A 56,118-nucleotide genomic window follows, 5' to 3' on the forward strand; every position below is an offset into this window, starting at 1 on the left:
AGGCCGTCAGCACCGGCAGTTTCAGCAAGAAAAGTGAATAAATTAACGACAGGTCGTACGAACGTAGGCCGGGTCAGGCGCGAGCCGCCACCCGGCACAAAATCGGCTCCGTGCCCGCTGTCCTTGCCCGGCGGCGCTGCGCTTGCGCGGGCCTACAGACAGTCAGAGCCGGATGCGTTGGCCGGGTAAGGCGCCAGCCGCCACCCGGCATCACAAGCACCGACTCAGAAGCGCGTCACAAACGGCGCGGTATCCGGCAGGGCAATGGTGGTTGAGGCTTTTAGCTGCGGCGTCCCCAGATAGAGGAAGCCGACAATTTTATCCTGCTCGCGGCACGCGAAGCCGGCCCGCACCACCGGGCTCTCGGTCAATGCTCCGCTGCGCCAGATGCCATTGAATCCCTGGGCCAGGGCCGCCATCTGCATCGCCATCACCGCACAGCCAGCGGACATCTCCTGCTCCCAGCGCGGCACCTTCGGGTGGTCTTCACAGCGCGCGACTACGGTAATGATCAGCGGCGCGCGGAACGGCGCATTGCGGGCTTTCTCTATTCCCTTCTCATCCTGGCCGGCCTCTGCGGCCCCTTTTTCCAGCAGCTGGCTGAAGCGCTCGCGGCCGTCATCGGCGATAATAAAAAAGCGCCACGGCTGCAGGGTGCCATGATCCGGGGCGCGCAGCCCGGCGCGCAGAATGTTTTCCAGCTGTTCGCCAGCCGGGGCAGGTTCCGCCAGGCGAGAAGCGCTCCGGCGATTAAGCAGTAGATCGAGAGCATCCATCTGTATAACTCCTGTGATGTCATTTTTCATAAAATTAACATGCACAAGGATTTTGTTACAGCGTGGTCGGTGATTCCTGCTGACAACCGACGGCTCACTCTTTAGGATAGCCAGACGCGGCGGCCCCTGCGGCCTGCCCTTTTTAGATAACGTTAGGGAGAAGACATGCGAACCCTTTGGCGACTGATTGCCAGCTTTTTTAAATGGACGTGGCGGATACTCAACTTTATTCGCAAACTGGCTCTGAATGCGATCTTCCTGGTGCTGGTGCTGGTGTGTATCGGTATCTGGAGCCAGTTCAGCACCACTACCAGCGAACATGCCGCGCGCGGCGCGCTGTTGCTGGATATTACCGGCGTGGTGGTGGATAAACCTTCCGCCAGCAGCAAGCTCGGCGTAATTGGCCGCCAGCTGTTTGGCGCCAGCTCGGACCGTCTGCAGGAGAACTCTCTGTTCGATATCGTGCAGACCATTCGCCAGGCGAAAGATGACCGCAATATCACCGGTATTGTGCTGGATCTGAAAAACTTCGTTGGCGGCGATCAGCCGTCCATGCAGTACATCGGTAAAGCGCTGCGTGAGTTCCGCGACAGCGGCAAACCGGTCTATGCCGTCGGCAGCAGCTACAGCCAGGGCCAGTACTACCTGGCGAGCTTTGCCAACAAAATCTGGCTCTCACCACAGGGCGAGGTTGACCTGCACGGCTTCGCCACCAATGGGCTGTACTACAAATCACTGCTGGATAAGCTGAAGGTCTCCACCCATGTCTTCCGCGTCGGCACCTATAAATCCGCCGTCGAGCCTTTCATTCGCGATGATATGTCCCCTGCCGCCCGCGAGGCGGACAGCCGCTGGATTGGCGAACTGTGGCAGAACTACCTCAACACCATTGCCGCCAACCGCCAGATCACCGCCCAGCAGCTCTTCCCGGGCGCCCAGGGCATTATCGATGGCCTGCGTAAAGTGGGCGGCGATACGGCAAAATATGCGCTGGACAATAAGCTGGTGGATGAGCTGGCGACCTCCACGGAAGTGGAAAAGGCGCTGACCAAACAGTTTGGCTGGAGCAAAACGGATAACAATTACCGGGCGATCAGCTATTACGACTACAACGTGAAGACACCGTCTGACGAAGGTTCCGCCATTGCGGTGATCTTTGCCAACGGCGCCATCATGGATGGCGAGGAGACCCCGGGCAACGTTGGTGGCGATACCACGGCGGCGCAAATTCGCGATGCGCGCCTCGACCCGAAAATTAAGGCCATCGTTCTGCGCGTTAACAGCCCGGGCGGTAGCGTGACCGCCTCAGAAATTATCCGTGAAGAGCTGGCTGCAGCCAAAGCCGCCGGTAAACCGGTAGTGGTCTCGATGGGCGGCATGGCTGCATCTGGCGGCTACTGGATCTCCACCCCAGCGGATTACATCGTCGCGAACCCGAGCACCCTCACCGGATCCATCGGCATCTTTGGCGTAATCAACACCGTGGAAAATACCCTCGGGTCGATTGGCGTCCATACCGACGGCGTCGCCACGTCGCCGCTGGCGGATGTCTCCAGCACCAAAGCGCTGCCGCCGGAAGTGCAGCAGCTGATGCAGTTGAGCATTGAGAATGGCTATCAGCGCTTTATCACCCTGGTGGCTAACGCCCGTAAGAGCACGCCGGAGAAAATCGACCAGATTGCCCAGGGACACGTCTGGACCGGGGAAGATGCCAAAGCCAACGGCCTGGTCGACAGCCTCGGCGACTTCGACGATGCGGTGGCTAAAGCCGCCGAGCTGGCGAAGCTGAAAACCTGGCACCTCAACTACTATCAGGAAGAGCCGACCTTCTTCTCGATGGTGCTGGATAGCCTGACCGGCTCGGTACGCGCCTCGCTGCCGGCGGCCATTCAGGCCTGGCTGCCTGCACCGGTCGCCGCGGCGGCCGAGACGGTGAAAGCGGAGAGCGACAAGCTGGCGGCGTTTAACGACCCGCAGAACCGCTATGCCTTCTGCCTGACCTGCGCCAACATCCGTTAGTACGCAGCGGCTGCCCCGTCTCCCGGGGCAGCCTTTTTCCCGCACCTGCCAGCGCCGCCACAAAGCCAGCGACCGACACTGTATTTTTTCCCGCGTCTCTTTATACTGCGCCTGTCTACGACCAACCTAAGCGATGCTATGCAAAAAAAATCGATTTACGTTGCCTACACCGGTGGGACCATCGGTATGCAGCGCTCTGAACACGGCTATGTCCCCGTTTCCGGCCATCTGCAGCGTCAGCTGGCGCTGATGCCTGAGTTCCATCGTCCGGAGATGCCGGACTTCACGATCCATGAATACCATCCGCTGATGGATTCATCCGATATGACCCCTGAGGACTGGCAGCACATCGCCGACGATATCCGCAGCCATTACGATGAGTATGATGGCTTTGTGATCCTCCATGGTACCGACACCATGGCGTTTACCGCTTCGGCGCTGTCGTTCATGCTGGAAAACCTTGGCAAGCCGGTCATTGTGACAGGGTCACAAATCCCGCTGGCCGAGCTGCGTTCTGATGGTCAGATTAACCTGCTCAACGCCCTCTACGTCGCCGCCAACTATCCGATTAACGAAGTGGCGCTGTTCTTCAACAATCGACTGTTTCGCGGCAACCGCACCACTAAAGCCCACGCCGACGGCTTCGACGCTTTCGCCTCGCCAAACCTCGCGCCGCTGCTGGAAGCCGGGATCCATATTCGCCGTCTCGGTACCCCGCCGGCGCCGCAGGGCCGCGGAGAGCTTATCGTGCACCCCATCACCCCGCAGCCGATTGGCGTGGTGACGATTTACCCCGGCATCTCCGCCGACGTGGTACGCAATTTCCTGCGCCAGCCGGTGAAAGCGCTGATCCTCCGCTCCTATGGCGTCGGCAATGCCCCACAGAATGGCGAGTTTATTCAGGTGCTGGCGGAAGCCAGCCAGCGCGGTATTGTGGTGGTCAATCTGACGCAATGCATGTCCGGGAAAGTGAACATGGGCGGCTATGCCACCGGCAACGCCCTCGCCCAGGCGGGGGTCATCAGTGGTTTCGATATGACGGTGGAAGCGACGCTGACCAAGCTACACTATCTGCTTAGCCAGCAGCTGGATGTTGACGCCATTCGCGCGGCGATGCAGCAAAATCTGCGTGGCGAACTCACCCCCGACGAGGCTTAAGGAGGACGTATGGCACATCGAGCGCTGTTACTGGTTGATTTGCAGAACGACTTTTGCGCCGGCGGCGCGCTGGCGGTTCCTGAAGGCGACAGTACCGTCGAGGTGGCTAATGCGCTTATCGACTGGAGCCTGGCGCGCGGCGAGCCCATCGTCGCCAGCCAGGACTGGCACCCGGCGGATCACGGCAGCTTCGCCAGCCAGCACCAGGTGGAACCCTACACCCAGGGCGAACTCGACGGCCTGGCGCAGACCTTCTGGCCGGATCACTGCGTACAGCACAGCGAAGGCGCGGCGCTGCATCCGCTGCTCAAACAGCAGGCGATCAACGCCGTGTTCCATAAGGGGCAAAACCGGGTCATTGACAGCTACAGCGCTTTTTTTGACAACGGTCACCGGCAGAAAACTGAACTGGACGGCTGGCTGCGCGGCCAGGGCATCGTGGAACTGACCGTCCTCGGCCTCGCCACCGATTACTGCGTCAAATTCACCGTGCTGGATGCCCTGGCGCTGGGCTATACGGTCAATGTCATCATCGACGGCTGTCGCGGCGTTAACCTGCAGCCGCAGGACAGCAGCCAGGCGTTTATGGAGATGGCCGCCGCGGGCGCCACGCTGTATACCCTCGATGACTGGCGGGAATCTCAGGCCTGATCCCTCCCCCCGGCGCCCTCGCGCCGGGTCTTCTTCTGCCGCCTCGCTATCGTCCATAAATTGAACTCTCTCGCAGTTTCAACAGGTTATTGCTGGTAGTCTGGCAAGGCTGTTTTTTCGCCACGCCATTTCCGTGGCGTGGTTATTTTTTATGTCAAAGAGGAACCACTATGAAACGTTTGCCCTTGCTGGCAGCCTTGCCCTTGCTTTGCGCTTCCGCGCTCTCTGCCCAACCCCTGATGTCCGTCGGCTATTTTAACGGCGGCGGCGACGTCACTGCCGGGCCCGGCGGCGATATCGATAAGCTGGACGTCCGGCAGATCACCCATCTCAACTACTCGTTTGGTCTTATCTATAACGATGAAAAAGACGAGACTAATGCGGCCCTGAAGGATCCTGCTCATCTGCACGAGATCTGGCTGTCGCCGAAGGTGCAGGCGGATCTGCAAAAGCTCCCGGCCCTGCGTAAACAGAACCCGGACCTCAAGGTCCTGCTGTCGGTCGGCGGCTGGGGGGCGCGCGGTTTCTCCGGCGCGGCGGCAAGCAAAGAAACCCGTAAGGTGTTTATTCAGTCTGCGCAGGATATTGTTGAAAAATATGGTCTGGATGGGATTGACCTCGACTGGGAGTTTCCGGTCAACGGCGCCTGGGGGCTGGTTGCTAGCCAACCGGCCGATCGCGATAACTTTACCGCGCTGTTAAAAGAGCTGCGCGCAGCGTTTGGTACCAGGAAACTGGTGACTATTGCCGTGGGGGCTAACGCAGAAAGTCCGAAAAGTTGGGTGGACGTTAAAGCGATTGCGCCATCGCTCGACTACATCAACCTGATGACCTACGACATGGCCTACGGCACGCAGTACTTCAACTCGAACCTGTATGACTCCAGCCACTGGCCAACGGTCGCCGCGGCGGATAAATACAGCGCCGATTTTGTGGTCAACAATTACCTGGCCGCCGGGCTTAAACCCAGCCAGATGAACCTCGGGATTGGTTTTTATGGCCGGGTACCGAAACGGGCAGTTGAACCGGGGATTGACTGGACGAAAGCGGATGCGCAAAACAATCCGGTCACCCAGCCCTATTTTGGGCCACAGGAGGTCGCGCTGTTTGCCTCACTGGGTTATGACCTGAGCAAAGACACCTACGTAAAATACAACGATATCGTGGGCAAACTGCTCAACGATCCGCAAAAACGTTTTACCGAGCACTGGGACGATGAAGCGAAGGTTCCGTGGCTGTCAGTGCAGTCCGCGGAGGGCAAGCCGCTGTTCGCCCTGTCGTATGAGAACCCGCGATCGGTGGCCATTAAGGCGGACTATATCAAGGCGAAGGGCCTCGCCGGGGCCATGTTCTGGGAATATGGCGCCGATGACCAGAATCAGCTGGCCCGTCAGCTGGCGGAATCGCTGGGGATCAAACACTAGTCACGCCCCTTCCCCTCGGGCTGCGTGACGCAGACAACATCGCCTGCAATGCAGGTATATCGCGCAGCCCGGGATAGGTTATGATGCCTGTTATCCGCTGCGCCACGCGCTGGCGCAGCTTAACCGTTTGACAGGAGGCAGGGGGCCATGGCCTATATCCCCAAAAATTACGCGCGTCTGGAAGTGGGTTACCGCGAAAAGGCGCTCAAGCTTTTTCCCTGGGTGTGCGGACGCTGCTCACGGGAGTTTGTCTATTCAAATCTACGCGAACTGACGGTGCACCACATCGATCACGACCACTCCAATAACCCGGAAGATGGGAGTAACTGGGAGATGTTGTGCCTGTATTGTCACGATCACGAACATTCCAAGTACACCGAAGCCGATCAGTATGGCTCCACGGTGGTGGCGGGCGAAGATGCGCAAAAGAGCGTCGGTGAGGCCACCTACAACCCGTTTGCCGATCTGAAAGCGATGATGAACAAAAAGTAAGCATGCCGATCTGGCCGCTACGCGCGGTCGTTCACGCTGATGCTGTCCGGCGCGGGGTGACCCCGACGCCGGAACCACGCGCCGCCGGCTGGCGCTTTATTGCAGCTTAACGGTGGCGATCGGCTTTGGCACGATGCCGAAATCTTCCTTCAGCTGCTGTTTACTCTTCATCACCATCTGCCCGCGGGTGTCGATGGTCATGTGCTGGGCTTCGGTGTTATACCGGGCCTGCCACAGCATCACCAGCTGCAGGCTATTTTCCTTTTGCTCCGGCGTCAGCGCCACGCCATCCGGCCATTTTCCCAGCTCCACCGCCGTCGCCAGACGCTGGTAAACTTCCGGCGTCATACTGTCGATAATTTGCTCAATATCCATCTTCCGCTCCACTCCGCTTGGAATAATTTGCTGAATCGTTTCTTCAACCCTTAATCTGCTCGCCATTCTGCTCATCAGTGAAGCTCAGCGACGCCGAATTCACACAATAGCGCTCGCCGGTCGGCTGTGGGCCATCCGGAAATACGTGGCCGAGATGGGCGTCACAATTTCCACAACGGATTTCAATGCGCTGCATGCCGTGCGAATTGTCGGTCAGATAGCGAATGGCCTCATCGCTCACCGGCTCATAGAAGCTCGGCCAGCCGCAACCGGAGTCGTATTTGGTTTGGGAGTTAAACAGCGGCGCATCGCACACCAGGCAGTGATACACGCCATTTTTCTTGTTGTGCAGCAGCCGTCCGGTGAAAGGCGGTTCGGTGCCGTGATGCTGCGTCACGTAAAACTGCATTTCGCTTAAGCCGTTTTTCAGCTCTTCCGGGGAGGGTTTATTCGCCATGGGCTTACATCTCGCTTTGCAATGGACAACTTTCGCTCCAATTCTAACAAAACATTAACAATGAAGCGTGCACTTTTGTTCTAAACTTATGCGGTGCCAACAGGCAGCCAGATAATTGTGACTTAAATCACGTTTTTATCTTAAATGCCCTTTAAAATTCCGCGCGCAGCCCCCATATGGAATTGGGCTCAAAGGGAGAGTGAGGCAAATCAATCGCGCAAGGTGTGCTCAGGATTGATTTGTCGCAATGATTGACACGATTCCGCTTGACGCTGCGTAAGGTTTTTGTAATTTTACAGGCAACCTTTTATTCACTAACAAATAGCTGGTGGAATATATGACTATCAAAGTAGGTATCAACGGTTTTGGCCGTATCGGTCGCATTGTTTTCCGTGCTGCTCAGAAACGTTCTGACATCGAGATCGTTGCAATCAACGACCTGTTAGACGCAGAGTACATGGCTTACATGCTGAAGTATGACTCCACTCACGGTCGTTTCGACGGTACCGTTGAAGTGAAAGACGGTCATCTGGTCGTTAACGGTAAAAAAATCCGTGTTACCGCTGAACGTGACCCGGCTAACCTGAAGTGGGACGAAGTTGGTGTTGACGTTGTTGCTGAAGCAACCGGTATCTTCCTGACCGACGAAACCGCTCGTAAACACATCACCGCTGGCGCGAAAAAAGTCGTTCTGACTGGCCCGTCCAAAGACAACACCCCGATGTTCGTTCGCGGCGCTAACTTCGAAACTTACGCTGGCCAGGACATCGTTTCCAACGCTTCCTGCACCACCAACTGCCTGGCACCGCTGGCTAAAGTTATCAACGACAACTTCGGTATCGTTGAAGGCCTGATGACCACCGTCCACGCGACCACCGCGACTCAGAAAACCGTTGATGGCCCGTCTCACAAAGACTGGCGCGGCGGCCGCGGCGCAGCTCAGAACATCATCCCGTCCTCTACCGGTGCTGCTAAAGCAGTAGGTAAAGTACTGCCAGAACTGAACGGCAAACTGACCGGTATGGCGTTCCGCGTTCCGACTCCGAACGTATCCGTTGTTGACCTGACCGTTCGTCTGGAAAAAGCAGCGTCCTACGAAGAAATCAAGAAAGCCATCAAAGCCGCTTCTGAAGGCGCAATGAAAGGCGTTCTGGGTTACACCGAAGACGACGTTGTTTCTACCGACTTCAACGGCGAAGTTTGCACTTCCGTGTTCGATGCTAAAGCAGGTATCGCACTGAACGACAACTTCGTGAAACTGGTTTCCTGGTACGACAACGAAACTGGCTACTCCAACAAAGTTCTGGACCTGATTGCTCACATCTCCAAATAAGTTGAGATGAAAAAGTAATCTGTAAGAGCGACTTCGGTCGCTCTTTTTTTTGTCTGCAGAGATAGGATTGCACAATGATAAATAAAATTTTTGCTCTCCCGGTGAATGAAACCATTTCTCCCGTGATCTCCCGTCGCCAGCTGGACGACCTGGAGCTGATTGTCATCGACCATCCGCAGGTGAAAGCCTCTGTGGCGCTGCAGGGAGCGCACCTGCTCTCCTGGAAACCCGCCGGTGAAGAAGAAGTCTTGTGGCTGAGCAACAACACCCCATTTAAACAGGGCGTCGCCCTGCGCGGCGGCGTGCCGATTTGCTGGCCCTGGTTTGGCCCTTCCGCGCAGCAGGGTCTGCCGTCGCACGGCTTTGCCCGCAATCTGCCATGGACCCTGGAAGGTCATGACGAAGACGACAGCGGCGTCATGTTGACCTTTGCGCTCCAGCACAGCGCCGAAACCATGAAGCTCTGGCCGCACGAATTCACCCTCTATGCCCGCTTCAAGCTGGGCAAAACCTGCGAAATCGAGCTGGAAGCCCACGGTGAATTCGAGACCACCTCTGCCCTGCATACCTACTTCAACGTCGGCGATATCGCAGCGGTGAAAGTGAGTGGTCTTGGCGAGCGCTATATCGATAAAGTGAAGAATGCCGAAGAAGGCGTCCTGAGCAACGGCGTGCAGACCTTCCCGGACCGCACCGACCGCGTCTACCTTAACGCTGACAGCTGCAGCGTGATCCATGACGATGCGCTTAACCGCACTATCGACGTCGTGCATCATCATCAGCACAACGTGGTGGCCTGGAACCCGGGCCCGGCGTTGTCCGTCAGCATGGGCGACATGCCGGACGATGGTTACAAAACCTTCGTTTGCGTCGAAACCTGTTGCGTGACCCAGCCGCAGAAAGCCAGCGAAGAGACCCCCTCTCGCCTGGCGCAGACCATCAGCCTGAAAAAACGCTAACAGCAAAAAGCCCCGTTCCCGACGGGGCTTTTTTCTCCGCTGGCTGAGGTGCTGATTAAACCATATCCAGCCGGGTTTTTCGCTGCGGTGGTGGATAGAGGCGATCCAGCTGCGCGAGCTCTTCCGCACTGAGGACGATATCGAGCGCGGCAGCATTCTGCACCACATGCTCAATACTGGCCGCTTTCGGGATCGCCAGCACTCCCGGATGACGAATCACCCAGGCGAGCAGCAGCTGCGCGACTGTCACCCCCCGCGCGTTAGCCATATTAATGATATCGGTATGCTGAAAAAGTCCATCGCGTAAGCGCCCCGCCTGCGCCAGCGGGCAGTAGGCCATCACCGGCAGAGTGTGCTGCTGGCACCAGGGCAGGAGATCGTATTCAATGCCCCGCGATGCGAGATGATAGAGCACCTGGTTGGTCGCGCAGCGTTCGCCACCCGCCGTCCGCCACAGCGCCTGCATATCGTCGGTGTCCAGATTAGAGACGCCCCAGCGGCGGATCTTGCCCTCGGCCACCAGCCTCTCCATCGCCTCGACCGTCTCCTGCAGTGGGATATCCCCGCGCCAGTGCAGGAGATACATATCGAGATAGTCGGTCTGCAGCCGGCGCAGGCTGTTTTCACAGGCGCGGCGCATCGCCGTTCCGCCGGCGTGCCAGGGATAGACTTTGGACACCAGCACCACGCGATCGCGCAGGCCGCGGATCGCCTGCCCGACGACCTCTTCCGCCCCACCGTCGGCATACATTTCCGCCGTATCGATCACCGTCAGTCCGTGGTCGATGCCCGCGCGCAGTGCAGCCACTTCCTGCTGACGCTGCGCCGCATTTTCGCCCATATACCAGGTGCCCAGCCCGATGGCCGGAACCGCCGCCTGCTCGCCAAAGCGTACTGTTTTTTTCACCGTCTCCTCCTCTTTAGCTTTCTGCACCACCATAAAGCAAAACAGGGCGTGAAGCCCTGTTTTGATGCATAAAGCGCACTGTAATGATGCACAATCAGAAGGTGTAGGTGATCCCGGTTGAGATCAGGCCGCTCCAGGATTTGTCCACCATCGGGCTGTCGGTAATTTCATCCGACAGACGGGTATAGCGTGCAATGCCGTATACGCTCCAGTCGCCGAGGAAGCGATAGTTAGCCGACAACTCCAGATACGGGTTCCAGCTGCTGTCCGGATCGTAGCTGCGCATGCCGCTGCGACGGGACTCATGCTGCGAGACACCATAGTAGTATTCGTTCTGATTGTCGCTGTTCCACTCCACGCCAATGCCCGGCGTCAGCGTCAGGTTACCATTGGTGTAGCGGTACAGCCAGGCGAGATCCCAGTTGATACCATTACTGTTATCCAGCGTATCGCCTGCAATCGTCGTGCGCAGGAAACCATAGGGCGTGTTGTGGACATAAGACAGACCGGCCATCACGGTCGATTTACGTTTATCCAGTTGACGCATTTGCGCGCTGTCGCTGTCGCCCGGCTTGAAGTACATCGGCGACCAGTAGGCCGTTATTGACAGCTTATCGTTGGTGTCGTTCCACAGGTAGTAGCCCCCGCCCAGACCGTGGAACCAGAAGTTATCGCTCTCATAACTAATGACCGGCACCGGGTAGACATCCGCATCATATTGCTTATACGGATGCTCGACGATGCCTACGCCAGGCCCAAGAGTGAACTTCCCGTCGGCATGCGCCGCGCTGGCGGACGTCGCAATCAGCACGCCGAGTGCCAGAAGTTTGATTTTAGTCACAATCCATATTCCCGTTGTCAAATTATCAGCCCGTGCAGTTTACCGTCGTAGGCCTCATGCCTCAAATTCTTTACCCGACATGACACAAATCGTTCACTTTCCCACCCTTCTCTTACCATGAGGTGACAGCCCGGTGACAGCTTCGCGTCCTGGCGTGTCAAAAAGCGTCATTTTCAGGATGAGTTATTGATATGTCATTGAAATTGATTTTCTGCGGCATGCAAGATTTCTAAATGCATCTACGCTTAAATTTAGAAGGTGTAATTGCAGGGCACATTCACGCTACTCCACCCGCAACCTGGCATAAGGGTTGCTGGATATCTGGAGAGCGACGTTCAGCTTATGTCTTCCGGGGGCCCCCACTACTCATATGAACGGCTCTCAACCTGTGCTAAAAAACGAAAGGACGGCATGCCATGAATATATTCGATCACTATCGCCAGCGCTATGAAGCTGCCAAGGACGAAGAGTTCACACTGCAGGAGTTTCTTACCATCTGCCGGCAAGATCGCAGTGCCTATGCCAATGCGGCAGAACGTCTGTTGATGGCCATTGGTGAACCCGTCATGGTTGATACGGCTCTCGAGCCGCGGCTATCCCGTCTCTTTTCAAACCGGGTCATCGCACGCTATCCGGCCTTTGAAGAGTTTTACGGTATGGAAGACGCCATTGAGCAGATCGTTTCCTATCTCAAGCATGCCGCCCAGGGGCTGGAAGAGAAGAAACAGATCCTCTATCTGCTGGGGCCGGTGGGCGGTGGTAAATCGTCGCTGGCTGAACGGCTGAAAGCGTTGATGCAGCGCGTGCCCATCTATGTGCTGAGCGCCAACGGCGAGCGTAGCCCGGTCAACGATCACCCGCTGTGCCTGTTTAATCCGCAGGAGGATGCCCAGATCCTTCAGAAAGAGTATGGCGTGCCCACCCGCTACCTCGGCACCATCATGTCGCCGTGGGCGGCCAAGCGCCTGCACGAGTTTGGCGGCGATATTACTAAATTCCGCGTGGTCAAAGTCTGGCCATCGATTCTTGAGCAGGTCGCCATCGCCAAAACCGAACCCGGTGATGAAAACAACCAGGATATTTCGGCGCTGGTGGGTAAAGTGGATATCCGTAAACTGGAACACTATGCGCAAAACGACCCGGACGCTTATGGCTACTCCGGTGCGTTGTGCCGTGCCAACCAGGGGATTATGGAATTCGTCGAGATGTTTAAAGCGCCGATTAAGGTGCTACATCCGCTGCTAACCGCCACCCAGGAAGGGAACTACAACGGGACCGAAGGGATCTCTGCCCTGCCGTTTAACGGGATAATCCTCGCCCACTCCAACGAATCGGAATGGGTGACCTTCCGTAATAACAAGAACAATGAGGCCTTCCTCGACCGCGTCTATATCGTCAAGGTGCCTTATTGCCTGCGTATCTCCGAAGAGATCCGCATCTATGAAAAATTGCTCAACAGCAGCGAGCTGACCCACGCGCCGTGCGCCCCGGGCACCCTGGAAACGTTGGCGCGCTTCTCGATTCTGTCGCGCCTGAAAGAGCCGGAAAACTCAAGCATCTACTCGAAAATGCGGGTCTATGATGGCGAAAGCCTGAAAGATACCGACCCGAAAGCGAAATCCTATCAGGAGTATCGCGATTACGCCGGGGTGGATGAAGGGATGAACGGGCTCTCCACCCGCTTTGCCTTTAAGATCCTGTCACGGGTGTTTAACTTCGACCATGTCGAGGTGGCCGCCAACCCGGTGCATCTGTTCTATGTCCTGGAGCAGCAGATTGAGCGCGAACAGTTCCCACAGGAGAACGCCGAGCGCTACCTGGAATTCCTCAAAGGCTATCTGATCCCGAAATACGCCGAGTTTATCGGCAAAGAGATCCAGACCGCTTATCTGGAATCCTACTCCGAGTACGGGCAGAACATTTTCGATCGCTATGTCACCTACGCCGACTTCTGGATCCAGGATCAGGAGTATCGCGATCCGGACACCGGTCAGCTGTTTGACCGTGAGTCGTTGAATGCTGAGCTGGAGAAAATTGAGAAGCCGGCCGGGATCAGCAACCCGAAAGACTTCCGTAACGAAATCGTCAACTTTGTGCTGCGCGCCAGAGCCAACAACAGCGGACGTAATCCGAACTGGACCAGCTACGAGAAACTGCGCACGGTTATCGAGAAGAAAATGTTCTCTAATACCGAGGAGCTGTTGCCGGTCATTTCGTTTAATGCCAAAACATCAACCGATGAGCAGAAAAAACACGACGACTTTGTCGACCGCATGATGGAAAAAGGCTACACCCGCAAACAGGTTCGCCTGCTCTGCGAGTGGTACCTGCGGGTTCGTAAATCGTCCTGATGCGTCAAGCCCGGCGGCACGCCGCCGGGTCAACTGCAGCTGAATGATGATAAGCAAAGTTGGCTAATGCAGTACAGGAGGGCATATGACCTGGTTCATAGACCGACGCCTGAACGGGAAAAACAAAAGCGCCGTCAATCGCCAGCGCTTTTTGCGCCGTTATAAGGCGCAGATTAAACAGTCGATTTCCGAGGCTATCAACAAGCGCTCGGTCACCGATATTGAGAGCGGAGAATCCGTCTCGATCCCGACGGACGATATCAACGAGCCGATGTTTCATCAGGGTCGCGGCGGCCTGCGCAACCGCGTCCACCCGGGCAACGATCATTTTGTGCAAAACGACCGGATTGAGCGCCCGCAGGGCGGTGGCGGCGGCGGTGGCGGCGGTCAGGGGCAAGCCAGCGCCGACGGCGAAGGGAAGGATGAGTTTGTCTTCCAGATTTCGAAAGATGAGTACCTGGATCTGTTATTTGAAGATCTCGCCCTGCCGAACCTGAAGAAGAATCAGCACCGGCAGTTGAACGAGTTTAAAACCCATCGCGCGGGCTTTACCTCGAATGGGGTGCCAGCCAACATCAGCGTGGTGCGTTCGCTGCAGAACTCGCTGGCCCGGCGTACGGCGATGACCGCTGGCAAGCGCCGTGAACTGCGCGCCCTGGAGGAGGATCTGGAGACCATCAGCCGCAGCGAACCGGTGCAGCTGCTGGAGGAGGAACGCCTGCGCAAAGAGATTGCTGAGCTGCGCGCCAAAATTGAACGGGTGCCGTTTATCGACACCTTTGACTTGCGCTACAAAAATTATGAAAAACGGCCGGAGCCCTCCAGCCAGGCAGTGATGTTCTGCCTGATGGACGTCTCAGGCTCGATGGACCAGGCCACCAAAGACATGGCCAAGCGCTTTTATATCCTGCTGTATCTGTTCCTCAGCCGGACCTATAAAAACGTCGATGTGGTCTATATCCGCCACCATACCCAGGCAAAAGAGGTGGATGAACACGAATTTTTCTATTCTCAGGAAACCGGCGGCACCATCGTCTCCAGCGCCCTGAAGCTGATGGATGAAGTGGTGCAGGCCCGTTATGACCCGGCGCAGTGGAACATCTACGCCGCCCAGGCGTCGGATGGCGACAACTGGGCCGATGACTCCCCGCTGTGCCACGAACTGCTGGCGAAGAAAATCCTGCCGGTGGTGCGTTATTACAGCTACATCGAAATTACCCGCCGGGCGCATCAAACCCTGTGGCGCGAGTATGAACATCTGCAGGCGACCTTTGATAATTTCGCCATGCAGCATATCCGCGACCAGGAAGATATCTACCCGGTATTCCGCGAACTGTTTCACAAGCAGTCATCTAAAAGTGAAGCTTAATTAAATACTCAGCCAGTGAGTCGAGTGACTTGCTGGCTGTTTTCCTCAGACACAAGGCCCGATGGCACATCCATACATCATGTAAAATGGAAACAACGGGGCCATGGCGACGGCGCCAAGCGAGCTAATCGTTTTGGTCTTATCATTGATTGATACCACAACGGGGTGCGCTAACTGGTAGGCGGCGGCCAGATCTGACGCGTCCGATGCAGTCCAAAATCCTGTCGCTTTAAACAACACCCCGAGGCGATCGTTATCAATTTGCACCGCATGATACTGATTCACCAGCTCGCTATGCTGCCCGGCATCCAGTTTGCGCTGATCCATCACCACCAGATATTCCGCCGTCACCTCATGTTGTTCCACGACAAAGTTAACCCGCACGCCGGAAGCCTGTTGATGAAAGCGTTCATAAAAGGTCTTATAACGCTGATATTCCTGAGGCACACCGTCACGGACAAAGCGGTAACTGTATTTCGCTGAGCTGGCGACAATACCGGACTCTGTGGGTTTCATCGCCACAATGGTATCCCGAGGCGGCAAGTTTGGCGTGCTGGTACATCCTGCGAGTATCGCTACCACCACCAGCGATAAGACATATTTCATCATTTTCAGCCGTTCCTGTTTGCGATTTTCTCTATGACATCTGGCGTTTTTTTAACACTCCAGGTACAAATCCCTAACCCTGTGTATCATAACTGCCTAATCTGCTTCAAACATTCGCGCGATCGTCAGCGTTGAACTGTTTCTACTCTCAGGAGCCTGCTATGACCCCTTTTTATCAATTGACGGCTACCCGCCTGCGCGGCCAGCCCCTCTCAATGTCTGACTATGCTGGCAAGGTGGTTCTGGTGGTGAATACGGCCAGCCATTGTGGCTTCACACCGCAATACGCTGGCCTGGAAGCGCTCTACAAAAAGTACGCGGCTCAGGGGCTGGTAGTGCTTGGTTTCCCGTGCAACCAGTTTGGTAAGCAGGAACCCGGCGGTGCGGATGAAATCGAGCAGACCTGTCACGTTAACTACGGCGTGAGCTTCCCGATGTTTGAGAAAGTGGACGTCAACGGCCCCGCCGCACACCCGCTGTTTCGTTATCTGAAACAAGCGTTGCCCGGCGTGCTCGGCGGACGGATCAAGTGGAATTTCACCAAGTTCCTCATCGCTCGCGACGGCACACCCCTCGCGCGTTTTGCGCCGTTGACGACGCCGGAGAAAATGGAGGCCTCCATTGTCGCGGCCCTCACGCGCTGAGTGTTCCCGTCATGCCACGTTCACCCAGCGGCGGCTGGCTGCCCATACAAGGTAGACGTCGCTCTCACGCGGCCAGCAACCGTCTGTTGCTGGCCGATCTTACACCTGCCCGGTCATCAGCCTACAGTGGCGACACGGCCTCAACTTCATGCTGAAACACGTAGGGGTCGGAGAGGAGTTCGAATGCGTCGTCGTCCGGATAAGTGACCGCGACGTGATAGTCTTCGCCTGCGAAGGCTTTGACCGCCGCAAGATCCTGCCAGTAGGTGGCGAGAAAAAAATGCGCCCATTCGCCCTGGTTTTCCTGGCGCACCAGCGCGCCTCTGTTACCGGGGATACCCCGGGCGTGATCCACGCCGGTCTGCTCAAGGTGGCGGGCAAACCCCTCGGCATGTTGCAATGGCACACAGCCGTGCCAGGTCCTGACAATCATTTGCGTTCTCCTGTGGTGATAAACGTCTCACCTTAACATCAGAAACCACCTGCAGGGGAGCGGCACGATACCGCGCACGGTTCTGAATGGGGGAGCGCCTTACCCTCAGCTCCCCACAGCGAGCTCAGGCAGTCGCGCCTCAATCAAGGCGATCACGCTTCTGACCCGCGGCGGAATAAAACGGGCATCGGGATAGACGGCATACAGGAAACGGTCCGGTAATCGCCAGTCAGCCAGGATCGGCACCAGCCTTCCAGCCCTGAGGGCCCTGGCCGCCAGCGGTCGCTGCATCCCTCCGATGCCGATACCGGATTCCAGCGCCTGCAACAGCGCATCGCTGGTGTTGGCCCGAAAAACGGTCTTAACCTGCACGTCTCTCGTCTCGTCTGCGGAAATTATCCGCAGCGGAGCATCAAGCGGGATGCCGCTAAACCGAACGTGTGGATACTCCGCCAGGTCGTCCACGGACTGGACGGCGTAATGACCTGGTGCCGCAAAGAGCGCCGTTTCAATCCGCGCCAGAACCCGCGCAGCATGGGATGGCGGCGGCTCATGGCCGAGACGCAGCGCCACATCCACCCCTTCGGTAACCAGATCGGCGATCCGATCGTCGAGCGACAGCATCAGGTGCAGTTCAGGATACTGTTTCTGCAGCGCCAGCAGATGCGGCAGCAGAAGACTGCCGAGACCGCTTGGCAGCTGGACATGCACTCGTCCCTGAAACTGAGGCTCCGCCGGGTTGAGCCGCCTTTCCGCCTCCTGCATGGCGTTCAGCACCCGCTGCATATCACGCCGGTAATGCCCCCCCTGCTCGGTAAGCATCATGGCCCGCGTCGTACGATGGAGTAACACCACGCCAAGCTCCTGTTCGAGCGCGGCGATCTGCTGACTGACGGCAGATTGCTTCATCCCGAGCTGCCGGGCGGCTGCGGAAAATGAGCCGGCTTCGGCAACGCGCAGAAAGGTGGCGATGGCGGTGAGCTTATTATTCATTTCATGATTCTGCTGATAAGTGTCATCCGTTTCATGGGATAGGTGGCAAAAAAATAATCTAGCACACTGTGTCGGTCACCTTCCCAGGAGAAACACCATGAACAAGACATCCTCTCAGGTCGCACTGGTCGCTGGCAGCAGCGGCATCGTTGGCCGCCAGCTGGTCAACACCCTGTTACATCGTGGATGGGAGGTTATCGGCCTCAGCCACCGCGCCCTGTCGCAACCGGGGGCGATCCCGATGATTCACGTCGATTTACGCGATGCCCGGCACAGTGCGCAAGCGCTCCAGCCGCTGTCCACCGTGACCCACATTTTTTACAGTGCCTGGATGAATGCCGGAAACTGGAGCGAGATGGTGGAGCCGAACGTTAGCATGCTGCGTAATCTGGTCAGCCACGTCGAACAAAACGCCCCGCTGCAGGCGGTCAGCCTGATGCAGGGGTATAAAGTGTATGGCGCCCATCTTGGCCCCTTTAAAACCCCGGCGCGGGAAAGCGACCCCGGCGTACCCGGGGCTGAATTTAACGCCGCTCAACTTGCGTGGCTCCGCCACTTTCAACAAGGCAAAACCTGGCACTGGAGCGCTATCAGGCCCGGCATGGTGGGCAGCCCGGTGCCGGGTAATGCCATGAATCTTGCGTTGAGCATCGCGCTGTATGCGTCACTGTGCAAAGCCCTGGGTTTACCGCTGCGCTTTCCCGGCACGTTAACCACCTGGCACAGCATTGTCGATCATACTGACGCCGACCTGCTGGCGGAGGCCACGCTGTGGGCCGCCACCTCACCGGCGGGGGAAAACGAGGCCTTCAACGTCAATAATGGTGATATCTGGCGCTGGTGCGAGCTGTGGCCGCGCATCGCGCAGTGGTTTGAACTGGAATGCGCCCCGCCCGTCAGGCTCTCATTTCATCAGCTATTCAATGACTACCGTGCCGTCTGGCGCGAGCTGGCCGGAGAGCGGCTGGTGGAAGCGGACATTCTGCGTCTGAGCGACGGTCAGTTTGCCGATTTCGTGTTCGGCTGGCAGTACGATATGTTTGGCGATGGCAGTAAACTGCGCCGGGCTGGCTTCCAGCGGATGCAGGCCACAGACGAGATGTTTTTCAGCCTGTTTTCGCAGCTGAGAACGGCGCGGGTGATCCCCTGAGCGTTAGCGTCAGGGCAACGCCAGCCGGTCTTGATGGTCCGCAAAGAGGGTGATGAGATGGTCGGCGATAACCCGCACGCGTCTGGACCCGGCCAGGTCGGAATGCATCACTAACCATAACGTCTGATCCGCGCCGATCTCCGGCAACAGGCACTGCAGCCCGTTGGCCCGCGCCATAAAGTGCGGCAGGACGCCCAGCCCAAGCCCCGCTGATACCGCGGAAACCTGGGCCACGAGCGTATTGGCTTCGACTTTACACGGTCGCCCTCGTAGGGTGCGCGTGATCCATTGGGCGGCCGGCAGGTGCTGGTGAGTCTCCGGCCACCCCACAAAGTCCGCCTCGCTCAGCGACAGGCCGTCCGCGCCGGCCAGATAGCTGGCGGCGCCATAGACGCCAAACCCCACCGTCCCCAGCCGCTTTAAGGTCAAATGCCCGGCGTCAGGCTTGACCATGCGGATCGCCAGATCGGCATCCCGACGGTGCAGGTTCACCGGCTGCACGCCGCTCAGCACCTCCACCCGCAGGTCAGGATAGTGGTCCAGGAGCCCTTTCAGGGAGGGCAGAATAAAATGCGTGGCCAGGTTGTCCGAGGTAGCCAGGCGGACAACCCCGGCGACATGCCCCTGCAGTTGCGCCGCCTCGCCGAACGCCAGGCCTGCGTATTCCAGCGCCTCCGCCCGCGCGAGCAGGGCTTCGCCATCGTCGGTCAGGCGATAGCCGCTCTGATGGCGGCTGAAAAGCGGGACTTTCAGCGACTGTTCCAGCCGATCCAGCCTGCGGGACACCGTGGCAATCCCCATGTTCATCTTGTCGGCGGCGCCGCTTAGCGTTCCCGCCCGGGCGATGGCGAGGAAGATGCGCGCATCATCCCAGTTAAACTCTGCTGTCATCTACTTTCCAATTATGGAAAACGGTTCTCCGTTTTCTGCTCTTTTTTATCGTTTTCGCAGGGATGATACTGCACGCCACTCGCGGAGACAAACTGGCCATCCGATCGCCGGTTCTCTCCTCACCTGAACGTCCGTGCACCATGCGCGGCTTCCCCCCTCTTAGGATACGCCTGACATGAAAGAGATTGCTTTACCCCTTAACCCAACCCCGGCGCGCGTCTGGATAGCCGTCATTGCGCTCGGGATCTGCGCCTTTTCGATCGTCACCAGCGAACTGGCGCCGGTGGGCATGCTCAGCGCCCTGGCGGCGGATTTTCACCAGACGGAATCCGGTATGGGGCTTGCCGTCACCGCCTACGGCTGGGTGGGCGCCCTGGCGGCCCTGCTTTCCGGCGCGATGCCGGCGCGTATTTCACGCAAGGCGCTGCTGGTCGGGCTGATGCTGACCCTGGCGCTTTCCTGCCTCGCCGCGACCCGGTCTTATTCCATGTTCGCCCTGATGAGCGCCCGCATGATTGGCGCCCTGGCGCATGGCGCCTTCTGGGCCTTAATTGGCATCGTCGCCGCGCAGCTGGTCCCGCCACACCGGCTGGGGCTGGCTACGGCAATCATTTTTGGCGGCGTGTCGGCGGCAAGCGTAGTGGGGGTACCGCTGGCGAGCTTTATCGCCACCCTGGCGGGCTGGCGACACGCGTTTTTGGCGGTGGCCCTGCTGTCACTGGCCGCAGCGGCAGTGCTATGCTCGACGCTGCCCGCGCTGGCCGCGTCCACCCCCGTCAGGCTGGGTGTTTATCGCGATATCTTCCGTAATCCGCTGCTCTGCGGCCTGTATGGCGCCACGGCCTGCATCATTACCGCTCACTTTGCCGCCTTCACCTACGTTGAACCGCTGCTGATAACACTGCAGGGAGTACCGGCGACCGCTCTCTCCGGTCTGCTGCTGTTGTCAGGGGTTTCCGGGCTGGTGGGTAACGTTATCGCGGGTAAGCTTATCGACCGTCATCTGAAGGGGCTGATTTTTGCTTCACTGCTGCTGAGCGGGGGCGCGCTGGCGCTCCTCGGCACCGGACGGCTTGCGCTCCTGCCTTTCTGTTTTAGCGGGCTGCTGTTAGCCCTGTGGGGCGCCGGTATCGCGATCGTGTTTGTCGGCTTACAGACCTGGCTGCTGCGCAGCGCAGGCGCGGTCGCCCAGCCGGCGTCAGCCATTTACGTGGCTATTTTTAATGCCGCCATCGGCACCGGGGCGCTTGTCGGCGGCCAGCTGATCGCCACTGCGGGCTTGTCAGGCATGGTGTGGCTGGCGGCGGGGATCATGGCGTGCAGTACGCTGCTGATCGCCCTGCTGAAAACGCCCTCAGTCGGCTAAAGGCTGCCCTGCAAAACCACGTTTTCACGATCCAGGGTGAAGACCTGCCATGCGACCCGGGTCGCGCTCAGGGTAAAAATGGCCGTCGCCAGCGTATTTTCGTCATCCGGATCTTCCGCAGACAGCCGGTAAATCGGTAACAGCGGATCATGCTGGTCGGAGAGCATCGCTTTCGCTGTCACCCCATCCAGCGATGGGGTTGTCGCCAGCCACGCGTCCAGGCGCTGCTGGCGTGAGCCGGAGCTCCCGGTCACGATCTGTTCAATGGTCGCAAGCTGGGGATGGATCAGATGGTTGGCATGCCCAAAGGTGGCGGTCAGCTCGCGCACTGAGCTGCCGGAGCCGGTAGCTTCCACGCTAAACAGACGGCTATCGCCCATTTGACCCAGCGTGTGGTGAAACGCGCCCGCGCGCGGTGTCGCGGTCAGCAGGGTAATGGCCTCATCTAACGTGGTGGCATTCAGCGATGCGCGGGCCAGTATCTGGCGCGGCATCCCCTCGGGGCGATGCACGGCACGAATATTGTTGACCGTATTGACTATCCCCTTCTCATTCACCGCGAAGGTGTGCCCGCACAGGGAGCCGGGGTAGGCGAAGCTGGTGAAGGCGAGGCCCACATCCGGTGTCACGTGGACGATGGCGCAGTCACCGCGCAGCTGCGGGAAACCGTCTTCGTTGTGCGCAATAATTAACTCGCCCTCAGCGCTTATCCCCGCCAGGGTAGTGCAGCCATCCGACGTCGAACGCACCAGATCGCCGCGACAGTTCCAGGCAAACACCTCATCCACCGGCGCCTGCAGCCCCTCCGCCATGCCCTCCAGCTCCTGCCAGATCTGCGGCCACTGAGCCTGGACGGCTGCGCGCATGCGCTGGGTTTGCTCCGCCGTTTTCAGGGCGGTTACGGTTTGCCACAGCGCTGTTTGCCTGATTTTAGTATGCCAGGCCTCACGACCAAACGCGCCAAGCTGCTGACCGACCGCATAGGCGGAACCACGGATTGCGATTTTTTTCATATTGTTATCATTCACTTATGTTCAGGATACGTGTTGCAAAAACTCTTGCAGACGCGGATTGCTGCTGGCAGTGAGCAGCACCTCAGGTGAACCATCTTCGGCAATGGTGCCGCCATCAATAAAGATCAACCGGGAAGCCACCTCTCTGGCAAAGCCAATCTCATGGGTCACAATCACCATCGTCATGCCCTCTTCGGCCAGCGAGCGCATGACCTTTAACACCTCATGCCGCAGTTCGGGATCGAGAGCGGATGTTGGCTCATCAAATAACATCATTTTGGGTTTTACCGCCAGGGCACGAGCTATCGCCACGCGTTGCTGCTGCCCCCCCGAGAGCTCTGCCGGATAGTGGTTGGCGCGTTCACGCAGACCCACGCGGTCCAGCAACGCCAGCGCCTGCTCCCGCGCCGCGGCCTTACTCTGCTTACGCACGCGAACCGGACCGAACATGACATTCTCAAGGGCGGTCAGATGCGGGAACAAATGAAACTGTTGAAACACCATACCGGCTTCGCGGCGAATATCACACTCATTCGCGTGCGGATCCGTAATATGCATGCCCGCCACCAGCAGCGTTCCCGAAGAGATCTCCTCCAGCTTGTTAATGCAGCGCAACAGGGTCGATTTTCCCGAGCCGGACGGGCCAATGATCACCACCACCTCGCCCGCTTCAATCTTTAAATTGATATCGTGCAGCACCTGAGTGGCGCCGAAGTTTTTCGCCACCGCGCTAAATTCAACCATGCTCATAAAATATGGATCCTTTTCTCAAGTTGTTTCAGCAGGAAGCTCAGGCACAATGTCAAAAACAGATAAATCATCGCCACCGCCGTCCACACCTCCAGCGCCCGAAAGTTACCGGCAATAATCTCTTGTCCCTGGCGGGTTAATTCTGCCACGCCAATCACAATAAAGAGCGAGGTATCTTTTATACTGATAATCCACTGATTGCCTAATGCCGGGATCATTCGCCGAAAAGCCAGCGGCATAATGACATGTAATAGGGTGCTGCGTGGCGATAACCCCATCGCCAGGCTGGCTTCTTTAAAACCTTTATTGATCGACAGAATCGCGCCCCGGGTGATCTCCGCTATATAAGCGCCGGAGTTAATCACAATGGTAATAATTGCGGCAGGAACCGGGTCAATACGCACTGGCAACACCATCGGCAGGGCGAAGTAGATAAACATCACCTGCACCATGATCGGCGTTCCACGGATTAATTCCACAAACACCAGCGATACCGTTTTTGATATTGTTCCGCCTAATGCGCGGCAGGTTCCCGCCAGCAAGCCAATGATTAACCCACCTAACAAACCGGACAAAGAGATAATCAGCGTCAGCTGCAAGCCCTGCATCAGCAGCGGTAAAGCATCCCAAATATAGCGACTGTCAAAATTCATCATTCTACCCGTCAAGAAGAAATGAGGTCGGATCGCTCCGACCTGGCAGGGTTATTTCGGCTGTTTAGCAAACCACTTAACGTAAATCTTGTCGTAGGTGCCATCGGCACGCAGGGCCTGCAGAGCCTGGTTCACTTTTGGCGTCAGGCTGCTGTTTTTCTGCATCGCAAAGCCATATTGCTGTGGCAGAATGCTGTCCGTCTCACCGGTGGATTTGACCTTGCCATTACCCGCCGTCTTCACATAGTAAAGGACATTTGGCGAATCGTGAACGACGGCATCGAGATTGCCGGCCTGCAGATCAAGGTAGGCGTTATCGATATTCGGAAACTCGATATAATTCGCTTTATATTTGCTTTTCATAAAGCTGGCCGCCGCCGTCCCCTGCTTAAGGCCAACTTTTTTCCCGGTCAAATCACTGAATTTGGCAATGGAATTATCAGTACTTTTCACGGCTATTAACAGGTCGGCATTATAATACCCATCACTGAAATCCACGACCTGTTTACGCGCATCGGTAATGGTTATGCCGGCCATCGCCACGTCCAGATTACGCGACTGCAGCCCGGGGATGAGGCCGCCGAAATCCATCGGCCTTAATTCGTAGCTGATATGCATTTTCTTTGCGATAGCGTCCCACAAATCGATATCAAAGCCGACATATTTATCACCTTGTTTAAATTCAAAAGGGACAAAAGCGGTATCCACGCCCACTGTTATTTTGTCCTGGGCTGCTGTCACAAAACTGGCAGAACAAATAACCAAAGCCAGCGTCAGTTTTAATTTATTAAATAGTCCAGTCATAATTACCCTCAGCGTCAATGAAATGGCATGCAATGAATATCAGCCTGCGATATATATCGCCGGAAGAACCAATAACAACACTTTATATGCAGGGCGCATTATTATGCGCCCGAATGAAAAGGCTAACTTATTCAGAAAATAGAGAGTCGGTGGTATCCGGTACGGGCGTCTGGGCGCTGTTCATCACCATGGAGAGAAAACTGTAATAACCGTTTATCCCAATCAGATCCACCACGCCCTTCTCACCCCATAAATCAACGGCTTGTTGCCAGGTGCTATCACTCACCTTTTGCTGCTGATGCAGTTGCTGACAGAAGTCATAGATCACCTGCTCATCGGGCCGGAGATCGTCTGGCGGGCGCCGTTGCTTAATCGCCCGCACCGCCGCGGCAGAGATGCCCTTCTCACGTGCTATTGGCGCATGGATCGCCCACTCTACCGGCTGTGACCAGTGCCGTGCTGTCAGCAAAATCGCCAGTTCAGAAAGACGCTGACCCAGCGCGCTGCGATAACGTAAATACTCCCCCATACGCTGGGCATGCGCCATCAGCTCGGGACTACGTAACAGCGGCTCAAAAGGCGGCAGTAAGGCGCCGCGCGGCCCATTGATGATCTCTTCCGCTAACTGACGTTGCTGCTCGTCCCATTCCTGTTCCGCCAGGGGCGGTAAACGATTGATCATAATTTTCCCGTCTCTTCGCGGATCACGCTGTTCAGCGTATCGACCACAAAGTCGATCTGCGCCGGGGTGATGATAAACGGCGGCGCGATCAGGATGTGATCGCCATACTGACCATCGATCGTGCCGCCCATGGGGTAGACCATCAACCCACGCGCCATACAATTTGCTTTGATCGCAGCATGCAGCTTCAGGGCAGGATCGAACGGGGTTTTGTTGTCTTTATCGCGCACCAGCTCGACGCCGGCAAACAGGCCGCGTCCGCGCGTATCGCCGACATGCGGTAACTCACCCAACACCTCGCGCAGGGCCTGTTGCAGATAGGCGCCCTGCTGTTTGACGGCAGCCAGTAAATTATCGCGCGCAATCACCTGCTGCACCGCCAGCGCTGCCGACGCGGCGGTAGCATGACAAATGTAAGTGTGGCCATGCTGGAACAACCCGCTGCCCGCCTTCAGCGCGGAAACAATGGTCTCACTCGCCAGTACCGCCCCAATCGGCTGATAACCCCCGCCGAGTCCCTTGGCGATGGTTACTAAATCAGGCACCACGTCGTCTTGTTCAAACGCGTGCAGCGTCCCGGTACGCCCCATACCGCACATCACCTCATCGGCGATATACAGGATGCCGTATTTATCGCACAGGCGGCGCACCCCCTTCAGATAGCCCGGCGTCGGCGGCGTGGCCCCCGTCGTCGCCCCCACCACCGTTTCCGCACAGAAACCGATAATCGTTTCCGGGCCGGCCTCAAGGATGGCTTGCTCCAGCTCATTAAGCAGACGTTCGGTATACTGTTGCTGGGTCTCGTCAGCCCGGCGATCGCGGTACTCATTGCAGGCTGAGACGCGGATAACATCCATTAATAAGGGGGCAAACTGGCGACGGCGCCATTCGTTACCGCCCACCGCCAGCGCGCCCAGCGTATTGCCGTGATAGCTCTGTTTACGGGCGATAAATCGGGTGCGCGATGGCTGGCCGATCTCCACAAAGTACTGCCGCGCCATCTTCAGCGCCGTCTCTATTGCTTCGGATCCGCCCGAGACAAAGTAGGCATAGTTAAGCTCGCCGGGCGCCGTGCGGGTGAGATGTTCGGCCAGCTGTTCCACGACATCACTGGTAAAAAAACTGGTATGCGCATAGGCCAGCTGATCGATCTGGCGGTGCATCGCCGCCAGCACATCAGGGTGTGCGTGTCCGAGGCAGGAAACCGCCGCCCCGCCGCAGGCATCAAGATACGGCTTTCCCTGGGCATCAAAGATATAGGCCCCCTGGGCACGTGAGGCCACGATCGGCGTGCTACGCAGGCTGCGGTGAATGACATGACTCATACTGGGTTCTGCTCCTGAATCCGCTACATTAATTGAGCGTATCTTGCAGGATCCATTTGGATCACGTCAACGAAATAAAGATATAAATGCATCCATAATTCTTATACCAGATACATTTGAATCATTTATCAGGATTTACCGGGGATCACATAGACGCCAGAATCGATAAGATAGCGTTCGGCACTTTCAATTTTACTCACCGCCTCCCGGCCGTGGCGCACCACCAGCATCGCCAGTAAACACTCCGCCAGCCCCATGCCGGAGACCACGGAAGGGAAAAATGACGGACTGTCGATGGAAAACAGCAGCGTGCAGTCTGCCGCCTGCGCTAAGGGGGAAACCGGCGAGTCGGTAATGGCGAGGATCTTCGCCCCTGCCTGCCGGGCTGCCCGTAAAACATCCAGTGATTCGCGTGAATAGGGCGCAAAGCTGGTGAGTAAGACGCAATCCCGGTTGGTCAGTTCGCGGGTGAAAACTTCGATATTGCTGGCCAGGCCATCGATTAACGATACCTGCCGGTTGAACAGTCGATAGACATAAAACAGCGACCACGCGATTGGAAAGCTGGCGCGGAATCCGCAGATATAGACATTCTCCGCGCTATCGAGCAAGGTCACCGCCTGCTCCATCTCCTGCGCATTTTCGTTTTGCGTAAAGGTCAGATTCGCCTGATGCGCCTGAAAAACCTCTTTATACAGCTGCGTTTGCGTGCCGCGGGCCATCATTTTTTCCGCTTTTGATACGTACGTATCATTGCGCAGCCCCAGGTCGTCAATGAAATCGCTTTTCAGCTCGCTCCAGCCTCGGTAACCCAGCCGCTGCGCCAGACGCAGCAGCGTCGCCGGTTTTACCCCGGCTTCCGCCGCGAAGGCACGCATCGATAACACCACCAGTTGGCTGGCATTTTGCAGTGAGAACTCGGCGGCGCGTTGCAGCTCGGGCGACAACCCGCCGAATTCATTAATGATTTTTTCCCTGAGATTCATGGCAGCTACTTACTGGTTTTAAGTGAAAGCTATCTAATCATATTTGAGATCAAGACTCTATAGGTGGCTAACGACCCCGCGGGTCACATCCGTTCCCCCTTCTCATTGCTGGCGTGCTTTACTTCAAATATGGCGCAAGAGGAATGTCACTGGCGGGTGGGAAAAGGTATGCTCTTATCAGGGGGCGTTGCACATCAAAGCCCTGTTCACTGCTGGAAATTTCACCATGGCACGCAACCGCACTTTTTCTCTCAATCTCCGTTGGCGAGCGCTGCTCAAAGACGCAGGGATGGAGCCTGAACATCTCCTCCGCCAGGCCGGTTTGCCGGACGACACCTTTTCAGACATCAATCGCGGTCTGACTACCGATGAGTATCTGCGTTTCTGGCGCGTGCTGGAAAAAGAAAGCGACGATCAGGCCTTTCCTTTGCCCTTTGTAGAAAGGGTCTCTGCGGAAGTGTTTGATCCCCCGCTGTTCGCCGCCTTGTGTAGTACCCACATGATGCAGGCGGTCCAGCGGCTGGCCAAGTATAAACTGCTTATTGCCCCCATGGCGCTGGAGACGACGGTCGTGCAGAACGGCACGCTGACAGTGTCTCCGCGCTGGCTGGGAGCAACAGAAATCCCTGCCTCTCTGGAAGTGGCAGAGCTGGCATTTTTACTTCGTCTGAACCGACTGGCCACCCGCGAACCGGTTCAGGCCGTGAAAGTAACGCTCTCACAGCCCCTCACCCGCCAGCAGACCCACCACTTTTCAGCCTTCTTCGGCACGACCATACAGCGTGGAAAGCGGGCGACCATCAGCTTTGCCGCCGCTGATGCCCTGCGGCCCTTTTTGACGGTGAACGAGGGTATGTGGCAGGTCTTTGAGCCGGAGCTGCAGCGTCGTCTCAGCCAGCTTAGCGATCAGGCCTCAACGGCTGAACGTGTTCATGCAGTCCTGCTGGAGCTTCTGCCGGGCAACGACGCCTCTATCGACAATACGGCGCAACGTCTGGGAATGAGCAAACGCACCCTGCAGCGCAGGCTGGAGCAGGAGGGAGAGAATTATCGCGCCCTTGTTCACGCTTGTCGCGAAGCGCTGGCTCGCCACTATCTTCTCAATACCACGCTTTCCGGTTATGAGATCGCCTTTCTGCTCGGTTTTGAAGATCCGAATTCCTTCTATCGGGCTTTTATGGCGTGGACCGGCCAGACGCCAGAAACCCTCAGAGACATGATGCGCCTCAACTAAGCGCGCGTCATGGCGCGCTTTGCCAGTATTGTGGCGTACCGTGCCAGCGACACCGCGCCTGACAGCAGGCACACTCAGCGCAGTCTACTTGCCGAGGTGCTTATGTTTATTCAGGAAAAGAAAACCGCGCTGGTCACCGGCGCATCGTCAGGGATGGGGAAAGCCATTGCCCGTCGTCTTATCCAGGAGGGTTACCAGGTTTACGTTGCTGCCCGGCAGCTCGGGAAAATGGACGATCTGGCTTCGCTAGGGGCCCAATGCCTGCAGATGGATCTCTCACGACAGGACGATCGGTTGGCGGTCGTGAACACCATTCTGTCTCAGACCGGAGGGGTCGATGTACTGGTCAATAATGCCGGTTTTGGCCTGTATGGCCCGGTCGAAGAGATCGGTATCGATGAGGCTCGCTACCAGTTTGAGGTCAATCTCTTCGGCGCGGCGCATCTCACGCAACTACTGCTTCCCGCGATGCGCGCCCGCCGTCGCGGATATATTGTCAATATCTCTTCCATGGGCGGGAAGATGTATAGCGTCCTCGGCGCATGGTACCACGCCACCAAACATGCACTTGAGGGGTGGTCAGACTGCCTGCGGCTGGAAGTTGCCGACTTCGGCATCAAGGTGGTTATCATCGAACCTGGAGTGATTGAAACCGGCTTCGGCGATGCGGCCAGTGAAAGTATTGTCAAACGTTCGGCCACAGGACCGTATGGTCAGTTGGTAAGAGGGGTCGCCCTGTCGATCCAAAAAACGTACGGCCATGGCACCGGCAGCGACCCGCAGACGATCGCCGAGGTAGTCCTGGTCGCGGTGAAGGCCTCAAATCCACGCCCCCGTTATGCCGTCGGTAAGTATGCCAAATTGCTTATCCGGATGCGTGTCTGGCTGGGCGACCGTCTTTTCGATCGTATCATCCTCAGCCAGATGCGCTGAGGTCATGTTCTGCTCACCTTCGCCTCGCGCTGGAGGGGGATGACTCTCCCAGCCAGTCGATAAAAAACGCCATAAACGCCGACACCTGCGGCGGCTGCAGCTTTCGCTGGGGAAAGACAAACTGCAGCCCAACCTCCTTGCGGTCTAAGGGGCTGAATCCGGTGAAGCGCTCGGCAAACAGCACCTGAAGCCGTCCCTCCTCGACATCCCTCTTCACATCCCACCATGATTTACCGGCGATCCCCGCCCCGCTGAGCGCCCACTGCCGCAGCAGTGCCCCATCGTCGCAGACCATCGCCGGCGTCACCCGCACCACGCGCTCCTTTCCCGCCTCCTCGAAGCGCCATTCATTCATCACCACACCGTGCCGCTCCAGCGCCAGACAGCGGTGATGGTGCAACTCGTCGAGGGAGGCAGGCGTTCCGTGGGTAGCAAGATAAGCCTCCGAAGCCACCAGCACCCGGTGGTTGGGGCGGATATGGCGGATCGCCAAACTACTGTCTGGCAGGTTACCGACGCGAATGCTCATATCCAGCCGGTTGGCGACCAGATCCTCCACGCGCTCCCCTAAGAACACGGAAAACGTGACCTCCGGGTGACGGCGGGAAAAGTCGACGATGGCCGGGCTAAGATACTGTCGGCCAAAGTCGGAGGGGGCGGAAAGACGAATATTGCCGCTCAGCACCCCTTCCTTTTGCGTCAGCAACGATTCGGCGTGACGGGCCTCCTCCAGTACGCGCCGCGCGGCATGATAAAAATCTTCCCCCGCCCTGGTCAGGGTGATAGCGCGCGTGGAACGATGGAACAGACGGGTCTGGTAGCGCTCCTCCATCGCCTTCAGGCGGGCCGTCATGGTGGCCGGTGAGAGCGATAACCGTCTGCCGGCGGCGGAGAGTCCCCCCGCCTCGGCGACAGCCACCAGCAGCGCCATATCTTCCAGCTTGCCCATTTTTCGTATTTCCTGAAAAGTGAATCTGATTTTAGCCTAATTATCAAATTCAGATCCCGACTGTAAAGTGATTTTCATTCCACTCGCAAGGGACACCCGTATGAACAGCCTCTCACTTTTCGATCGTTACCGCATCGGCACGCTGACGTTGAAAAACCGCATCGTCATGGCTCCCATGACCCGGGCGCGCGCCCTGCAGCCCGGAAATATCCCCTCCGCGCTGATGGCGGAATATTACCGCCAGCGCGCCAGCGCCGGATTGATCGTCACGGAGGCGACGCAAATCTCTCCTGAGGGACAGGGATACTCCTGGACGCCTGGCCTGCATTCCGCTGAGCAGATTGCCGGCTGGCAACTGACGACCGGGGCCGTTCACCAGGCTGGCGGCGTTATTTTTTCTCAGCTCTGGCACGTGGGCCGGATGTCGCACGCTCGTTTTCATGCGGATGGGCACCCCGTGGCCCCGTCGGCGCTGGCGCCGGACGCCCAGGTCTGGGTGGTGGATGAGCAAGGCCGGGGCCAGATGGTGGACTGCCCACCGCCGCGGGCGCTCTCCCGATCGGATATTCAGCGTATTGTCGCCGATTACCGTCAGGCGGCGCGCAATGCGATAGCGGCGGGGTTTGACGGTGTGGAAGTGCACGGCGGCAATGGCTATCTGATCGACCAGTTCCTGCGGCGTACCGCCAACCAGCGTACTGATGAGTACGGCGGTAGCCTGAGCAACCGGATCCGTTTTGCCCAGGAGGTGCTGACCGCCATCGGCGACGTTATTGGCCGCGAGCGGACGGGCATCCGCCTTTCCCCCTACATTACCCAGCGCGGGATGAACGACCCGCAAGTGATCGACGCCATCCTTGCCCTGGCGGCCTGGTGCGAACAGCAAGGTATCGCCTTTATCCACCTGGCGGAGGCGGACTGGGACGATGCGCCAGCCGTTCCCCAGCACTTTCGTGACACGCTGCGCGCGACCTTCAGCGGCACCCTGATCGTGGCCGGCAATTACGATCAGCAAAAGGCGGAACGTATCCTCACCGCCGGTCTCGCCGATCTGGTGGCTTTCGGCCGCCCGTTTATTGCTAATCCTGACCTGCCGCAGCGGCTTCAGCACCGCTGGCCGCTGGCGACCGTCAGCGATCCCGCCACGCTGTTTGGCGGGACAGAGGTGGGCTATACCGACTATCCCTTCTATACGGAGCATAAAGAGTGAAAATGACCCGCAAAATGTTACCTGCCAGCCGTAGTTTCGCTGTTGTCTGTACGCAGGCCAGACGCGGCATCACGCTGCGGCGCTGCGCCACAGCGCTGCTGCTTGCCGGGATATCCGGCTCCGCGTTTTCAGCCCCGCAGGGTTTGCTGAAGCCAGCCCAGCTCATCGTTGACAACGGCCTTCCCCCTGCCACACGCGTCGCCAATGAATATGTCGCCAGGCAATACGCCACGTTCTGGAATACCGGTGATGAAGCGCTGGCCCGGGCGGCGCTGGCGGGGAATTTTATCGATAAAACGCCCCCGGAAGGGCGCCGACAAGGGCCGGAAGGCGCGATCCTCGCCTCCAGAGCGTTTCGTCAGGCGGTGCCGGATTTACGCTGTGATGTCGAACAAATGATTGTGGCCGGTGACCGGGTGGTCTCACACTTACATTTTCATGGCCACTTTACCGGGACCTTCGGCACCCGGAAGGGTAAGGGACAAAATATCGATTTTATCGCCACCGATATCTATCAGATCAGCGGCGGTAAAATTGCCGCCAACTGGCATATTGAAGATAACCTGACGCTGATGAAACAGCTGGGCGCGCAATAAGCTGCCCACCCGAGCGGTGAGTAAGCGATCGCCATAACCACGAGCCCCCCGGTATCCGCCGGGGCGGCTCGCCTGGCGACAGACTGTGCTTAGATTTGCGCCATTCCGCCGTCGACATAGATCTCTGCGGCGTTAATAAAGCTCGACTCGTCAGACGCTAAAAATACCACCGTCCTGCCAATCTCCTCCGGCTCGCCCAGCCGCCCGAGCGGTACGCTGGCGGCCAGGGCGTCGAACAAGCCCTGACGGTCCGCCTCCGCGACCAGTCCTCCCAGACCCGGGGTACGCACCGGCCCCGGGCTGACGACATTGATGCGGATCCCGCGATCGTTCACCTCCAGCGCCCAGGAACGCGCCAGGCTGCGTACCGCCGCTTTACTGGCGCTATAGATGCTGAAGTTCGCCGTCCCTTTGACCGCCGCCGTAGAGCCGGTCAAAATCACCGAGGCGCCGTCGGTGAGCAGCGGCAGCGCCTTCTGGACGGTGAACACCACCCCGCGCACGTTGGTGGCGAAAATCCGCTCGACGTGCGCCTCGGTGATGGCGCTGAGCGGCAGCATATCCCCGCCGCCAGCATTGGCGAACAGCACATCCAGGCGGCCGGACTCGTCGGCAATGGTCGCAAATACCGCGTCAAGGTCGCTTAACACGGCGGCGTCGGCGCGGATCCCGCGGGCGGCGGGCCCGATGAATCTTACCGCCGCATCCAGCTCCTCCTGTCGGCGGCCGGTGATATACACCTTCGCGCCCTGCTCCGCCAGCGCTTTCGCCGACGCCAGGCCAATCCCGGTGCTGCCGCCGGTCACTAACGCCACTTTATCCGCAAGTTTTTTGCTCATGGTGCATTTCCTTGGTTAGAGTATAAACAGGCCAGGCTCGCAAAAGCGCCCCGCCGGGTATGGAAAGCACTGTAATCGCCTCAAAGAGGCGGAAAAATGGCCTAATCTGAAAAACACTTTTCCCCTCCGTGGATAATGGACGCCCGCTAACCAGGATACTGCGAATAATGGACCGATTTTCAGCCCTCAAAGCCTTCACCCGCGTTGTCGAAGCCGGCAGCTTTACCCGCGCCGCGGACTCGCTGGATATGCCCAACGCCACGCTCAGCAAAACCATCAAGTAACTGGAAGCGCACCTGGGGGTTTCCCTCCTGCAGCGCACCACCCGGCGTATTACCGTGACGCCGGAAGGACGGGAGTACTATGAAAAAGCTCGCTGCCTGCTGGAAGACCTGGAAGAGATCGACGCCTCCTTCAATACCGCCCACAATAAGCCGAAGGGCCATCTACGGATCGCCATCGGTGGGTCGACCGCGTGCGATGTGCTGATCCCGCTGCTGGCGGACTTTATGACCGCCTGGCCGGATATCCGTATCGATTTGCAGGTGGCCGATAAACCCGCGGACCTCATCAGCGGCAATATTGACTGCGCCATCCGCGGCGGGCCGATGGATGACTCGACGCTGATCGCCCGTAAAATCGGCGAGGCGACGCTGGTCACCTGCGCCACCCCTGGCTATCTTCAGCGCTGCGGCACGCCCGCCTCGCCGGATGAACTCCATCATGGCCACCAGCTCATCAGCTATCTGTCGCCGGCCAGCGGCAGAGCGTTTCCGTTTCGCTTTACGCGTCACGGCGTCAGTACCGAGCTCAAGACAGAGCCCCATCTCGGCATCAATGAGAGCAACGCGCATATTGCCGCCGGCGAGGCGGGCTTAGGCATTGTGCAAACCTTTACCTATTCGCTAAAACCCGCGCTGGCAAGTGGCAAGCTGGTGGAGATCCTTAGCGCCTGGCGCCCGGCCCCCTATCCCTTTCACGTCGTCTATGCCCGGCACCGGCACGTGCCGCCCCGGCTCCGCGTCTTTATTGAATGGCTGGCGGCGGTTTTTCCGGCTGCGGTGCAGGGATAAAGCGCGTTATCTGACGCAGCGCCGAGGGTGGTCCACAATTGAACGCACTGACCGCTATTTTTCCTTTTTACGACCGTCCGAAAAACACCAATGATTAAATCTACGATTTGATGTTTCTACACAAAATATAAACGAAGATTTAAATTGATATGAATGGGTTGACAATAACATTGGCTATGGGTAGATTTCATGGGCCTAAGTTGTGGCCTTTCCTAATCTGACATAAGAGACTAATGGATACTGAATTTAGTAGCGGTCCGAATATGGCCTTAACGGTTATTCGGACAAGTAAACATAAAATCGATTGTGATCACTTCTTCGTTTTGGTGTGTCTCGCCGGAGCCTGATGCTCTCGTGTTGTCCCACCTCGACCAGAGTTTTCACGGTCCCGAGGTGTGTTATGAACTTCAAATCTACCCTTTTTCCTGGTGTCAAAACCATGACATCAACGCTGCGTGTCCGGCCGCCCCGCAATCGGGTGTCGTCTGCGCGTAAAAAACAGCAAAGTTCTATATTCTCTTCGAAAATCATCGAGTTGAATCAACGCATTACTAACTGGCGCGTCAGTCCTGTCACCGGCCAGCTGGAGCGTCGTTGCCGCTTCTCTGATAGCGAAGACCCACAAAGTCGCCCCTTCGTCGCCTGATTCAGCCGTTACGCCGTAGGCCGTGTCTGCGCGCTATGCCGCAGCCCGTTTTCGTGCGTCACGCTGAGTTAAGTCACTGCTGGTACCTGTTTATTCACTGATGTATTCATACTTGTACATCGGCAGGAATAATCACGTCCAAATAAAACAAAATATAAACTTCACGCCTGTTTATTTTTAATAATAAACAGCGGGAAGCCCTGTGCGAAATTAATTAAAACCGATCGCTGATGCGACATCGGGCTATTTTCGGCCGCCCTTAATCCGGGTCTTACCGTAAAAAGCCTGCTGCCGCCCGGCGACAGGAGCAGCACCATGACTGTACAAATCAAGAACCGAAATAAAAAAAGCACGCTGTCTATGCGTGCCGCCCAGGAAGCCCAAAACGGTATCGCAGAAACCCTGGTTAACCTCAACACTACCCGGGAAGGGCTGCAGGAAGCCCAGGCAAATGCCCGGCTGGAGCGGGATGGCCTGAACGAAGTGACTCATGACAAGCCACCGCACGCGCTGATCCAGCTGCTGATGGCGTTTAACAACCCGTTTATTTATGTGCTCGCCATTCTCGCCGGGATCAGCTTCTTCACCGACTACTGGCTGCCCACCAGCCATGGCGAAGACGGCGACCTGACGACGGTGATAATCATCGGCACCATGGTTGCCCTCAGCGGACTGGTGCGCTTCTGGCAGGAACACCGCTCGGCCAAATCGGCCGAAGCGCTGAAAGCGATGGTTCGCACCACCGCGACGGTCGTTCGTCGCGAACACGCCGGGCAAAAAGGAACGCCACGTGAAATCCCGATGCGCGAGCTGGTGGTGGGCGATATCGTGCAGCTCTATGCGGGCGACATGATCCCGGCCGACGTCCGTTTGATCGAATCACGCGACCTGTTTATCAGTCAGGCCGTCCTGACCGGCGAAGCGCTGCCGATTGAGAAGTACGACACCCTCGGCGACGTGGCGCAGAAATCCGCGCACGACAAGGCGGTTGATAACGAAAATCTGTTGGATATGCCTAACATCTGCTTCATGGGGACCAACGTTGTCAGCGGCACCGCTCAGGCGGTCGTGGTGGCGACCGGGCCGAGGACTTACTTTGGCTCACTGGCAAAAGCGATTGTCGGCACCCGGGCGCAAACGGCGTTTGACCGCGGGGTGAACAGCGTCAGCTGGCTGTTGATCCGCTTTATGCTAGTGATGGTGCCGGTAGTGTTCCTGATTAACGGCCTGATGAAGGGCGAATGGTGGGATGCCCTGCTGTTTGCTCTGGCCGTCGCCGTAGGTCTGACGCCAGAAATGCTGCCAATGATCGTCAGCGCCAACCTCGCCAAAGGCGCGGTGGCTATGGCGAAGCGTAAAGTCGTGGTTAAGCGCCTTAACGCGATTCAGAACCTGGGCGCGATGGACGTGCTGTGCACCGACAAAACCGGCACCCTGACGCAGGATAAGATCATCCTTGAGCACCACGTCGACACGCACGGTCAGAAAAATCAGTCCGTGCTGGCGCTGGCCTGGCTCAACAGCCACTATCAAAGCGGCATCAAAAACCTGATGGATCAGGCGGTCATTTACTTCTCTGAAAATGAGTCGGGCTTTGTGCAACCTCAGGGGTACAGCAAAGTCGATGAGATGCCGTTCGACTTCGTGCGCCGTCGCCTGTCGATTGTGGTGAAAGACAGCCAGAGCAATCATCTGCTGGTGTGCAAAGGCGCCGTGGAGGAGATGCTGAGCATCGCCACCCACATGGAAGAGAATGGCAAGGTTATCCCCCTCGACGATCAGCGCCGTGACGCCATGCTGGCGATGGCGAACGACTACAACAAAGACGGCTTCCGCGTTCTGGTGGTCGCTACGCGCGACATTCCGAAAGCCGAAGCGAAAAGACTGTACAGCACCGCTGATGAGCACGATCTGATTATCCGCGGCTTCCTCACCTTCCTCGATCCACCTAAGGAGAGCGCGGGTCCGGCGATTGCTGCCCTGATGGATATTGGCGTCGCAGTCAAAGTGCTGACCGGCGATAACGCGATTGTCACTACGCGGATTTGCCGCCAGGTGGGACTGGAGCCAGGCGAACCGGTACTCGGCCCGCAGATTGAGGCGTTGAGCGACACGGCCCTGCAGCAGTTGGTGGAAGAGCGCACGGTGTTCGCCAAGCTAACGCCGCTGCAGAAATCACGCGTGCTGAAGGCGCTGCAGGCCAACGGTCATACGGTGGGCTTTCTCGGTGACGGCATTAACGATGCCCCTGCTCTGCGCGATGCCGACGTGGGTATCTCGGTCGACAGTGGCACCGATATCGCCAAGGAATCGGCCGACATCATCTTGCTGGAAAAGAGCCTGATGGTGCTGGAAGAAGGCGTTATCAAAGGCCGCGAGACCTTTGGCAACATTATGAAATACCTGAACATGACCGCCAGCTCCAACTTCGGCAACGTGTTCTCGGTACTGGTGGCCAGCGCGTTCATTCCGTTCCTGCCGATGCTCGCGATCCAGTTGCTGCTGCAAAACCTGATGTACGACATCTCCCAGCTCGCGCTGCCGTGGGACAAAACGGACAAAGAGTTCCTGAGCAAACCGCGCAAGTGGGATGCAAGAAACATCGGCCGCTTTATGGTCTGGATTGGCCCGACCTCGTCCATTTTTGACATGACGACCTTTGCGCTGATGTGGTTTGTGTTCAGCGCTAACAGCGAACACATGCAGACCCTGTTCCAGTCCGGCTGGTTCGTTGAAGGCCTGCTGTCGCAGACGCTGGTGGTGCACATGCTGCGTACCCAGAAAATTCCGTTCATTCAGAGCACCGCCGCCTGGCCGGTACTGATGATGACCGGTCTGATTATGGCTATTGGAATTTACGTGCCGTTCTCTCCGCTCGGGCCGTTGGTTGGGCTGCAGGCGCTGCCGTGGCAGTACTTCCCGTGGCTGGTCGGCACCCTGCTCGCCTACTGCTGCGTGGCGCAGGGCATGAAAACGTTCTACATCCGTCGCTTCAGGCAGTGGCACTAATTCTGCGTTAAAGACGGTGATTCACGTGCCGCTTCGGCGGCACCTTTCAGGCAGGCCACACAGGCTGGAAGCATTATGGAAAAGCGACATTCCATCATTTTCCTGATTAAAAATAAGACCATCGCGTTGATTGTCTTATTTTTAATGAAAATAACCCGCACCCTTCGCGTCCGTGCCCTGGCATGGTACGCCGGAGGGAAGATTAACTATCAACACACTAAAGCATTACTGAACCTCGCCAGCGCCATACATCGTTTTTCGATCAGGTTACTGCGTTTTATTTCACTACCCGCCCTGTAGAGGGGGAATTCATGATGTCCGGAACCACTCTGTTAATTCACCTGGCTGGCGCCATCGCATTGCTGCTCTGGGGCAGCCATATGATTTCAACGGCGCTACAGCGCGGCTTCGGCACGCCGCTGCGCAACTGGATGGGACGCCACCTCACTAACCGCTGGACCGCCCTGCTCTCCGGCATTGGCATTACCGGCATTCTGCAAAGCAGCACGGCGGTCAGTATGATGGCGACGTCATTTACCGCCGCAGGTACGCTAAGCCTTGCCCCCGCACTTGCGGTGATGCTCGGCGCCAACATCGGCTCCACGCTGGTGGTCCAGCTGATGAGCTTTAACATGGAAATCGCCATTCCGCTGCTTCTGCTGGCCGGGTTTGTGGTTTTCAAGCTACGCGACCATTCCAGCTTTGAAAGCGTGGGCTGCGCCCTGATTGGCCTCGGCCTGATGCTGCTGGCGCTGCATTTACTGGGTGGCACGCTGCAGGACATTGAGGTCACGCCGGTGTTTCATGCCATGATGCAGGGGCTACAGGGCGATATTTTCATTGCCCTGCTGGTGGCGGCGCTCCTGACGCTCCTGTGCCACTCCAGCGTGGCGATGATTTTGCTGATCGCCTCCCTCGCCGGTACCGGCACGCTGACCCCGTCTACGGCCCTGGTGCTGGTGCTTGGCGCCAACATCGGCGGCGCGTTACCGCCGGTGTTAAACGCCGGGTCCGCGGTGGCCCGCCGCCTGCCGGTTGGCAACCTGATGGTCCGCCTGTCCGGCTGCGCGCTGGCGTTACTGCTTCTGCCGTTGCTGATGGCGATCGCCCGTAAATCCGGGCTGAACACGCCGCAGCTGGTGGTGTGGTTTCATACCGCCTTTAGCGTGGCGCTCGCGCTGCTATTTATCGGCCTGAACGTGCCAATGGCTCGCTTCCTGGAGCGACTGTTTCCGGAAGAAGAGCGCGTAGGCGACCCGGGTATGCCGATGTATCTCGACGATGCGGGTCTGGAAGTGGCTTATATCGGCCTGTCCAATTCGGTTCGCGAATCGCTGCGCGCCGCCGACATGCTAACCATCATGCTGGACCGACTGCTGGTGCTGTTTGTGACCCAGGAAAAACAGGCTGCCGATGACATCCGCCAGCTGGAGCAGTCGGTCGATCTGCTCAGCGCGGCGGTTCGCGCCTACCTCGCCGACATTGGTCAGGACGGGCTGAATGATGCGGATGCCGATCGTGCCCAGGAGATCCTGATGTTCATCATCAATGTTGAGCACGCGGGCGACATTCTCTCCAGCAATCTGACCCAGCTGGCCACGCGCCGCGCACGCCGGGGAGAGCAGTTTAACGACTTTGAATTACACCATATTCGCCTGCTGCATGCGGAGATCCTCACCAGCCTGAACTTAGGAATAGCGGCATTCCTGCGTGAAGACTTGTCTGCTGCCCACCAGCTGGTGCAGCGCAAAGAAACCATCCGCCAGCTGGAGGCCTCCGCCAGCCGCGAGCACTTCAAAAAACTGCGGGAGGACAAGAATGCCTGGGCGGAATCCGGCGACATTTTCCAGCGGGTGCTACGGGACTACCGCCGCGTGCATCACCATATCGCCGCCGTCGCCTACCCGGTCATTGACCGCCTGGGCGATACCTCGCTGCGGTTTATTGAAACGCCGCCGGATGTTTAAAAAACAATAACCGCCAGCGCGCGGACGAGATCCTTTTCAAGGCAAGCAACGTTAAGGTACAAAAAATGCGAGTGTTAATCTGCTCGGGTCGGTTTTATGCCGACACCCATACCATCACCCATGTGCTGGATCTCTATGCCCGTACACAGACGATTAACGTTTTGATTCACGGAGGGCACCAGGCGCTGGGCGGCGCGATAGAAAACTGGGCGCGCGGGATCGACGTTCACGTGATCCGCTACCCGGCAAACTGGGCGCTGCACGGAAAATATGCAGAGACAAGGCGCAATTTGTTTATGCTGGAAGATAGCCGCCCTGACGTACTGCTGGCTTTTCCTGGCGGAGAAGATACGGCGGAGTGCATAAAGATGGCGAAACACAGAGGGATCCGCGTCATCGACGTCGTTTAACCTGAGTGGGTGAAGTTCGGTGACCATGGCCACAGGCAGGCGTCCGCTGAAGGGGTATTGAATGACGGCCTTGACGATTAACCAGCAATGGTCAATATAGAGAACCTTACTCGTCTAAGTGTAAGCTGAGCGCAGAGAGGAGAGTCAGGCGGGGGGCCCGGCCCCCAATTGTCCGGGAACATTATGGGCAATACCGCTCAGCATACCCTCAGGCTTCCGTTGGTCCCCGGGATGAGATTTCACGTCCACTCCCCTTATTCGTGCGGTATCGAAACCAGGAACAGCCGGACAACGACACCCGCCATACCTTACCTGGAGCGAAAAAATGACCTCATCCATTGCCATCGTCGGAGCAGGACTCGGCGGCCTCATGCTCGCACGTGTTTTACATGTTCACGGCATTTCCTCTGTGGTCTACGAAGCTGAAGCCTCTCCCGAGGCCCGCCCACAAGGTGGCTTGCTGGATATCCACGATCATAATGGCCAGCGGGCGCTGATAGCGGCAGGCCTGTACGATGCCTTCCGGGCCCTTATTCTTCCTGGTGGTCAATCCACGCGCGTACTCGATAAAGCGGGCAACGTATTGTTCGAGCAGTTCGATGATGGTTTGGGCGGCCGACCAGAAGTCTCTCGCGGCGCGCTTCGCACGCTGCTGCTGGAGTCGCTTCCTGCGGACACCGTGCAATGGGGCCGTAAAGTGGCAGATATCGTCCCCCATGATGACGGCACGCATAGTTTGTACTTTACGGATGGCGCCACCACCAGGGTCTCCCTGGTGGTGGGCGCAGATGGTGCCTGGTCGCGTGTCCGCGCTCTGGTCACCGATGCTGTCCCTGCCTATGCGGGATTTTCGTATGTCGAGCGCTGGCTTAGTCACGTTGATACTGATCATCTGGCTTGCGCGCAAGCAGTAGGCCGCGGCTCATTTTTTGCGCTCTCGCCAGGCAAGGGTATCATGGCGCACCGGGAGCCTGGCGGCGTGATCCACGTTTACATTGCTCTGTGCCAACCCCAGGCCTGGTTCGCTGACGTGACGTCCGCTAATGCACAGGTTGACGTGCAACGCATAGTCGATGAATTCGATGGCTGGGCGCATCCACTGCAAACATTGATTACGGAGGGTGATGGTGAGCCCGTATTGCGCCCTATTCACTTTTTACCTCCCGGACTTCGATGGCCGCGAACAGCAGGCGTAACGCTGTTGGGCGACGCCGCGCATCTTATGCTGCCGTTCGGCGAAGGCGCTAATCTCGCATTAGAGGATGGCGCTGAGCTGGGACTCGCGATTGCGGCCAATGCAGATAATCCTGAAGCCGCGCTGTCCGCTTATGAAGAACAGATGTTTATCCGCGTAGAAAGTGCGGCCAACGACGCGCAGGAAATGGCAGGCATTCTCTTTGGGGACGAGACATCCGGCGCGTTGTTGCATTTTTTTAACCAGTATAAAACAGGATCCTGATCCCCGACGCTGCGGTGATTCTTGCGCCATGAACAAATAACCCTCCCGCCATCGGGAGGTCAATGTTCAGTAATGTCCGGAGAATAACGCTCCGGATATAAAATCATTAAAACGCTGTCGCAATAGCTGAAATCTGGAACGAGTTATTTTAATAACCCCTTCATGATCAAAGACAGACCGAACTCAAAACAGGTATCCGGATGTTGGTGGGTAAGCGCATCGATACGACTGATTTCTGTTGAGGGTGTAGACAATCTTTCATCATCATGTCTGTCTGTACGAGACTGCTCCTCCAATACGCATCCCAGGGTATATTCGCTAATAGTGAGTAATATCATTGCGGCTTCGGCCTCAGAAAAGCCGGCCCGCATAAGGTAAGCCACCTTTGGGTAGAACGTTTCCCCTCCTACCCGCGCCGGTGTTGTCCCCGCATGGAGCAGTGCGCCATCCCGATGAGCGAGAAGCGCGCGGCGGAAACTGCGCGCGTTATTTGCCAGCCAGTCTGCCCATTCGGCCGTGTCTTCAGCCAGCGGAAGCGAATGGTGCCTGGCCAAAACAGTTGCGGCCATCTCTTCCAGTAAGCTGGCCTTGTTCCTGAAATGCCAGTACAGCGTTGCGGATTCTACCCCCAGCTTTTGCGCCAGCTTTCGCGTCGTTATCGCTTCCAGCCCGACTTCATCTAAGAGTGCTAATGCAGCATTAATGACCTGATCCCGCTGAATTTTAGCCATGGTGTTCATCCTGTTGTTAATGCATCCAACCGAGCCCGTGGTAGATGAAAAGAGATCTTCTCCTGACCAGGAGCCTACCGGCGCCATTGATGAAAATAAATCTATCATTGATAGAAAAATTGATCAATGATAGATTTTTAACGCATCGCACCTAAAGGTCATCCATGAATATCAATCGAGATACGCAGGTAAAGAAAACAAACCATGCTGGCCCCATCAATGCCATCCCGCCGGTTTTGTGGATGCAAGCCGCCATCATCACCCTTGGGGCATTCGCTACCATGCTCTCATCCACCATGCTCAGTGCTGCGCTTCCGACCATGGCAAACGGCCTTGGGGTGACGGACGCCTCCATCCAGTGGATAGCCACCGCGTACCTCATGGCGCTGGCCGCAGGCGTTCCGGTTAGCGCATGGGCGGTAAAACGGTTTGGCGCCACCCAACTTTGGCTCTATGCACTTATTTTATTTGGTGTTTTCTCGGCAGTTTGCGCGTTATCCCCGAATATCGAGGTGCTGCTCACCGCCAGAATAATGCAAGGTCTGGCAGGCGGGTTACTCGTGCCGGCCGGGCAGACGATCCTGGGTCTGGTGGTCGGTCGTGAGCGCCTCGGGCGGATCATTGGTACGATAGGCGTGGCTATCGTCATTGCGCCCTTACTGGGAACGTCTCTGGGGGCCGTGCTGCTTCAGGTCTGCGGATGGCGAGTCTTGTTTTTTATTAATGTCCCCTTATCTCTCTGTGCCTGGCTTGCGGGATGGAAATTACTCCCTCGCCCGACAATAAAAAATGATAAGCCGCTCTCCCTGGACTGGATGGGGTTAATACTGATTCTTTGTAGCCTTCCCCTGCTCATGGAGGGTATTAAAGGCGTCAGCCTGAATAGTGGTGAAAATAGCGGGAACATTATCTTACTCAGCGTGGGCGCACTGTTTATCGGCTTGTTTATCTTTCGCTCTTTTCGCATTGACTCGCCTTTACTTCATCTCAGCCTTTTCAAACATCGTGGCTTCACATTATCGGCGTTGCTGATGGCTATCGGAGGTGCGGTGAATTTTGGTGGACAGTTCCTGCTCCCGTTGTATTTCCGCGACGTTTGCCATGAAGCACTGGCTGATGTGGGTTTGCTCCTTACCCCGCAGTTAATCGGTTCTGCCATAGGATTCCCGGTCGCCGGTTATTTCTCAGACCGGCTGGGTCCTCGCGTGGTGCTGATCGTTGGCGGCTTGATCTCGGTGTTAGCGACATGGCCGCTGGCCATGATTGATGGAGGCAGTAGCTACCTCCTGGTCGGTAGCGCACTCGCTATCAGAGGGTTCGGTTTAGCCCTTGCGACAGTGCCGGCGATGGCGGCAGGCCTGGCGATGGCGGGTACCCGTCATGTTTCTGATGCAGCACCGATTCTCAACATCCTGCAGCGTGTTGGCGCGATGGCTGGCGCGGCCCTGGTGACGGCGTGCTACGTCAGACTGGCGCATACGCAGGGTAGCTTAGCCGCCTTTCAGCACGCCGGGTGGATACTGATCAGCGGCGCCATACTGCTCACCCTTTCAGCACTTTTCATGGTGAACCATCAGGGATCATCAACGCGGGAAGAAACAAGATAACCGGTCTGGCGTCCTGTCCCGCACCCGGTACGCAATAGTTAACACCTCATTCTGAATGAGCGCGAGAGAGGCGTGAATGCCAGTCAACGACACCAGCGACTGGCATTGCACGCGACTCCCCACTAAACCGAACCAATCAATCCGCCATCGACCCGGATCACCGCCCCGGTAATGTAGCTGGCAGGCTGGCTTGCCAAAAAGGCAGCGGTAGCGCCGTACTCATGGGGGTGGCCATAACGTCCCGCCGGAATGCTCAGACGACTCTTCTCCGCGACCGCTTCCGCAGTGGAATGTTCCCGTTTCGCCTTGATAGCATCCAGCTGCCCCACCCGGTCGGTAGCAATGCGCCCAGGCACCATCACATTCACCGTGACGCCGTCGGCCGCCACTTCAGCGGCAAGGGTTTTCGACCAGCCGAGTAAGCTCATGCGCAGCGCATTCGACAGGGCGAGACCCGGAATCGGGGCAATCACACCGGACGAGGTGGAGGTAATAATGCGTCCCCAGCCACGGCTGCGCATGGCGGGCAGTAGTTTATCGGTGAGCTGGATCAACGAGGCGACCATCACTGAAAATTGCTGTTGCCAGACGGCGCCGTCCGTCCCCTGTGCCAGCGTGGGCGGTGGGCCACCGGAATTATTGACCAGAATATCGATGTCGCCCCAGTGCTCGCGGATATCGGCGATGACCGTATCAAACTGTTCCGGGACGGCAAGATCCAGCGGCCAGGCGCGGGCGGTACCGCCCAGCTGAGTGATGCGTTCCACCGTTTGCGCCAGCTTCTCTCTGTTGCGGCCTGTCACGGCGACCTTCACGCCTTCCTGCGCCAGCGAGCAGGCGATAGCCTGTCCAAGACCACTTCCCGCACCGCAAACCAGTGCCACACGCTGTTGTATCTGCAAATTCATAAATGCTCCTGATTGTATTTTCAGGAGCATTATGTGCAATAGTGATGCCAGTTATACGCGTGGGCTTTTTACATTGACCTGGTCAAACGCGTATTGCAGGTGTTTTCTCATCAACTCTGCCGCCTGTTCCTGTTTGTTCTCTCGCAGGGCATCAATGATGGCAACGTGCTCTTCGCACCACTCTTTTACGCGACGCTTATTGTGATAGCTACCAAATTCCAGCAGGCGGCGCAGCCGGTTTTGCTGCTGAATAGCCTGTAATACAAACAGGTTGCCGCTGGCCTCTGCCAGCAACTCATGAAACGCCGCATCGGTTTCGAAAATCTCTTTGGCCGGGACCTGCGTAATGTCCGGGTGGGTGATGAGTCTCAGATGCCGGGCGCGCAGACGTTTAAGCATCTGCCGGTCAACATGCAGGTTGGGCGTCAGCAACGCCATCGGTTCAATCATCAGGCGAAAACCGTAGCTATTGCGCAGAGCGATATCGGAGTTCAGGGTTTGCAGAAAGCGCCAGCCATGCCCTGCATTGCGGGCAATCAGGCCATCCTCCGATAGCTTCACCAGTGTACGGGTCAGCACGCCGCGATCAACATCATAGCGCTGGCTGATTTCGGTCTGGGTAAAGGATTCCGGCAGGATACCTGCAATGCGGTCATGGACCAGTTGCTCGTACAACTTCTGGTCATTGCTCTTGGACTGCTCAATCTCCAGCTGATCCAGCTCATTACTGCGTTTAAGCAGGAAAAAACCCTGGTTTGGCCGCGCTTCAACCGCCCCCATTCGGGTCAGTTCCTTGAGCCCGGCACGTACCGGCGTACGCGAAACACCCAACGCATCGGCAAGATGTTGCTCACGTAAATGATGACCTGGATCGAATCTTGCTTCAGATATCAGGTCGAGTATTTGCCGGGCTATCCGGCGACTGCTCGCAGTGGAGTCAGGCTGCATGAATTCACGATTCCCTGAAGTGCATTGTTGTGGTCGATATATACAATATCACGAGCAACAAAACGCAGCAAAGTAAAGCAAGGAGTGCACGCTTAACGTGCAATACGCACCAGAATGAGACATTTTTTTCACACGCATAATTGTATTTATTGACTCACTAAATTCAATTTAAACCTTAGCCAGGAGACGACTATGTCCAGCAATTCTTTTCTGTTTCGCCATGTGCGTACTTTGATGTTCGCGCTGACCGCCCTGCCGCTGGTCAGCCATGCGGCGGTGGAAACCATCGCCAAGGGTCAACTGACCTATGGAACGGCAGCGACGTTCATGCCTTTTGAATACGTGAAAGCAGGCAAGCTTACCGGCTTCGATATCGACCTGATCAACGCGCTAAGCAAAGAGATCCAACTGACGCCGGCGCCAATGCCGATGGAATTCAAAGGGCTTATTCCGGCGCTGCAGGGTAAACGTCTGGATATCATCAACTCCGCCATGTACGTCAATCCGACCCGTGCCGAGCAGGTTGACTTCGTACCCTATCTGAAAATCGGCAGCCGCGTGGTGGTCCGCAAAGGTAACCCGGCCAACATCACCGGACGTGACCTGAGCCTCTGCGGCAAAAACATCGCCGTGACGCTCGGCGGGATCGAAGAGAGCCAGGCGCGGGCAGACAATCAGCGCTGCGTGGAGGCCAAAAAACCGGCCATCAACGTCATGACGTTCCCCGCCGCCACCGATTCCGCCGTGGCCGTCGCCCAGGGACGTGCCGATGCCGAGTTCCTCTCCACGCCGGGCACCGTCGCCCTGTTTACCGAAAAAGCCGGCATGTTCGAAGCGGTTGGCGCCGAGTTCGAAGCGAATACTCACATCGCCTTTGCCGTGCGTAAAGGCGATACCGCAACCCAGGCCCTGCTGGAGCAAGGTCTGCAGAGACTCGTCAAAAATGGCACCTACACGCAACTGATTAAGAAGTGGAACTTCCCAGACTCCGTTGCCCTTTTCTAACCCGTTTGCCATTAACCGGAGAACGCTATGTCGATCGATTTAATGTGGCAGTACTTCCTCTCCCCCGAATTTATTCGGGGTGCGTGGATGACGCTACTGATTACCCTCTGCTCACTGTTGTGTGGCGTGGTGCTGGGCCTGGTGTTGGCGCTGTTGCAGGAAGCGCCGTTTCGCGCCGGGAAAGGGCTGGCCTTTTTCTACCTGTGGCTGTTTCGCGGGACGCCGGTGCTGTTCCAGATAATCTTTGTCTACAACGTGCTGCCAGGCTTCGGCTTACGCTTCTCCGCGTTTACCTGTGCAGTGCTGGCCCTTTCGCTCAATGAAGGCGCCTACATGGCGGAAATTCTGCGCTCTGGCCTGCAGGCGGTGAAAAGCGGCCAGCGCACCGCCGGCATGGCGCTGGGGATGACTCACGGCCAGATCATGCGAAAAATCGTTCTGCCTCAGGCCGCACGCATCGTTCTGCCGCCGATGGGTAACCAGATGATCAGCATGCTGAAATCGAGCGCGCTGGTCTCGGTTATCGCCGTTCAGGAACTGCTGCTGGTCGCTAACCAGGCCGCCAGCGCCAGCTTCCGTTACTTCGAAGCGCTTTGCGCTGCGGGCATCTATTACCTGCTGCTCACCAGCCTGTTCATGATCTTCCAGTCGTGGCTGGAAGGCGTGCTGGATCCCAGGCAGCGCCGCAGCAAAAGCCAGAAGCGGCTGACTCGCCTGTTTAAATTACCGAAAACCGTCCGGGAGGAACCATGAGTGAGAAACCGCTGCTGGAGATGATCGGCATTGATAAGACTTTTGGTCGCCAGACCGTACTCAAAAACTGCTCTCTGACCGTGCAACGCGGAGAAACCGTGGTGCTGATTGGCCCGTCCGGCTCGGGAAAATCCACCCTGCTACGCTGCGTCAACATGCTCTCGCCCGCCGACAGCGGCGATGTATTCTTCGCCAGCCAGCACATCAGCCGGGGCGATGTGCCGGCGCACAAACTGCGTCAGCGCATTGGCATGGTGTTCCAGAACTACGAGCTGTTCTCGCACCTGACCGCAGCGGAAAACATCATGCTGGCCCCGATGACGGTGTTGGGAATGAACCGTATTGATGCCCGCAAACTGGCGGACAACCTGCTGGCAAAAGTGCGCATCAACGAACGTGCAGACCATTTTCCGGACGAGCTCTCCGGCGGACAGCAGCAGCGCGTGGCGATTGCCCGGGCGCTGGCGATGAAGCCCGAGCTGATGCTCTACGACGAGCCCACTTCCGCCCTCGACCCGGAGATGATCCGTGAAGTGCTGGAAGTCATGGCGGAGCTTAGCGCAGAAGGCATGACCAGCATGGTGGTGACTCACGAAATGGGCTTCGCCCGTCGGGCCGCTAACAAGATTCTGTTTATGGAAGACGGCGAAATTATCGATCGCGCCAACACCAGCGATTTCTTCGCCGGCCATGTCAGCGACCGCGCGCAGCGCTTCCTGACGCAAATATTACATTAATCACGGAGTTCCTATGTCCAGTTATCAGGTTGACAGCGCTCGTATGAAAAAGGACTTAGCGACGCTGGTTGCCATCAACACGGAGAATCCACCGGGCCATGAGCGCGAAGCCGCCGAATGTCTGGAAGGCTGGCTGCTGACCGCCGGGTTCGATCTCTCCTTTAGCGAATACGCACCGGGGCGGACCAACGTTATCGCCGTCCTGAACAATGGACCGGGGCCGTGTTTCGCCTTTAACACCCACCTTGACACCGTTCCGGCGGGCAGCGGCTGGGCCAGCGATCCCTTCACGCTCACCGAGCGTGACGGACGCCTGTATGGACGCGGCGCCTGCGATGCCAAAGGCCCGCTGGTGGCGATGGTTGAAGCCCTGCGTCTGCTGGCTGCCAACCGTCAGCAGTGGTCCGGCACATTGATGGGGGTGTTCACCGCCGATGAAGAGGTCGCCAGCGAAGGGGCGAAATTCTACGTCCGCGATAATCCACCGGCGATTGATTTCGCGGTGATTGGCGAGCCGACCTCGAATGCCACCTTCTCCGCCCACAAAGGCAGCTTACGTCCTCGCGTGCGGGTTAAAGGCGTCACCGCGCATTCCGGTACGCCGGAGCTGGGGGTTAACGCGATTTACCAGTCAGCGCGCCTGTTAGGGTTGATTGAAGAAGCCCACCACCAGCAGGTGCGTTGCCGCTGCCACGATCTGGTCGGCAACGCCAGCCTGACGGTAACCCGCATCCACGGCGGCCATGCGGACAACGTGGTGCCAGACAGCTGTGAGCTGCTGCTTGACCGTCGCATGGTTCCGGGCGAAGACGAAGAGGTCGTCAAAGCCGAACTGCAGCAACTGCTCGACCACGCATACGCACATGCAGGTGTGGAAGCCGAAATTATCGCCTGGCAGCCCACTACCGGCGGCGCGACGCAAACCGACAGCCGCGAAGCCATTGTCGAGCAAAGCCTTGCTGCCTGTCGCCGTCATGGGCAGAGCGAACCCGGCCCGTTTGGTTTTCAGGGGGGATGTGACCTGGTGCATTTCCGTTCGCTGGGCGCAAAAGGCGTCGTGATTGGCCCCGGTTCGCTGGCCGTGGCTCACAAACCCGATGAATTTGTCCCTGTCGATGAATTTATCGCAGCGGCCTACCTCTATCTCGATATTGCGCTCGCCATGCTGCCGCCGGAGCCCGGTTTATGAAAGCGCAGCTCTTTCGGGGAGATCTGCATTACGCCGATGTGACGCTGCATACCGCTGCCTCTGGTCCGGTGACGGCGCTCGACACGCTCTGGCTGCGTCTGGAAGACCAGGGGGTGACCGGGATTGGCGAAGTGCGGCTCAACATTCGCTACCTGCATGGCTACCGCGAAGAGCAGGTGCTGAACAACCTGCTTCAGATACTTCGCCGCTGGGACTGGCGCCAGGCGCCCGCCGCGCGACTCGCCGCGCTAGATGACGAAGACTGCACGCTCCTGCCGCCATCGCGCATGGTGCTGGATATGGCCTTGCACGACCTGCTGGCGCGTCAGCAAGGGGTAAGCGTTGCCGCCTGGCTGGGGGCGCGGGATGGCCTGCCTGCGTGGCACACCAACCAGACCCTGTTCTGGGGCAGCGAGAGACAGATGCTGGAGCAGGCGCAACGCTATGTCGTTCGCGGTTTCACCCAGCTGAAGTTGCGCACAGGCGTGGCGGATTTCGCTACCGACCTGGCCCGTCTGCAACGGCTGCGCCAGCGGTTCGGCCAGCAGATTTCGCTGGCGATTGACGTGAACGGCCAGTGGTCTCTGGCGCAGGCTCACGCGGCATTCCCGTCTCTGCGCGAGCTGAAGCTCAGCTACATTGAACAGCCGTTAAGCCCGGCAAACAACAGCCAGCTTGCGGAGCTGTATGCCTACGGCATCCCGATCATGCTCGACGAAAGCCTCAACAGTGACGCCGCCATCACCCGGCTGATCGCCGCCAAAGGTGCGCTGTGGGGGCATCTCAAACTGGTGAAACTGGGTGGCCTTGCGCCGACGCTGGCCGCCGCCAACCGGCTGCGACTCGCCGACGTGCCATTCATGATTGGCCAGATGAATGAAGGCCATGCTGCCACCGCCGCCGCGCTCCAGCTGTGTCGTGTTGTGCAACCGGCATTTGCCGAGCTGTATGGCGCCGATGGCTTAACAGATGATCCCGTCAGCGGGCTGGAATACCGCAATGGCCTGGTCACCGTCAATGACTCACCCGGTCTGGGCGTGCAGTTTAATGCCGCGCAGGCCCACTTACTCCAGGAGTTTACTCATGCAAGATGTTAACAATGTGATTCAGGGCAGTGAGTCCGCCTTTAGCGCTGATGAATATGCGCAACGCATTCGACGCACCCGCGAACGCTTAAGCCGCGCGGGCGTGGACGTCATGATCGTTACCGGCCCGGAAAACATTTTCTGGCTCACCGGTCAGCAAACACCGGGCTATTACACCTTCCAGGCGCTGTTGCTGCCGGTAGAAGGGGATCCGGTGTTTGTGATTCGCCAGCTCGAATACTTTAACTTTATCGCCAACACCTTTATTTCTGACGCCGCCATCTACCAGGATGGCGATAACCCGGTGGATTTCCTGGTGGGCATGCTGCAACAGCGCGGCTGGCTCCACAAACGGATTGGGCTGGACAAACGCGGTTGGTTCCTGCCGGTTGCCGTGTATGAAGCCCTGCAGGCCAGGCTCGGCACCATTGCCGATACCGCGGGCGTCATCGAGCCGCTGCGCGCCGTGAAATCGGCGGCGGAGGTGGAAAAAATCGCCATCGCAGCGCGCTATGTGGACGCGGGCATGCGCGCGGGCATGGCGGCGATTCGCAGCGGCGCAGACGAAAACGCGCTGGTCTCGGCGATGATGGGGGCCGCCATTGCCGCCGGTTCCGAGTATGTCGGCATGGAACCGCTGGTCTCGACCGGCCCACGCAGCGGCGTGCCGCATGGCACATGGCGTCGTCGGGTGATGCAGGATAACGACCCGGTATTTCTGGAAATGTCAGCGGCTCACGACCGCTACCACGCCGCGATGATGCGCTCCGCCTGGCTGGGGCGGCCGCCCGCTATCGCCATCGAAATGGAAAAAGTGTGTCAGGAAGCCCTGCAGGCCTCTCTTGATGCCATTCGTCCAGGCGCCACCTGCGAAGCGCCGCACCTGGCCTGCCAGAAGGTGATTGATCGCGCCGGGTTCACCGAAAACTTCAAAAAACGCACCGGTTACTCCATCGGTATCGCCTTTGCGCCGGACTGGGGCGAAGGCGGCATTCTCAGTCTGTATCGTGGCGTCACCACTGAGCTGCAGCCAGGAATGACCTTCCACATTCCACCGGCTCTGCGGATCTACGGTCAATTTACCGTCGGCGTCAGTGAAACCGTGGTGGTGACCGAAACCGGATATCGTCAGCTGGGTTCCCTGGCTCGCCCTCTCACACTGCTGTAAGGAAAGAAAAATGAAAGATATCAATGAATGCCGTGAACGCCTGCGCGGTATTTTCAACATCACCGTCACCCCGTTCACCGCCAGCGGCGCGATCGACTTTCCGGCGTTACGTGAAAATATTGAACGCGTGATTGGTCTGGGTTATGACGGTCTGCTGATTGGCGGCACCTACGGTGAATTCCCGGTGATGACCGTCGAAGAACGCCGTGAGCTGTTTCATCAAGTCATGGCCTGTGTGGATGACCGCGTGGCGGTCATGCTGTGCAGCGCCAGCGCCGACCCGCGCGATGCCCGCGAGCTGACGCTGCTGGCAAGCGAGCTGGGCGGCCTGCCGATGGTGACCGCGCCCTTTGTTAGCGAAATCACTGACCAACAGATCGTCAGCTACTTCAAAGAGATGGCTCCCTTATCCAAAACCGGCATCCTGGTGTACAACGCGCCGGGCATCGGCATCACCCTCTCCCCGGCGCTGCTGGAACAACTGGCAGAGATCCCCAACGTGGTCGGCATCAAACAGGGCGATCTCAACCCCACCGCCATCGACCAGATTGCCAACCGTCTGCGTGGGCGTCTGCGCCTGTTCTGTGCTTCCGATCTGGCCTTCCTCGGGCCAATGATGGCCGGGTTTGACGGCATCAGCACCACCAACAGCGGCGCGCTGCCGGAGCTGATTATCAATACCTTCCGGGCCGTGGAACAGGGCGATGCCGCCACGGCCCGCGATCTGCATCAGCTGTGGTACGCGTATCGCGCGCTGGCGCGCAAACATGGTCAGCCGCAGCTGGTGAAAGCGGCGATGGCGCTGCGCGGTTTTAACGGCGGCACCGTACGCGCACCGTTAAAACCGATCGACGACGCGGCGCTGGCGGAGCTGACTCACGTCATGTCGGCGCTTGCCAGCGACAGCCGTAGCGGCGTTACGCTGGCGCGTTAAGCGCCGCCCGTAAAAAGGCGACGAACAGCGGATGGGGCGCATCCGGGCGGGACATCAGTTCCGGGTGCCCCTGCACACCATGCCAGAACGGCAGTTCCGGCTGGGAGATGGCCTCCACGATATCGTCCGTTTGCGCACTGACGCTGACCCCGCTGCGATCCAGCGCCGGTAATAAGTCGGTGTTAAAGCAGTAGCGATGGTTGTAGTGCATTTCGCGGATATCACCGGGGATCAACCCGAAGGAAAAAGGGAATACGCCGCAGCGATGACGGCCATCAACAAAGGGAACAAAGCTGTGCAGAGCCTCATCCGGAGCCACTTCGGCGGGAATGGCTGATTCGCAACCCGGACGTCGGCGCACGACTGCGGTCATCATGCTCTGCATTCCCAGGCATAACCCCAGCGTGGGCTGTCCGCGGGCAAGCGTATCTTCCGCCACGCAGATTTGTCCCTTGACGGCGGCCATCGAGGAACCGCCTGGCAACACGACGCCCTGGACGTCGTGGAGGTCGTGTAACCCAGGGGACAGACTGACCGGCGCGAAGAAATGGACCTCCAGGTTCAGCCCCAGCGACGCCGCGGCATCACCCAGTGAGCCAAGCGTGGCGGGGTAGACCAGACGGTGGTCTGACTCACGGCCAATCAGTGCGATGCGCAAGGACGTCCCGGCAGAGGATGGCTCCCCGGCATCCCAGCGACCATAGCGATCGGCGGTGAGGTCTAACACCGTATGTTGCCCGTCGCTGAGCGTCAGGCGCTGGTTGCGGTCATCGCTGAACAGCCGTTGGCCCGGCAGGTCGGCGATAAGCGCTGCCTGCGAGGACGCCAGCACAATGACAGCATCTGACTCAGGCAGGCTGGCGATATCGCGCACCTCTTCACGCAGCGTATCGCTGCGCCAGAGGCCGCTGGTCACGCAGTACCCGGCACGAATGACGTGCTGATGGCTGTCGGGAACATCGCCGGCGAAGTCGGGGCGAAGGCTCCAGAGAGGCAGTCCAAGACGATTAGCCCACAGGCTGGCGGTAATACCGTAGCGAGCGGGCGCAGAGGTGTTATCGAGAATAAAGATCGGTGACACGGCGAGTTTCCTGCTGAGGTTGGGGACCTAATTGTATTAATTGAATCATTAGATACAAAAGAGGATTTATGAATAACAGTCAAATCGCCCGTCGTATGCAATCTGTACGCCCTTCACCGACAGCGGTCATTTCTGACCAGGTACGGGCACTGGAAGCCGCAGGCAAGCCGGTTATCAACCTGGGCGAAGGAGAACTGGATTTTGCTACCCCGGCCCATATCAGCTATGCGGGCATTGAAGCGATCGTGCATCATCAGACTAAGTATACCGCCGTTTCCGGCACCGCCGCGTTAAAGGAGGCCATTGCCGCCAAGTTCGCTCGCGACAATCAGTTGCATTACCGTCCGCAAGAGATCATCGCAGGCAGTGGCGCCAAGCAGCTTATTTTCAATGCTTTTCTGGCCACCCTCGACGCCGGGCAGCAGGTCATCATTCCCGCCCCCTACTGGGTCTCGTATCCGGATATGGTCTCTCTGGCCGATGGCGAACCGGTGATTGTGCCCTGTGATGAACAAAACGGCTGGAAGCTGACGCCGGAACAACTGGCCGCCGCCCTCACCCCATCAACGCGCTGGCTGATCCTCAACTCGCCGGGCAACCCGACGGGGGCGATTTACAGCGAGCAGGAACTGCGTGCCCTGGCTGCGGTGCTGGCGGATTACCCACAGGTGCTGGTGATGGCCGACGATATTTACGAGCCGCTGCGCTATGACAATATCCCTTTTACCACTTTTGCCCAGGCCGCCCCGCAGATGGTTTCACGTACCCTGACGGTAAACGGTGTGTCCAAAAGCCACGCCATGACCGGCTGGCGTCTGGGCTATGCGGGAGGGCCGCAATGGCTGATTGCCGCCATGCAGATCCTGCAATCACAAAGCACCTCCAACCCCAGCAGTATTTCGCAGGCTGCGGCGGTCGCAGCGCTTAACCACTCAGCCAATTTCTTCGACGGCTGGCTCAACGTGTTAGATAAACGCCGCCAGCAGGTGCTGGGAATGATTGCCGCCACCGATGGCCTGAGCGCCACCGCTCCCCAGGGGGCATTCTATGTGTTTGCTAACTGCCAGGCGCTCATGGGCCGGATGACCCCTGGCGGCGAAATCCTTCGCAACGACAGCGCGCTGGCGAACTGGCTATTAGAACAAACCCAGGTGGCCGTTTTACACGGCTCCGCGTTTGGAATGCCGGGGTATTTGCGTATTGCGTATGCGATAGAAGATGGCCTGCTAACCCAAGCCTGCCAGCGGATAGCGGGCGCCTGCGCGCAATTGCGTTAAAAGCGTGTGGTGGCGCAGCGGCTACCCACGCGGCGGCAAACCACGCTCGGTCTGAAAAATGCCGTGCTTATCGCCTACCTTGCCGATAAGCACGTTGTCATCATGATAGCTCACCGGGTAATAGCGACGTTCTCTTTCCCGGTTTTCCACTCCACCGTTGCGGCCACTACCGCACGCGGCAGGAATAGCATCCTGCGCATAGCTAATAATAAAGCAACCTCCCTGCAGCTGAATTTATACCAGACCCACAAAATAGATTTTCGTTATTTTGTTAATGCTATAAAAAACACAATGCTAACAGCTATCCCCGAATGTTGAACACGTGCAAGGTTTCAGAAATTATGATATAGTTCGCGCTTTAATGGATAGTGATTAAGGTTGAAATATTGAAAACGGCCAATTTTTCTGAGTTGATAAAAATAGCTGCGCTACAACTGTTCAGAGAAAAAGGGTTTAGCAATGTCTCAACCCGTGATTTGACGCAGAAAATGAATATTTCCAGAAGCCATATCTATCACTATTATCGAGACTGGGAAACGCTCAAGAAATCCACTATTCAGTATATGTTTGAAAATGACATACAAGAATGTCATGCGTTTTTAAACGCGTCAGAAAAAATGAGCGCTAGTGAAAGAGTAAACCTCTATATCAGAACGCTGTTACCCGATGCACCTTCGGCACACTGGCTGCTCTACCTTGAACTATGGCCAATGGCAGCACGCGATGCGGATTATGCTAAATTAGTGCACGATCACTCCCTGCAATGGATCACTATTCTTGAAGGCATCATTAGCGTAGGGATGCAGGAAGGCGAGTTCCTTGCGGAAAACGCCGCTACCTCAGCCAGACAAATAAACACATTAATTGATGGGTATTCCAGCTTGCTGATCCTCGATTATTCAGAAGACAGACGCAGCATTTTTCTTAATGAAATATCTGAGCTTGCCTTTAAAATACTTAAA

Annotated in this window: 54 protein-coding genes and 1 pseudogene (1 of these 55 only partly in view); 33 read left to right on the forward strand and 22 right to left on the reverse strand. The window is 57.6% G+C overall.

What is annotated here, in order from left to right:
• Nucleotides 1-224: 224 nt before the first annotated feature.
• Nucleotides 225-776: an NAD(P)H nitroreductase gene (locus tag HMPREF3096_RS24610; RefSeq protein ID WP_032730107.1), complete on the reverse strand. Its 552-nt coding sequence runs from the start codon at nt 774-776 to the stop codon at nt 225-227.
• 165 nt (nt 777-941) lie between these two features.
• Between HMPREF3096_RS24610 and sppA the strand changes: the two genes are divergently transcribed.
• From sppA to yajD, 5 genes are all read left to right on the forward strand, one after another.
• Nucleotides 942-2,795 (forward strand): signal peptide peptidase SppA, encoded by a 1,854-nt coding sequence (gene sppA, locus HMPREF3096_RS24615; protein WP_008807623.1) that lies wholly within the window; start codon nt 942-944, stop codon nt 2,793-2,795.
• Between the two features lie 138 nt (nt 2,796-2,933).
• Nucleotides 2,934-3,953 (forward strand): asparaginase, encoded by a 1,020-nt coding sequence (ansA, locus tag HMPREF3096_RS24620; protein WP_008807624.1) that lies wholly within the window; start codon nt 2,934-2,936, stop codon nt 3,951-3,953.
• A gap of 9 nt (nt 3,954-3,962) precedes the next feature.
• Entirely contained in the window at nt 3,963-4,604 is a 642-nt protein-coding gene (pncA, locus tag HMPREF3096_RS24625; protein WP_023339980.1) for a bifunctional nicotinamidase/pyrazinamidase, read from the forward strand.
• A gap of 170 nt (nt 4,605-4,774) precedes the next feature.
• Nucleotides 4,775-6,028, forward strand: coding sequence for a chitinase ChiD (locus tag HMPREF3096_RS24630; RefSeq protein ID WP_032730105.1), 1,254 nt, complete (start codon nt 4,775-4,777; stop codon nt 6,026-6,028).
• Between the two features lie 147 nt (nt 6,029-6,175).
• Nucleotides 6,176-6,520, forward strand: coding sequence for an HNH nuclease YajD (gene yajD / locus HMPREF3096_RS24635; protein ID WP_002901254.1), 345 nt, complete (start codon nt 6,176-6,178; stop codon nt 6,518-6,520).
• Nucleotides 6,521-6,616: 96 nt separating this feature from the next.
• Here the strand turns inward: yajD and HMPREF3096_RS24640 are convergent, their stop codons facing one another.
• The gene (locus tag HMPREF3096_RS24640; protein ID WP_012542095.1) at nt 6,617-6,895 is read right to left on the reverse strand and encodes a YeaC family protein; all 279 of its coding nucleotides are present in this window, start codon (nt 6,893-6,895) and stop codon (nt 6,617-6,619) included.
• Between the two features lie 43 nt (nt 6,896-6,938).
• Nucleotides 6,939-7,352, reverse strand: coding sequence for a peptide-methionine (R)-S-oxide reductase MsrB (msrB, locus tag HMPREF3096_RS24645; protein WP_008807627.1), 414 nt, complete (start codon nt 7,350-7,352; stop codon nt 6,939-6,941).
• Nucleotides 7,353-7,689: 337 nt separating this feature from the next.
• On the opposite strand from msrB, the gene gapA reads away from it, so the two are divergent.
• Both gapA and HMPREF3096_RS24655 read left to right on the forward strand, forming a co-directional pair.
• Nucleotides 7,690-8,685 (forward strand): glyceraldehyde-3-phosphate dehydrogenase, encoded by a 996-nt coding sequence (gapA, locus tag HMPREF3096_RS24650; protein ID WP_008807628.1) that lies wholly within the window; start codon nt 7,690-7,692, stop codon nt 8,683-8,685.
• Nucleotides 8,686-8,759: 74 nt separating this feature from the next.
• The gene (locus HMPREF3096_RS24655; RefSeq protein ID WP_008807629.1) at nt 8,760-9,644 is read left to right on the forward strand and encodes a D-hexose-6-phosphate mutarotase; all 885 of its coding nucleotides are present in this window, start codon (nt 8,760-8,762) and stop codon (nt 9,642-9,644) included.
• Between the two features lie 55 nt (nt 9,645-9,699).
• Here the strand turns inward: HMPREF3096_RS24655 and HMPREF3096_RS24660 are convergent, their stop codons facing one another.
• Both HMPREF3096_RS24660 and HMPREF3096_RS24665 read right to left on the reverse strand, forming a co-directional pair.
• The gene (locus HMPREF3096_RS24660; protein ID WP_198580001.1) at nt 9,700-10,551 is read right to left on the reverse strand and encodes an aldo/keto reductase; all 852 of its coding nucleotides are present in this window, start codon (nt 10,549-10,551) and stop codon (nt 9,700-9,702) included.
• Nucleotides 10,552-10,645: 94 nt separating this feature from the next.
• Nucleotides 10,646-11,392: a MipA/OmpV family protein gene (locus HMPREF3096_RS24665; RefSeq protein WP_032730100.1), complete on the reverse strand. Its 747-nt coding sequence runs from the start codon at nt 11,390-11,392 to the stop codon at nt 10,646-10,648.
• Between the two features lie 416 nt (nt 11,393-11,808).
• On the opposite strand from HMPREF3096_RS24665, the gene yeaG reads away from it, so the two are divergent.
• On the forward strand, nt 11,809-13,743 hold the full coding sequence (gene yeaG / locus HMPREF3096_RS24670; RefSeq protein ID WP_008807632.1) for a protein kinase YeaG: 1,935 nt from the start codon (nt 11,809-11,811) through the stop codon (nt 13,741-13,743).
• 85 nt (nt 13,744-13,828) lie between these two features.
• Nucleotides 13,829-15,112: a YeaH/YhbH family protein gene (locus tag HMPREF3096_RS24675; RefSeq protein ID WP_012968476.1), complete on the forward strand. Its 1,284-nt coding sequence runs from the start codon at nt 13,829-13,831 to the stop codon at nt 15,110-15,112.
• 45 nt (nt 15,113-15,157) lie between these two features.
• On the opposite strand, the gene HMPREF3096_RS24680 is transcribed toward HMPREF3096_RS24675, so the two are convergent.
• Nucleotides 15,158-15,721 (reverse strand): hypothetical protein, encoded by a 564-nt coding sequence (locus HMPREF3096_RS24680; RefSeq protein ID WP_008807634.1) that lies wholly within the window; start codon nt 15,719-15,721, stop codon nt 15,158-15,160.
• A gap of 158 nt (nt 15,722-15,879) precedes the next feature.
• Here HMPREF3096_RS24680 and HMPREF3096_RS24685 point away from each other — a divergent pair, with 158 nt between their 5' ends.
• Nucleotides 15,880-16,362 (forward strand): glutathione peroxidase, encoded by a 483-nt coding sequence (locus HMPREF3096_RS24685; protein WP_012968477.1) that lies wholly within the window; start codon nt 15,880-15,882, stop codon nt 16,360-16,362.
• A gap of 121 nt (nt 16,363-16,483) precedes the next feature.
• Here HMPREF3096_RS24685 and HMPREF3096_RS24690 read toward each other — a convergent pair whose 3' ends face one another.
• Together HMPREF3096_RS24690 and HMPREF3096_RS24695 are read right to left on the reverse strand one after the other, a co-directional pair.
• On the reverse strand, nt 16,484-16,795 hold the full coding sequence (locus HMPREF3096_RS24690; protein WP_012968478.1) for a hypothetical protein: 312 nt from the start codon (nt 16,793-16,795) through the stop codon (nt 16,484-16,486).
• Nucleotides 16,796-16,900: 105 nt separating this feature from the next.
• On the reverse strand, nt 16,901-17,788 hold the full coding sequence (locus HMPREF3096_RS24695) for a LysR family transcriptional regulator (RefSeq protein ID WP_032730097.1): 888 nt from the start codon (nt 17,786-17,788) through the stop codon (nt 16,901-16,903).
• A gap of 97 nt (nt 17,789-17,885) precedes the next feature.
• Between HMPREF3096_RS24695 and HMPREF3096_RS24700 the strand changes: the two genes are divergently transcribed.
• Nucleotides 17,886-18,938: an SDR family oxidoreductase gene (locus HMPREF3096_RS24700; RefSeq protein ID WP_032730096.1), complete on the forward strand. Its 1,053-nt coding sequence runs from the start codon at nt 17,886-17,888 to the stop codon at nt 18,936-18,938.
• Between the two features lie 9 nt (nt 18,939-18,947).
• Here HMPREF3096_RS24700 and HMPREF3096_RS24705 read toward each other — a convergent pair whose 3' ends face one another.
• Nucleotides 18,948-19,829, reverse strand: coding sequence for a LysR family transcriptional regulator (locus HMPREF3096_RS24705; RefSeq protein WP_008807639.1), 882 nt, complete (start codon nt 19,827-19,829; stop codon nt 18,948-18,950).
• A 175-nt stretch (nt 19,830-20,004) separates the two neighbouring features.
• On the opposite strand from HMPREF3096_RS24705, the gene HMPREF3096_RS24710 reads away from it, so the two are divergent.
• A complete protein-coding gene (locus tag HMPREF3096_RS24710; RefSeq protein ID WP_032730094.1) occupies nt 20,005-21,195 on the forward strand; it encodes an MFS transporter in 1,191 nt (396 codons plus the stop codon).
• Here the strand turns inward: HMPREF3096_RS24710 and HMPREF3096_RS24715 are convergent.
• From HMPREF3096_RS24715 to HMPREF3096_RS24745, 7 genes are all read right to left on the reverse strand, one after another.
• Nucleotides 21,192-22,208, reverse strand: a complete 1,017-nt coding sequence (locus HMPREF3096_RS24715) for an acyl-CoA--6-aminopenicillanic acid acyl-transferase (protein WP_032730092.1) — start codon at nt 22,206-22,208, stop codon at nt 21,192-21,194. The genes HMPREF3096_RS24710 and HMPREF3096_RS24715 overlap by 4 nt on opposite strands.
• A 21-nt stretch (nt 22,209-22,229) precedes the next feature.
• Nucleotides 22,230-22,952 carry a glutamine ABC transporter ATP-binding protein GlnQ gene (gene glnQ, locus HMPREF3096_RS24720; protein ID WP_012542105.1) on the reverse strand — a complete coding sequence of 241 codons (723 nt, stop codon included), beginning with the start codon at nt 22,950-22,952 and terminating at the stop codon, nt 22,230-22,232.
• Nucleotides 22,953-22,954: 2 nt separating this feature from the next.
• Complete coding sequence (glnP, locus tag HMPREF3096_RS24725; RefSeq protein ID WP_012542106.1) at nt 22,955-23,611, reverse strand: glutamine ABC transporter permease GlnP; 657 nt, start codon at nt 23,609-23,611, stop codon at nt 22,955-22,957.
• A 51-nt stretch (nt 23,612-23,662) separates the two neighbouring features.
• Nucleotides 23,663-24,415 carry a glutamine ABC transporter substrate-binding protein GlnH gene (glnH, locus tag HMPREF3096_RS24730; protein ID WP_008807644.1) on the reverse strand — a complete coding sequence of 251 codons (753 nt, stop codon included), beginning with the start codon at nt 24,413-24,415 and terminating at the stop codon, nt 23,663-23,665.
• A 127-nt stretch (nt 24,416-24,542) separates the two neighbouring features.
• A complete protein-coding gene (locus tag HMPREF3096_RS24735; protein WP_023297420.1) occupies nt 24,543-25,097 on the reverse strand; it encodes a carboxymuconolactone decarboxylase family protein in 555 nt (184 codons plus the stop codon).
• Nucleotides 25,094-26,422: an aspartate aminotransferase family protein gene (locus HMPREF3096_RS24740; RefSeq protein WP_016160729.1), complete on the reverse strand. Its 1,329-nt coding sequence runs from the start codon at nt 26,420-26,422 to the stop codon at nt 25,094-25,096. The genes HMPREF3096_RS24735 and HMPREF3096_RS24740 overlap by 4 nt, the downstream gene beginning before the upstream one ends.
• 128 nt (nt 26,423-26,550) lie before the next feature.
• Nucleotides 26,551-27,408 carry a MurR/RpiR family transcriptional regulator gene (locus tag HMPREF3096_RS24745; RefSeq protein ID WP_008807647.1) on the reverse strand — a complete coding sequence of 286 codons (858 nt, stop codon included), beginning with the start codon at nt 27,406-27,408 and terminating at the stop codon, nt 26,551-26,553.
• A 226-nt stretch (nt 27,409-27,634) separates the two neighbouring features.
• On the opposite strand from HMPREF3096_RS24745, the gene HMPREF3096_RS24750 reads away from it, so the two are divergent.
• Nucleotides 27,635-28,642: an AraC family transcriptional regulator gene (locus HMPREF3096_RS24750; protein ID WP_016160728.1), complete on the forward strand. Its 1,008-nt coding sequence runs from the start codon at nt 27,635-27,637 to the stop codon at nt 28,640-28,642.
• 102 nt (nt 28,643-28,744) lie between these two features.
• A complete protein-coding gene (locus HMPREF3096_RS24755; protein WP_022065497.1) occupies nt 28,745-29,575 on the forward strand; it encodes an oxidoreductase in 831 nt (276 codons plus the stop codon).
• A 13-nt stretch (nt 29,576-29,588) separates the two neighbouring features.
• On the opposite strand, the gene HMPREF3096_RS24760 is transcribed toward HMPREF3096_RS24755, so the two are convergent.
• Nucleotides 29,589-30,524, reverse strand: coding sequence for a LysR family transcriptional regulator (locus HMPREF3096_RS24760; RefSeq protein ID WP_012542109.1), 936 nt, complete (start codon nt 30,522-30,524; stop codon nt 29,589-29,591).
• Nucleotides 30,525-30,624: 100 nt separating this feature from the next.
• Between HMPREF3096_RS24760 and HMPREF3096_RS24765 the strand changes: the two genes are divergently transcribed.
• Both HMPREF3096_RS24765 and HMPREF3096_RS24770 read left to right on the forward strand, forming a co-directional pair.
• On the forward strand, nt 30,625-31,734 hold the full coding sequence (locus HMPREF3096_RS24765; protein ID WP_032730089.1) for an alkene reductase: 1,110 nt from the start codon (nt 30,625-30,627) through the stop codon (nt 31,732-31,734).
• Between the two features lie 2 nt (nt 31,735-31,736).
• On the forward strand, nt 31,737-32,330 hold the full coding sequence (locus HMPREF3096_RS24770; protein WP_016160724.1) for an ester cyclase: 594 nt from the start codon (nt 31,737-31,739) through the stop codon (nt 32,328-32,330).
• An 89-nt stretch (nt 32,331-32,419) separates the two neighbouring features.
• On the opposite strand, the gene HMPREF3096_RS24775 is transcribed toward HMPREF3096_RS24770, so the two are convergent.
• Entirely contained in the window at nt 32,420-33,169 is a 750-nt protein-coding gene (locus tag HMPREF3096_RS24775; protein ID WP_012542112.1) for an SDR family oxidoreductase, read from the reverse strand.
• 167 nt (nt 33,170-33,336) lie between these two features.
• On the opposite strand from HMPREF3096_RS24775, the pseudogene HMPREF3096_RS24780 reads away from it, so the two are divergent.
• The 7 genes and pseudogenes from HMPREF3096_RS24780 to HMPREF3096_RS24805 all read left to right on the forward strand — a co-directional run bounded on the left by HMPREF3096_RS24780 (nt 33,337) and on the right by HMPREF3096_RS24805 (nt 41,733).
• Nucleotides 33,337-34,242 (forward strand): annotated as a pseudogene (locus HMPREF3096_RS24780) (LysR family transcriptional regulator).
• 400 nt (nt 34,243-34,642) lie between these two features.
• On the forward strand, nt 34,643-34,888 hold the full coding sequence (locus HMPREF3096_RS29945; protein WP_072023571.1) for a hypothetical protein: 246 nt from the start codon (nt 34,643-34,645) through the stop codon (nt 34,886-34,888).
• 315 nt (nt 34,889-35,203) lie between these two features.
• On the forward strand, nt 35,204-37,897 hold the full coding sequence (mgtA, locus tag HMPREF3096_RS24785; RefSeq protein WP_012542116.1) for a magnesium-translocating P-type ATPase: 2,694 nt from the start codon (nt 35,204-35,206) through the stop codon (nt 37,895-37,897).
• 75 nt (nt 37,898-37,972) lie between these two features.
• Nucleotides 37,973-38,197, forward strand: a complete 225-nt coding sequence (locus HMPREF3096_RS24790; RefSeq protein ID WP_012542117.1) for a hypothetical protein — start codon at nt 37,973-37,975, stop codon at nt 38,195-38,197.
• Between the two features lie 14 nt (nt 38,198-38,211).
• The gene (locus HMPREF3096_RS24795) at nt 38,212-39,864 is read left to right on the forward strand and encodes a Na/Pi cotransporter family protein (protein WP_032730982.1); all 1,653 of its coding nucleotides are present in this window, start codon (nt 38,212-38,214) and stop codon (nt 39,862-39,864) included.
• A 65-nt stretch (nt 39,865-39,929) separates the two neighbouring features.
• Entirely contained in the window at nt 39,930-40,274 is a 345-nt protein-coding gene (locus tag HMPREF3096_RS24800) for an SLOG family protein (protein ID WP_022065847.1), read from the forward strand.
• A gap of 325 nt (nt 40,275-40,599) precedes the next feature.
• Nucleotides 40,600-41,733 carry an FAD-dependent oxidoreductase gene (locus HMPREF3096_RS24805; protein ID WP_032730086.1) on the forward strand — a complete coding sequence of 378 codons (1,134 nt, stop codon included), beginning with the start codon at nt 40,600-40,602 and terminating at the stop codon, nt 41,731-41,733.
• A gap of 143 nt (nt 41,734-41,876) precedes the next feature.
• Here HMPREF3096_RS24805 and HMPREF3096_RS24810 read toward each other — a convergent pair whose 3' ends face one another.
• On the reverse strand, nt 41,877-42,464 hold the full coding sequence (locus HMPREF3096_RS24810) for a TetR/AcrR family transcriptional regulator C-terminal domain-containing protein (RefSeq protein ID WP_012542120.1): 588 nt from the start codon (nt 42,462-42,464) through the stop codon (nt 41,877-41,879).
• Between the two features lie 164 nt (nt 42,465-42,628).
• Between HMPREF3096_RS24810 and HMPREF3096_RS24815 the strand changes: the two genes are divergently transcribed.
• Complete coding sequence (locus HMPREF3096_RS24815; RefSeq protein WP_012542122.1) at nt 42,629-44,071, forward strand: DHA2 family efflux MFS transporter permease subunit; 1,443 nt, start codon at nt 42,629-42,631, stop codon at nt 44,069-44,071.
• A gap of 122 nt (nt 44,072-44,193) precedes the next feature.
• Here the strand turns inward: HMPREF3096_RS24815 and HMPREF3096_RS24820 are convergent, their stop codons facing one another.
• Together HMPREF3096_RS24820 and HMPREF3096_RS24825 are read right to left on the reverse strand one after the other, a co-directional pair.
• Nucleotides 44,194-44,979, reverse strand: a complete 786-nt coding sequence (locus HMPREF3096_RS24820; protein WP_022065843.1) for an SDR family oxidoreductase — start codon at nt 44,977-44,979, stop codon at nt 44,194-44,196.
• Nucleotides 44,980-45,030: 51 nt separating this feature from the next.
• On the reverse strand, nt 45,031-45,927 hold the full coding sequence (locus tag HMPREF3096_RS24825; RefSeq protein ID WP_012542124.1) for a GntR family transcriptional regulator: 897 nt from the start codon (nt 45,925-45,927) through the stop codon (nt 45,031-45,033).
• Nucleotides 45,928-46,119: 192 nt separating this feature from the next.
• Here HMPREF3096_RS24825 and HMPREF3096_RS24830 point away from each other — a divergent pair, with 192 nt between their 5' ends.
• The 7 genes from HMPREF3096_RS24830 to HMPREF3096_RS24860 are packed head-to-tail and all read left to right on the forward strand — an operon-like array spanning nt 46,120 to nt 52,798.
• The gene (locus HMPREF3096_RS24830) at nt 46,120-46,932 is read left to right on the forward strand and encodes an ABC transporter substrate-binding protein (RefSeq protein ID WP_012968501.1); all 813 of its coding nucleotides are present in this window, start codon (nt 46,120-46,122) and stop codon (nt 46,930-46,932) included.
• A 27-nt stretch (nt 46,933-46,959) separates the two neighbouring features.
• Nucleotides 46,960-47,685, forward strand: a complete 726-nt coding sequence (locus HMPREF3096_RS24835; protein ID WP_023322396.1) for an amino acid ABC transporter permease — start codon at nt 46,960-46,962, stop codon at nt 47,683-47,685.
• Nucleotides 47,682-48,422, forward strand: coding sequence for an amino acid ABC transporter ATP-binding protein (locus tag HMPREF3096_RS24840; protein WP_012968502.1), 741 nt, complete (start codon nt 47,682-47,684; stop codon nt 48,420-48,422). Before HMPREF3096_RS24835 ends, HMPREF3096_RS24840 begins: the two co-directional genes overlap by 4 nt.
• Before the next feature lie 13 nt (nt 48,423-48,435).
• Complete coding sequence (locus tag HMPREF3096_RS24845; protein WP_008807667.1) at nt 48,436-49,611, forward strand: M20 family metallopeptidase; 1,176 nt, start codon at nt 48,436-48,438, stop codon at nt 49,609-49,611.
• Entirely contained in the window at nt 49,608-50,708 is a 1,101-nt protein-coding gene (locus HMPREF3096_RS24850) for a mandelate racemase/muconate lactonizing enzyme family protein (RefSeq protein WP_032730082.1), read from the forward strand. The genes HMPREF3096_RS24845 and HMPREF3096_RS24850 overlap by 4 nt, the downstream gene beginning before the upstream one ends.
• On the forward strand, nt 50,695-51,864 hold the full coding sequence (locus HMPREF3096_RS24855) for a M24 family metallopeptidase (protein ID WP_016160709.1): 1,170 nt from the start codon (nt 50,695-50,697) through the stop codon (nt 51,862-51,864). Before HMPREF3096_RS24850 ends, HMPREF3096_RS24855 begins: the two co-directional genes overlap by 14 nt.
• A 10-nt stretch (nt 51,865-51,874) precedes the next feature.
• A complete protein-coding gene (locus tag HMPREF3096_RS24860) occupies nt 51,875-52,798 on the forward strand; it encodes a dihydrodipicolinate synthase family protein (RefSeq protein WP_023297410.1) in 924 nt (307 codons plus the stop codon).
• Here HMPREF3096_RS24860 and HMPREF3096_RS24865 read toward each other — a convergent pair.
• Nucleotides 52,782-53,879, reverse strand: a complete 1,098-nt coding sequence (locus HMPREF3096_RS24865; protein ID WP_032730079.1) for a glutamine amidotransferase-related protein — start codon at nt 53,877-53,879, stop codon at nt 52,782-52,784. The genes HMPREF3096_RS24860 and HMPREF3096_RS24865 overlap by 17 nt on opposite strands.
• Before the next feature lie 68 nt (nt 53,880-53,947).
• On the opposite strand from HMPREF3096_RS24865, the gene HMPREF3096_RS24870 reads away from it, so the two are divergent.
• Together HMPREF3096_RS24870 and HMPREF3096_RS24880 are read left to right on the forward strand one after the other, a co-directional pair.
• Complete coding sequence (locus HMPREF3096_RS24870) at nt 53,948-55,156, forward strand: pyridoxal phosphate-dependent aminotransferase (RefSeq protein WP_023322391.1); 1,209 nt, start codon at nt 53,948-53,950, stop codon at nt 55,154-55,156.
• Between the two features lie 386 nt (nt 55,157-55,542).
• Nucleotides 55,543-56,118 carry the 5' portion of a TetR/AcrR family transcriptional regulator gene (locus tag HMPREF3096_RS24880; protein WP_022065835.1) on the forward strand. Its footprint extends 12 nt past the window's final position, so the window shows 576 of its 588 coding nt (coding positions 1-576); the start codon lies at nt 55,543-55,545; its stop codon lies off the right edge, out of view.

The organism is Klebsiella sp. HMSC25G12, assembly GCF_001807705.1.
Taxonomy (GTDB): domain Bacteria; phylum Pseudomonadota; class Gammaproteobacteria; order Enterobacterales; family Enterobacteriaceae; genus Klebsiella; species Klebsiella variicola.

Coding starts and splice junctions, on each gene's coding strand:
- HMPREF3096_RS24610 (WP_032730107.1), bottom strand. CDS start 776: ATGGATGCTCTCGATCTACTGCTTAATCGCCGGAGCGCTTCTCGCCTG.
- sppA (WP_008807623.1), top strand. CDS start 942: ATGCGAACCCTTTGGCGACTGATTGCCAGCTTTTTTAAATGGACGTGG.
- ansA (WP_008807624.1), top strand. CDS start 2,934: ATGCAAAAAAAATCGATTTACGTTGCCTACACCGGTGGGACCATCGGT.
- pncA (WP_023339980.1), top strand. CDS start 3,963: ATGGCACATCGAGCGCTGTTACTGGTTGATTTGCAGAACGACTTTTGC.
- HMPREF3096_RS24630 (WP_032730105.1), top strand. CDS start 4,775: ATGAAACGTTTGCCCTTGCTGGCAGCCTTGCCCTTGCTTTGCGCTTCC.
- yajD (WP_002901254.1), top strand. CDS start 6,176: ATGGCCTATATCCCCAAAAATTACGCGCGTCTGGAAGTGGGTTACCGC.
- HMPREF3096_RS24640 (WP_012542095.1), bottom strand. CDS start 6,895: ATGGATATTGAGCAAATTATCGACAGTATGACGCCGGAAGTTTACCAG.
- msrB (WP_008807627.1), bottom strand. CDS start 7,352: ATGGCGAATAAACCCTCCCCGGAAGAGCTGAAAAACGGCTTAAGCGAA.
- gapA (WP_008807628.1), top strand. CDS start 7,690: ATGACTATCAAAGTAGGTATCAACGGTTTTGGCCGTATCGGTCGCATT.
- HMPREF3096_RS24655 (WP_008807629.1), top strand. CDS start 8,760: ATGATAAATAAAATTTTTGCTCTCCCGGTGAATGAAACCATTTCTCCC.
- yeaG (WP_008807632.1), top strand. CDS start 11,809: ATGAATATATTCGATCACTATCGCCAGCGCTATGAAGCTGCCAAGGAC.
- HMPREF3096_RS24675 (WP_012968476.1), top strand. CDS start 13,829: ATGACCTGGTTCATAGACCGACGCCTGAACGGGAAAAACAAAAGCGCC.
- HMPREF3096_RS24680 (WP_008807634.1), bottom strand. CDS start 15,721: ATGATGAAATATGTCTTATCGCTGGTGGTGGTAGCGATACTCGCAGGA.
- HMPREF3096_RS24685 (WP_012968477.1), top strand. CDS start 15,880: ATGACCCCTTTTTATCAATTGACGGCTACCCGCCTGCGCGGCCAGCCC.
- HMPREF3096_RS24690 (WP_012968478.1), bottom strand. CDS start 16,795: ATGATTGTCAGGACCTGGCACGGCTGTGTGCCATTGCAACATGCCGAG.
- HMPREF3096_RS24695 (WP_032730097.1), bottom strand. CDS start 17,788: ATGAATAATAAGCTCACCGCCATCGCCACCTTTCTGCGCGTTGCCGAA.
- HMPREF3096_RS24700 (WP_032730096.1), top strand. CDS start 17,886: ATGAACAAGACATCCTCTCAGGTCGCACTGGTCGCTGGCAGCAGCGGC.
- HMPREF3096_RS24705 (WP_008807639.1), bottom strand. CDS start 19,829: ATGACAGCAGAGTTTAACTGGGATGATGCGCGCATCTTCCTCGCCATC.
- HMPREF3096_RS24710 (WP_032730094.1), top strand. CDS start 20,005: ATGAAAGAGATTGCTTTACCCCTTAACCCAACCCCGGCGCGCGTCTGG.
- HMPREF3096_RS24715 (WP_032730092.1), bottom strand. CDS start 22,208: ATGAAAAAAATCGCAATCCGTGGTTCCGCCTATGCGGTCGGTCAGCAG.
- glnQ (WP_012542105.1), bottom strand. CDS start 22,952: ATGGTTGAATTTAGCGCGGTGGCGAAAAACTTCGGCGCCACTCAGGTG.
- glnP (WP_012542106.1), bottom strand. CDS start 23,611: ATGAATTTTGACAGTCGCTATATTTGGGATGCTTTACCGCTGCTGATG.
- glnH (WP_008807644.1), bottom strand. CDS start 24,415: ATGACTGGACTATTTAATAAATTAAAACTGACGCTGGCTTTGGTTATT.
- HMPREF3096_RS24735 (WP_023297420.1), bottom strand. CDS start 25,097: ATGATCAATCGTTTACCGCCCCTGGCGGAACAGGAATGGGACGAGCAG.
- HMPREF3096_RS24740 (WP_016160729.1), bottom strand. CDS start 26,422: ATGAGTCATGTCATTCACCGCAGCCTGCGTAGCACGCCGATCGTGGCC.
- HMPREF3096_RS24745 (WP_008807647.1), bottom strand. CDS start 27,408: ATGAATCTCAGGGAAAAAATCATTAATGAATTCGGCGGGTTGTCGCCC.
- HMPREF3096_RS24750 (WP_016160728.1), top strand. CDS start 27,635: ATGGCACGCAACCGCACTTTTTCTCTCAATCTCCGTTGGCGAGCGCTG.
- HMPREF3096_RS24755 (WP_022065497.1), top strand. CDS start 28,745: ATGTTTATTCAGGAAAAGAAAACCGCGCTGGTCACCGGCGCATCGTCA.
- HMPREF3096_RS24760 (WP_012542109.1), bottom strand. CDS start 30,524: ATGGGCAAGCTGGAAGATATGGCGCTGCTGGTGGCTGTCGCCGAGGCG.
- HMPREF3096_RS24765 (WP_032730089.1), top strand. CDS start 30,625: ATGAACAGCCTCTCACTTTTCGATCGTTACCGCATCGGCACGCTGACG.
- HMPREF3096_RS24770 (WP_016160724.1), top strand. CDS start 31,737: ATGACCCGCAAAATGTTACCTGCCAGCCGTAGTTTCGCTGTTGTCTGT.
- HMPREF3096_RS24775 (WP_012542112.1), bottom strand. CDS start 33,169: ATGAGCAAAAAACTTGCGGATAAAGTGGCGTTAGTGACCGGCGGCAGC.
- HMPREF3096_RS29945 (WP_072023571.1), top strand. CDS start 34,643: ATGAACTTCAAATCTACCCTTTTTCCTGGTGTCAAAACCATGACATCA.
- mgtA (WP_012542116.1), top strand. CDS start 35,204: ATGACTGTACAAATCAAGAACCGAAATAAAAAAAGCACGCTGTCTATG.
- HMPREF3096_RS24790 (WP_012542117.1), top strand. CDS start 37,973: ATGGAAAAGCGACATTCCATCATTTTCCTGATTAAAAATAAGACCATC.
- HMPREF3096_RS24795 (WP_032730982.1), top strand. CDS start 38,212: ATGTCCGGAACCACTCTGTTAATTCACCTGGCTGGCGCCATCGCATTG.
- HMPREF3096_RS24800 (WP_022065847.1), top strand. CDS start 39,930: ATGCGAGTGTTAATCTGCTCGGGTCGGTTTTATGCCGACACCCATACC.
- HMPREF3096_RS24805 (WP_032730086.1), top strand. CDS start 40,600: ATGACCTCATCCATTGCCATCGTCGGAGCAGGACTCGGCGGCCTCATG.
- HMPREF3096_RS24810 (WP_012542120.1), bottom strand. CDS start 42,464: ATGGCTAAAATTCAGCGGGATCAGGTCATTAATGCTGCATTAGCACTC.
- HMPREF3096_RS24815 (WP_012542122.1), top strand. CDS start 42,629: ATGAATATCAATCGAGATACGCAGGTAAAGAAAACAAACCATGCTGGC.
- HMPREF3096_RS24820 (WP_022065843.1), bottom strand. CDS start 44,979: ATGAATTTGCAGATACAACAGCGTGTGGCACTGGTTTGCGGTGCGGGA.
- HMPREF3096_RS24825 (WP_012542124.1), bottom strand. CDS start 45,927: ATGCAGCCTGACTCCACTGCGAGCAGTCGCCGGATAGCCCGGCAAATA.
- HMPREF3096_RS24830 (WP_012968501.1), top strand. CDS start 46,120: ATGTCCAGCAATTCTTTTCTGTTTCGCCATGTGCGTACTTTGATGTTC.
- HMPREF3096_RS24835 (WP_023322396.1), top strand. CDS start 46,960: ATGTCGATCGATTTAATGTGGCAGTACTTCCTCTCCCCCGAATTTATT.
- HMPREF3096_RS24840 (WP_012968502.1), top strand. CDS start 47,682: ATGAGTGAGAAACCGCTGCTGGAGATGATCGGCATTGATAAGACTTTT.
- HMPREF3096_RS24845 (WP_008807667.1), top strand. CDS start 48,436: ATGTCCAGTTATCAGGTTGACAGCGCTCGTATGAAAAAGGACTTAGCG.
- HMPREF3096_RS24850 (WP_032730082.1), top strand. CDS start 49,608: ATGAAAGCGCAGCTCTTTCGGGGAGATCTGCATTACGCCGATGTGACG.
- HMPREF3096_RS24855 (WP_016160709.1), top strand. CDS start 50,695: ATGCAAGATGTTAACAATGTGATTCAGGGCAGTGAGTCCGCCTTTAGC.
- HMPREF3096_RS24860 (WP_023297410.1), top strand. CDS start 51,875: ATGAAAGATATCAATGAATGCCGTGAACGCCTGCGCGGTATTTTCAAC.
- HMPREF3096_RS24870 (WP_023322391.1), top strand. CDS start 53,948: ATGAATAACAGTCAAATCGCCCGTCGTATGCAATCTGTACGCCCTTCA.